This window comes from Kitasatospora sp. NPDC088346, from assembly GCF_044740765.1.
Lineage (GTDB): Bacteria > Actinomycetota > Actinomycetes > Streptomycetales > Streptomycetaceae > Kitasatospora.
In genome coordinates this window covers 1-56,803 of record NZ_JBIURH010000034.1, presented here as the reverse complement: position 1 = coordinate 56,803, position 56,803 = coordinate 1, and the positions used below count along the sequence as shown (strand labels likewise).

Here is a 56,803-nt window from a genome sequence, read left to right as displayed (position 1 = left end):
GCCGCCGCCGGGCAGGTGGTCGGGCAGGGCGCTGCCGGCGCCGAGCGGGGGCGGGCCGTTGTGCACCTCGACCAGCAGCCGGGCGCCGCGGGCGTCGAGGCTGACGCTCACGTCGGCGCCGGGGGCGTGCTTGCGGATGTTGGTGAGCGCCTCCTGGACCGTCCGGTACGCGGCCCGCTCCACCGCCTCCGGCCAGGCCCGGGAGCCCGGGGCGAGCGCGGCGGTGACCGGCAGCCCGCTGCCCTCGATCAGGCGCGGCAGGTCGGCCAGCCGGGGCTGCGGGGCGAGCGGCTCGTCCCGCCGGACGCTCGCGGCGCGGAGCACGCCGACCATCTGACGCAGCTCCTCCAGGGTGCGCACGGACAGCTCGCGGATGGTGCGGGCGGTCTCCTTGGCGACCGGGTCGGCGGTGGAGACCTGGAGCGCCCCGGCCTGGATGGAGATCAGGCTGACCTGGTGGGAGACCACGTCGTGCATCTCGCGGGCGAGCCGGGCGCGCTCGGAGCCGAGCACCCGCTCGGCCAGCAGCCGGCTCTCCCGCTGCTGTCCCTCGGTCAACTGGACGATGCGATCGGCGAGTTCGCGCCGGGTGCGGGCGAGCAGGCCGAGGGCGGCGGGGCCGGCGGCGAGCATCGCGCTCTCGATGGCGTTCAGCGCGGTGTCCCGGCCCAGCTCGAACATCTCGTGGACGATCGGCCAGTGGAAGTACTCGACCAGGGCGAACAGGGTGGCCCAGAAGGCGGTGACCCGGACGTTCGCGCGGTGGGCGGCGACCGAGTAGAGCGCCGTCATCGGGGCGATCCAGATGTACTCGAAGTAGGCGCCGGGCAGGGTGAGCACCAGGGTCAGCACCGGGAAGCGCAGGCGCAGCAGCAGGGCGAGCACGGCGATCGCCGAGAGCACCACCTCCCACCAGGTGCTGCCCTTGCCGACCAGGAAGGCGTCGACGGCGGCCGGCACCACCGGTACCAGCAGGGCGGCCCGCCGGCCGGTGGCCCAGGCGGGCAGCGATCTGCCTGCGCCGGCCATCAGCCGGGCTGCCCGGGCGTGCGGACCAGCCCGGCCCGGTGGGCGATCACGGCGGCCTGGACGCGGTTGGCCGCGCCGAGCTTGCCGAGGATGGCGCTGATGTGGTCCTTCACGGTGCCGGTGCCGAGGAACAGCCGGTCGGCGATCTCGGCGTTGGACAGGCCCTCACCGAGCAGCGCGAGGACGTCGAGCTCGCGGCCGGTGAGCTGGCGGGCCAGGCCGGCCGCCTCGGTGTCGGGGGCGCCGCCCTCGACGTAACCGTTGATCACGCTCTGGGTGACGGTGGGGGAGAGCACGCTGCCGCCGGCGGCCAGCACCCGGACGGCGTGCACCAGCTGGTCGGGGGCGGTGTCCTTGAGCAGGAAGCCGGCCGCTCCGGTGCGCAGCGCGGTGCCGATGTACTCGTCGGTGTCGAAGGTGGTGAGCATGGCGACGGCCGGCGGGTCGGGCAGGGCGCGCAGCCGGCGCAGCACGGTGATGCCGTCCAGGTCGGGCATCCGGATGTCGAGCAGGACGACCTGCGGGGCGAGCGCGGTGACCTGGTCCTCGGCCTGGCCGCCGGAGCAGCTGCCGACCACCTCCAGGTCGGGGGCCGAGCCGACGATCAGTCCGAGACCGGAGCGGACCAGCACCTCGTCGTCCACGATCAGGACGCGGATGGTCGACATGGTCGCTCCTCTTCTCGGTGGGCTGCGGGGGTCGCAGGCTGCTTCGAGGGTATTCGAGCGTAGACGCAGGCCGTGGCCGGTGGCCCGGTAGGCGGTCGGATGGTACCCCCGCCGATCGGCGGGGGTCGGAATCCGCTACCGGATTCACGTAATTCTCATCCGGGGTGGGCCACGATGGAAAGCGATGGGCCCCTGTCGTGGGCCGATGGGCGCCCCGGCCGAATCGGGCCCTGGCCGAGCCCCCCTGCGGGTGTCGTGCGGATGCGTGCCCCTGTCCGATCGCTTGGAATTGGAGCTGTGTCCACTGTGAAGACGGCCCCGTCCGCCGGCCCTGTCGCCCTTACCGCCGAAGCCGGGCCGATGGCACCGTGGCGCGGCCGCGGCGCCGCGGCGACGGTCTGGTACCTGCGCCTGATGGCCCTGATCAACCTGGTGGCGGTGCTCGCCGTGCCGTTCCGGGAGCAGGTGCGCACCCACAACGAGGGCGAGTACTTCACGCCGTACCTGGTGACGGCGGGTCTGAGCACGGTGGTGCTCTCGATGTTCCTGGCGGTGGCGATGCGGCGGCGCAAGCGGGCCGCCTGGATCTTCAACACCGCGCTGGCCGGGCTGTTCTTCACGGCGTACCTGGTGCTGATGCTGGTGCCCGGCGGGGAGTTCGCGCACCACCCGCTGAACTACTTCTCCACGGTGACGACCGGTCTGTTCGTGGTGGCCCTGCTGCTGGGCCGGCGGGAGTTCACCTCCAAGGGCGACCGCTCGAACCCGAAGACGGCGGTGGCGACGTTCCTCGCCGGCCTGCTGTTCGGCGGCGGTGTCGGGTCGGTGCTGGTGGCCGCCACCAACACCATCCCGGGGGCGGACTTCGGCGACCGCTTCGTCTACGCGATCGCGCGGATGGTCACCGTCGCCCCGTCCGAGCACGTGTCCGGCCTGATCTCGGTGCCGACGTGGGTGAACGCCTTCATCAACGCGATGAGCGCGGTGCTCTTCCTGCTGGTGCTGTACGTGGCGTTCCGCAGCCCGCGCGGTCAGGAGCTGCAGAGCGCCGAGGACGAGGAGCGGCTGCGGGGCCTGTTGGACCGTCAGGGCGAGCGGGACTCGCTGGGGTACTTCGCGCTGCGCCGGGACAAGGCGGTGGTGTTCTCGCCGAGCGGCAAGGCGGCGGTCGCCTACCGGGTGCTGGGCGGGGTCTCGCTGGCCTCGGGCGATCCGATCGGGGATCCGGAGGCCTGGCCGGGGGCGATCGAGGCCTGGCTCGGCGAGGCCCGGGAGCACGCCTGGGTGCCGGCGGTGATGGGGGCCTCCGAGGAGGCCGGGGTGATCTACGCCCGGCACGGGCTGGACGCACTGGAGCTGGGCGACGAGGCGATCGTCGAGCTGGACGAGTTCTCGCTGGACGGCCGGGCGATGCGGGTGGTCCGGCAGGCGTACAACCGGGTCAAGCGGGCCGGGTACACCGTCCGGATCCGGCGCCACGAGGACATCCCCGAGGAGGAGATGGCCTCGCTGGTGGAGCGGGCCGACCACTGGCGCGACGGTGCCACCGAGCGCGGCTTCTCGATGGCGCTGGGCCGCCTCGGAGATCCGGACGACGGGCGCTGCGTGATGCTGGAGTGCCACGACGGCGACGGTGAGCTGCGGGCGCTGCTGAGTTTCGTGCCGTGGGGGCGCGACGGCCTCTCGCTGGACCTGATGCGCCGCGACCGCGACAGCGAGAACGGCCTGATGGAATTCATGGTGATCGAGCTGTTGCAGCGGGCCGCCGAGGTCGGGCTGGCGCGGGTGTCGTTGAACTTCGCGATGTTCCGGTCGGTATTCGAGCGGGGTTCGAAGCTCGGTGCCGGTCCGGTTCTGCGGTTGTGGCGTTCCGTGCTGGGATTCTTCTCCCGCTGGTGGCAGATCGAGTCCCTCTATCGGGCCAATGCGAAGTATCGCCCGATCTGGGAGCCGCGCTATCTGCTGTTCGAGAAGAGCAGCGAGATCCCGCGCATCGGAATCGCGAGCGCGCGGGCCGAGGGTTTCATCACCGTTCCGAGCCTCCCCGCGCTGTTCCGTCGTCGGCATGTCAGGGCGGCGGCCTCGGCCACCGCTCCGAAGGCGTAGTCGGCGGAACGGCACGGGGGCGGGTGATCCCTCCGCCGGGGGGCGGAGGGAATCCCGGGGGTGGAGACCGGAAGGGCCGATCGGGGGGTCAGTCGGGGGCGAATGGGGGAGCGTGTCCGACCTGAGGATGACAGCGGTTCGCCACTTGTGGTGATGCCTTCGGTTTAGCCGCTGCTTACCGTAGATGTAGTGCTCGAACCAACACTTGGTCCGGGCGGTACAGCCTCAGTGTCGGGGTTTTCTGGAACGCGAACGGGGAGCGGGTCGGCTGTGACGGAATTTACCCAGGCGGGGGGCGTGCGAAAGGGGCTTCCGGCGATTGCCGGGCGGGCCGCTGTCGCCGAATGGGGAGTCCTGTTCGCGGTGGTCAGGGCGCACGTGCGGCGCAGGCGGTTCCTCTCGGTTCCGCTGGCCACGACGGCGACCCTGTTGATCCTGCTCTTCAGCGTGGTGCAGCACCTGCCGGGCGGGGCGGGCTTCGTCTCCGGGATCGGCGTGGTCAAGGCCTCGCTGCCGCTGGACGTGTCGCTGCTGCGCACCCCTCTCTCGCTGTACGTGCCGGCGCTGGACCTTCCGGTCTGGGGGGCGCTGGCGCAGGTCTTCGTGGTGTTCGGGCTGGCCGAGATCGTGCTGGGGCGCCGGCTGACGCTGGTGGTCGCCTACGCCTGCACCCTGGCGGGGACGCTGTTCGCCCGGGTCGGGGTGGCGATCGGCCCGGACCACCTGTTCGGCTTCCCGCACTGGGTGGCGCACGTCCGCGACACCGGGCCCTCGGCGGCGGTGGTGGCGCTGGCGGTGTGCATCGCGTTCCGCACCCGGGCCTGGTGGACCGGCGGGACGGTGGCGCTGGTGATGGTGGCGGAGGCGGTCGTGCTGCCCAACCTGGCCGGGCTGGAGCACGTGGTGGCGCTGCTGACGGCCGCTCTGATCGCCGCCGCGCTGGAGGTCTTCGGGGACTTCTGGCCGCGGGTGCTGGCCGGGGTCGGCGCCGCCGCCTCGGTCGCCACCGAGGCGGCCCGGCGCACCCCGGCGGGGGCGCTCGGCCGGTAGCCGGGCCCGGCCCGGCCGCGGTTCAGCTCCGCGGCAGGGCCATCTCGAACCAGACCACCTTGCCGACCGCCTTGCGGGCGGTGCCCCAGCGCTCGGCGAGCTTGCTCACCAGGTTGAGCCCGCGCCCGTTCTCGTCCATCGACTCGGCGGGCTCCAGCGAGGGCAGGTTGTGGTTGTCGTCGCTGACCTCGACCAGCAGCTTGTCGACCCGGATCAGTTGGAGCTGGACGTCGGCGCGGGCCACCCGGACGGCGTTGGTGACCAGCTCGCTGACCAGCAGTTCCACGGTGTCGGTGAGCGCGGTCAACCGCCACGCGGCGAGCTGGTCGCGGACCAGCCCGCGGGCCCGGCGGACCTCGGCCTGATCGACCGTCAGGCTCCAGGTGGCGACCTCGGTCGGCGGGACGCCGTCGAAGCGGGCGACCAGCAGCGCGACGTCGTCCTTGCGGTCGTCCGTGTGCAGCCGCTCCAGGACGGTGTCGCAGGCCTCCTCGGGGGACTTCTTCGGGTCGATCAGGTTGCCGCAGAGCGCGGCCAGCCCCTCCCCTATGTCGCCGCCCCGGACCTCGACCAGCCCGTCCGTGCAGAGCACCAGCATCGAGCCGTCCCGGACGGCGATCTTCTTGGCCACGAACGGCACCCCGCCGACGCCGATCGGTGCGCCCTCCGGGATCTCCAGGAGTTCCCCGCGCCCGTCCGGGTGGACCAGGACGGGCGGCACGTGGCCGGCGCTGGCCAGCTCGCAGGTCCGGTTGATCGGGTCGTAGACCGCGTACAGGCAGGTGGCCAGGTGGTCGTCGCCCAGTTTGTGGGCGAGGTTGTCGAGGTGGCGCAGCAGCTGGCCGGGCGGCAGGTCGAGGGCGGCGAGGGTCTGCATGGCGGTGCGGAAGCGGCCCATCGCGGCGGCCGAGTGCAGGCCGTGGCCCATCACGTCGCCGACCACCAGGGCGACCCGGCTGCCGGGCAGCTGGATCGCGTCGAACCAGTCGCCGCCGACCTGGGCCTTCGGGTCGCCGGGCAGGTAGCGGTGGGCGACCTGGACGCCGGGGATCCTGGGCGGGCGGGTCGGGATCATCGAGCGCTGCAGGGTGGTGGCGACCTTGGACTCGGCGCGGTGCAGCCGGGCGTTGTCCAGGGAGAGCGCGGCCCGGGCGGCGAGTTCCCTGAGGGTGTCGGCGTCGGCCTTGGTGAACGGGCCGCGGTCGGCGAGGCGGAGCAGCTTGAGGATGCCGAGGACGGTGCCGCGGGCGGACAGCGGCAGCACCAGCATGGAGCGGTCGACCACCAGCGGGACCAGCTCGGGGCCGCCGAGCGAGGCCGCGTACTCGACCGCGACGTCCGCCGTGATCACCGGGACCAGGACCGGCTTGTTCTCCTGGAGGGCGAGGCCGGGCGGGGTGGAGCGGGGCATGGCCAGCAGCCGGCCCTCGTCCAGGACGTGGTTCCAGTTGCCGGAGCCGGCGTTGAAGACCCGGGCCACCCGGCGCAGCATCGTGGAGTCGTCCGGCCGGTCGCGGGGCAGCTCGGAGTCCGAGATCAGTCCGTCCAGGAGGTCGACGCAGGCGAAGTCGGCGACCCGGGGGACCAGGACGTCGCACAGTTCCCGGGCGGTGGTGTCCAGGTCGAGGGTGGTGCCGACGCGGCCGCCGACCTCGCTCAGCAGGGCCAGTTGGTCGCCGTCGGGGGTGCCGCGGACGACCTCGACGCCGTCGACGGGCTCGGTCTGGGCGGGTGGTCGGCCGGGGAGCTGGGCGTCGCGGTCGGGCACGCGGCCGTTGACGGCGGACTCGATGGTGGGGCCTCCGGGAGGGGTGTCGTCGCGGGTGCCGGCCGCGTCGCGCTGGCCGGGGATGGTGCCGCCGGGGGTCCGTCCGCCGTCGTCCGCCGCGCCGGGCGGGCGGGTGCCGGCGGGACCGGTGGTGGTGGCGGTGGCGCCGTCGGCGGTCGGCGCGGTGGGCTCGGCGGGGCCGGTGCGCGCGGCGTCCGGTCGGCCCGGTTCGGGTGGGCGGCGGGTGGCCCGGGGCTGGGCGGCCCGCTGTTGCGGGGTGGGGTAGCGGCGGCCGATCCCGGCGGCGAGCCGGGCGGTTCCGGTGGCCGAGGCCTGGTAGGGCATGACCGGGAGCAGGGTGGCCGAGTCCACCCACAGGGCGGGCAGTCCGGCGGCGACGAGCTGGCCGAGCAGCCGCTGCCGGCGCTCGGGGGTGCCCTTGGGCAGCAGCGGCTCCAGCGCGGCCGCGCCCTGGGCGGCGCCGGGGGCGAACGCGGCGGCGACCCGCAGCGGGCGGCCGGGGGCGGTCGGCGCGGCCGCGTACGGCAGCAGCCGCTCGCCGAGGGCGATCCGCAGTCCGGTGGTGCGCAGCGGGCGGGCGTCGGTGGCCAGGACCAGCAGGGCGCGGCCGCCCGGTTCGATCAGCGGGTAGGCCCACCAGAGGACGTCGCGCAGCCGGTCCTCGCGGTCGTTGACCGCCATCGCGCCGGCCCACGGGGTGTCCAGCTGGGTCAGGTCGTCCAGGGTGGCGAAGGCGTCGCAGGGGCGCCCCGCACCGGCGGGGGGCGGGCCGGCCGTCTCCGGGCGGGGTTCGACGGCGGGCAGCAGGCCGATCGCCGGGCGTCCGCAGGTGACCTCGGCCCGGTGTCCGAACAGTTCCTCGGCCGCGCGGTCCCACTGGGCGATCCGGCCGTCCGCGTCGACCAGCACCGAGGCGACCCGCAGCAGCGCCACGACCCCCGCGGGGTGGGCGCCGGCGGGGGCCGGGCCGCCGGAGGGCAGCGGCGTCGCGGCACCCGGACGTGGTGCGGAGTTGGGCTCGTCCACCATGGGTTCGGTCTGCTCCCGCCTGGCCGCCGTGCCGTGCGACGGCCCCGCTGTGATGGGGGCGGCGTGCTGGCTTACTGGTCTTCGGCCGCTCCTGCCTGTCCTGCTCCACCCGTGCCCGGTGTGTCGTGCCGCCGGCCGTTCGGATCTCGTCCGTACGTGCGGTGCCACCCGGTGCGTCCTCCAGCGAAGCACGGACCGGCCCGGGTCCGACAGCGAATCGGGGAGATTCGTCAGTATCAGTTGCGTGTCACGCTCCGTGCGCCGGTCGGAGCTTCCGGTTCACCCGTTCGCCACGGCGGTTCGGCGGGCCCGGGCCCCGGTAGGGTGGCAGGCCGGACCCAGGTCGACCGGACGAAGGCGAGCAGGTGAGCACGGAGAGCCCGGCGCGGTGGAGTGACCCGGAACGGGAGCGGCTGGAGGAGCTGGTGGCCGCCACCGAGCTGGCCTGGCTGACCCTTGAGGTCGACGTGGAGACGCTGCGGGTCGAGATCGACAACTTCGCACTCGTCCACCACCAGCTGCTCGGCCCGCTGTACGCCAGCCTGGACGAGCTGGACGCGCTGATCGCCGAGGCCGTCGCGGCCCGCACCGGGGACCCGGAGGACCTGCGCCGGGCGGTCGAGGCCAGGGCCCGGGTCGAGCCGCCGGCCGACCCGGCGCTGGACGAGGGCCTGCGCGAGGTGGCACCGGAGCCGACCCGCAAGGTCCGTCCGGACCGCGAGGCGCAGCGGGTCTACCGGGAGCTGGCCCGCCGGGCCCACCCGGACCTCGCCACCGACCCGGCCGAGCAGGAGCGCCGTTCGGCCTTCATCGCCCGGGTCAACGACGCGTACGCGCACGGCGACACCGGTGCGCTGGAGCAGCTGGCCGAGGAGTGGTCCACCGACCCGGACTCCGCGCCCGCCGTCGACGCCGCGGAGCGCCCCGACTGGTTGCGCCAGCGGCTGGAGTGGCTGACCGGCAAGATCGGGCAGCTGGCCACCGAACAGGTCCGGCTGGAGCGCACCGCCATGGGCGAACTGCTGCTGCTGGCCCCGCAGGAGCCGGAGCGGCTGCTGGAGGAGCTGGCCGAGAGTCTGCTCGCCCGGGCCGCCGACCAGCGGGCCGAATTGCAACGGCTGCTCGGCGAGGCCGGTCACAATGGTGACGGCCAACCCCGTGAATCCCAGGAGAACCCGACGATGTCCGCTCAGCACATCCCCACCACCGACGCCGCCTCGGTGCCCGCCGACGCCCTCCTGCTCGACGTCCGTGAGCAGGACGAGTGGGACGCCGGCCATGTCGAGGGCGCGCTGCACATCCCGATCGGCGAGGTGATCGCCCGTCTGGACGAGCTGCCCGCCGAGAAGCTGTACGTGCTGTGCCGGGTCGGCGGCCGTTCGGCGCAGGTCGTCCAGTACCTGGTCGCGCAGGGCCGGGAGGCGGTCAACGTCGACGGCGGCATGTTCGCCTGGGAGTCTGCCGGCCGTCCGATGACCGGCTCCGACGGACGGGCCGCCTTCGTGCTCTGAGTGCTCCGAGCCCGCCGCCCCGGGGCGGGCGGCGGATCCCCCTGTCGCGGGCGGGCCCGCTTGGGGCAGGATGACCGGGCAGCAGGCACCGGTGACCGTGGGAGGAGAGGGCCGTGCGCGTCTGGTCCACCCCCGCCCTGGCGGTGATCTGCCTGTCCGGGGCCGCGCTGCTGGGCGGCACCGGGATCTTCCTGGGGGCGCTCTTCCTGCACTCCGCGCCCTCCAACGCGCTCTCCCAGGAGTACCGGTCGGAGCTGGACGCGGTGGTGTACCCCGAGTTCGAGCAGAACTGGAAGCTGTTCGCGCCCAACCCGCTGCAGCAGAACATCACCGCGGACGCCCGGGTGCAGACGATCGCCGAGGACGGCGAGGTGCACACCCGCGACTGGATCGCCCTGACCGCCCGGGACATCGCCGCGATCCGGGGCAACCCGGCCCCCAGCCACCTCGACCAGAACATGCTGCGCCGGGCCCTGGACTTCTACGAGTCCACCCATCCGACCCAGGACGGCAGCACCGGCAACGGGCCGCGCGGCGAGCTCGCCGAGGAGTACCTCAAGCGGATCGCGCTGCAGCGGCTGGGCCGCACGGTGGGCGGGGAGCGGGTCCTGCAGATCCAGTTCCGGGTCGGCACGGCGGCCGTCGCGCTGCCCGCGTGGTCCCGCGAGCAGGTCGACACCGGCGTGCAGTACCAGGACCTGCCCTGGTGGCCGGTGGCCGAGGACGACTTCCGGGGGCTGGCGTGAGCGGCCCGATACCCGACCGGGCGACGGACCGTCAGCTGCTCGTCGGCATCCCGCCGCAGGCCGTTCCGCAGGACGGCACCGACGGCGGCACCGACGCGGCCGCCGGCCCCGGCCCGGTGCGCACCGGGCCGCCGCCGCCCCGGTTCGAGCGGCTCTTCGACGCCTTCACCGCCCGGACCTGGCTTCCCCGGCAGGCCGCCGTGGTGCGGATCGGCACCGCGCTGGCCTGGGGCGGCTTCCTGCTGCGCGAATGGCCGAACCGCCGGGAGCTGTACGGCGACCGCTCCCCCTGGTCGGCCGAGCTGGCCGACCGGATGCTCGGCGAGACCCACGCCTTCACCGTGCTCGCCTGGTCCCACTCGCACCTGTGGTTCGAGGTGGTCTACCACCTGGGCATCCTGGCCGCCGTCCTGCTCGGGCTCGGCTGGCGGACCAGGGCGAGCAGCCTGCTGTTCGCGGTCACCGCGCTCTCGCTGCAGAACCGCAACGTGCTGGTCGGCGACGGCGGGGACAACGTCGTCCACCTGATGGCGATCTACCTGGTGCTGGTGCGCTGTGGGCGCGCCTGGTCGCTGGACGCCCGCCGGGCCCGGCGCCGGCCGCCGCGCGGGCCGGTGGGAGAGCCGCGGGCGGTGCTGGACGCGCTGGCCACCATGCTGCACAACTGCGGCCTGCTGGTGATCGCGGGCCAGGTGGTGCTGATCTACTCCACGGCCGGCTGGTACAAGGTGCAGGGCTCGCGCTGGCAGGACGGCACCGCGCTGCACTACCCGCTGCACCTGGACTACTTCACGCCCTGGCCCGGGCTGTCCGGGCTGCTCGGCTCCAGCCTGCTGGTGACCTTCCTGCTCTCGTACGGCACGGTGGTCCTCCAGGTCGGCTTCCCGTTCACGCTGGCCAACCGGCGGCTGAAGAACGCGCTGCTGGCCCTGATGATGGCCGAGCACGTGGCGATCGCGGTCACCCTCGGCCTGCCCTTCTTCTCGCTCGCGATGATCGCGGCGGACGCGGTGTTCCTGCCCACCGGCGCCCTGCTGTGGGCCGAGCGCCGGGTTCGGCACGGGCTGTCGCGAGGCCGGCCGGGCCGGGAGGGGGATCCGGCGCTGGCGCAGGCGCCGGCGCCGGCCCGGACGGCGGCGGACCGGGCCGAGCGCGGGAGCCCGGACCGGGTGCCGGACGAGGGATAAGCTCCCGATATGCCCTGGTTCGCCTCCCTTCGCGACACCGCGAAGGCCGGGCTGACCCTGGACCGGGCCCTCTCCGACCCCCGCCGGGCCGTGCGCGGCGCCCTCGCGGTCGCGATCGTGGTCTTCCCGGTCCTGGCGCTGGCCGGTCCGGCCCTCGCCACCTCGGCCGCGATGGGCGCCTTCATCGCCGGCACCGCGACCTTCCAGCGCAGCTTCCGCCCCCGCACCTCGCTCGCGGTCGGCGCGGGCATCGGACTCGGCCTGAGCACCTTCCTCGGCTACCTCGCCGTCGGCGTGCCCGGCGTCTTCCCCGTCCTGCTGGCGCTGTGGGCCTTCGGGGCGGGGATGGCCTGGGCGGTCGGGCCGACCGGCGGCGTGGTCGCCGCGACCACGGTCTCGGTGATGCTGGTGGTCGTCCAGCTGCCCGTCAGCGTGGGGACCGCGCTCGGCCACGGGCTGCTGTGCGCGCTGGGCGGAGCCGTCCAGGCCCTGGTGGTGACGCTCTGGCCGATCGACAGCTGGGGGGCCCAGCGCGCCGCCCTCGCCGACACCTACGCCGCGCTCGCCGACTACGCCCGGCGGCTGCGCCAGGACCCGATGGCGCAGGTCGACCCCGAGCCGTTCTTCCTGGCCCGCCAGGCCGCCCAGCTGACGCCCTGGCAGCAGCGGCGCCGGCCGGCCGGGCTGCGGGGCCTGCGCGGCCTGGCGGAGAAGGTCCGTCCGGCGATGGCCGCGCTGGCCGACCCCCGGGTGGGCGCGCCGGCCGAGGGACCGGCCCGCGACCGGGCCCGGGAGATCCTGGCCGCGGCCGCCGAGGTGCTGGACGCCCTCGCGCGGGCGATCCGTTCCGGCGACTCCTACCGGCCGCCCCGGTCCACCCCCTCGCTGGCGCTGTTCAAGCCGGACGACCGGCCGGCGCTGTCCGGGGCCGCCCGGCGCTCCGCGCGGAGGCTGTCCGGCCTGCTCAGCCGGGCCGTGGACAGCCTCGACAAACAGGACCAGTCCACCATCAGCGGCCCGGCCACCGGGCCCGGGCTGCACCGCCCGCCGCTGCTGCGGGTGCTGCCCTCCGCGCTGCGGACCGTCCGCCGCCAGATGGACCCGCACGCGGCCGTCTTCCAGCACGCGGTACGGCTGTCGTCCGTGGTCACCGGCTCCTACGTGGTGGCCCGGCTGCTCGGGGTCCGGCACGGCTACTGGGCGCCGATGACCGCCGCCATGGTGATGCGGCCCGACTTCGCGCAGACCTACAGCCGGGGCGTCGCCCGGTTGGCCGGCACGGTGGCCGGGGTCGCGCTGGCCACCCTGGTGGTCCGGCTGTTCGACCCCGGCGAGTGGCTGTCGGCCGCGCTGGCCGTGGTCTTCATCGCCGGCGCCTACCTGACCATGCGCACCGGGTACGCGCTGACCACCACCTGCATGTCCGGCTACGTGGTCTTCCTGCTCGGCCTGGAGGACGTCGACCCCACCCAGACGGCCGTCGACCGGGTCGCCATGACGCTGCTCGGCGGCGCCGTGGCGCTGGGCGCGTACGCCCTCTTCCCCACCTGGCACACCGCCCGGCTGCCGGAACGGCTGGCGGAGTACCTGGCGGCCGCCGGCCGGTACGCGACGGCGGTGGTGAACGCGCTCGGCGCGCCGGGCGAGCGCAACGCCCGGGCGGTCACGGAGACGCTGCTGGACCTCCGGGAGACCCGCTCCGAGATGCTCCAGGCCCAGGAGCGGGCCGACGCCGAGCCGCATCGCGACCCCGACCGGCTGACCGAACTGCCCCGCAAGCAGCTCGACCGGGCCCGGGCCGCCGTCGCCCTGCTCAGCCGGGGCGCGATGCTGATGGAGGCCCACCTGCCGCCCGCCGACAGCCCGCCGCTGCCGGGGACCGCGGAGTTCGCCGAGGAGCTGCGGGACGCCACCGCGATCGCCGCGGCCGCCGTCCTGCTCGGCCAGCCGCCCGACTTCTCCGGTCTGCGGGCCGCGCACGAGAGGTGGGACGCACAGCTGGCCGCGCTGCCGACGGACTCGGGCGCCGAGGACCGCGGCGGGGTCGCCCGGTCCGGGGCCCGGCTGCTGATGCAGGCGCTGGCCGACCTGGAGAAGGCGGTGCGACCGCGCCGCCCGGCCGAGCCGGCCAGACCCGTACCCTCGGAGGCGTGACAGAGACGGGTGTGCCCCTGACGGGCGAGCAGTACGACGAGGCCTTCGCACCGGACGACCGGGAGATCGGCGTCGGCCCGCACCCGCAGCCCTGGCCCGCCGGGCCGCACTACGACCGCGCGCTGCTGGCCGCCGGTGACCGGCGCAACGTGATCGACCGCTACCGGTACTGGACCCACGAGGCGATCGTCGCCGACCTGGACACCCGGCGGCACGGCTTCCATGTCGCGGTGGAGAACTGGCAGCACGACTTCAACATCGGCTCGGTGGTGCGCACCGCCAACGCCTTCCTCGCCGAGCAGGTGCACATCGTCGGCCGCCGGCGCTGGAACCGGCGCGGGGCCATGGTCACCGACCGCTACCAGCACCTGCGCCACCACGAGGACGTCGCCTCGCTGGCGGCCTTCGCCGCCGAGCGGGGGCTGCCGCTGATCGGCATCGACAACCTGCCGGGTGCCGTGCCGATCGAGGGCTTCGAGCTGCCCGAGCGCTGCGTGCTGCTGTTCGGCCAGGAGGGCCCCGGGCTGACCGAGGCCGCCTGGGAGCACTCGACCGCCGTCTGCTCGATCGCCCAGTACGGCTCGACCCGCTCGATCAACGCCGGCGCGGCCGCCGCCATCGCCATGCACGCCTGGGTGCGGGTGCACGGCGGGGGCGGCGCCGTGGGGGCGGGGCCGCTCCGGGCCCCGGACGGGATCCCGGCCGGACAGGACTAGCCGAACAGCCGCTTCCAGGTGTCGGGCCCCGGGTAGCCGTCGGCCTCGGTGCCCCGCCAGCCCTGGGCCTGCTGGAAGGCCTGCACGTTCAGCCGGTCCGCCTCGCCCCAGCCGGGGCCGGGGCCCTGGGTGTAGTAGCGGCCGAAGCCCTTGCGGACCAGTTGCTGGCCGAGCTGGGTGACGTAGGTGTTGACCTGGCCCGGGCCGAAGACGGCCGTGCCCGGGAAGGGCGGCACGGACGGCGGCGGTGCGGGCATCGGTGCGGGTGCGGGCGCGGGTGCCGGGGTGGCCGCCGGGGGGATGTCCTGGCCGCGGCCCTTCACCAGGTGCTCCCAGGTGTCCTTGCCCGGGTAGCCGTCGGCCTCGGCGCCCCGCCAGCCCTGGGCCAGCTGGAAGGCCTCGGTGGCCCGGCGGTCCGCCTCACCCCACTGGGGACCCGGCCCCACGCTGTAGAACCGGGCTCCGCCGCGCTGGACCAGCATCTCGCCGAGGCGCTGGACGGCCGGGCCCGAGGTGCCCGGCCCGAACGCGCCGGTGCCGGGGAAGGCGTCCGGGTCGGCGGGCACGGGCACGGGCGCGGGTGTGGGTGTGGGCGCGGGCGCGGGTGCCGGTGCGGGGGCCGGGGTGTCGAGGCCCCGGTAGCGGTACGGCAGGTAGGAGCCGGAGTTGCTCCAGTACGCATAGGGCGTCGCCCGGGTGAGCGTGGACGGCCTGGTCTGCTCGTACGCGGTGTAGCGGGTGCGGGAGGAGTCCGTCCAGCCGCCGAAGAGCACGGCGTGCGAGCCGCCGGCCGGGTCGGCCGCGTTGTTGTAGATCAGCACGTCGCCGGGCTGGAGCTCGTCGCGGGAGATCCGGTCGGCGAAGTCCGGCAGGGTCCAGGTGGTCTGACTGCCGCCCAGGCCCCAGGCCATCGAGACGAAGCCGGAGCAGTCCTGCCGGTACCCGTCCGTCCAGAAGCTGGTCATGCTGTACGGGACGTGCTGATCGGTCCAGAGCCGCGCCCGCGCGATGATCTCGGACCGGGTGGTGGCGGGGGCGGCGGCGCGCAGCCGGGTGCCGAGGGACTCGCCGCCGTAGAGGCCGCTGACCTCGCCCTGCGGGGTGTCGGGTATCGACGTGCCGGGGCTGTCGCCGGGGGCGGGGGAGGGGGCGGCGCCCGCGGCGGCGGCGCCGCCGAGCACGGTGCCCACGGCTGCGAGCAGGACGGCTGCCCGGCGCGCGCCGCGGGCCGAGGGGTGGCCGCCGTCCTCGGCCCGGGCGGCGTGCAGCCGGGCGAGCCGGCGTGCTCCGCAGCCGCGGCAGGCGCAGCCGTCGCCCGGTGCGACTTCGGTGAACTCCATCAGCACGGTGATCCCTGTCCTTCCGTCGTGGGGTCGGCATTCATTCCACGGCGAACTGAAGGAATATCACCTGAAAATATAACAAATGGGATGCCGCCCGGGCCGGCCTCAGGCGGCGGGCGGGCCGGCGGCCGGGTTGACGGGTGAGTACTCCGGCTCGGTCCAGGTCAGCGCGGTCGCCCGGCCGAGCTGCACGGTGCCGGTGACCGTGTACTCGACCACCGGTGCGGCCGGATCGCTCCAGTCGACCCGGGCGCGGCCGGTGAGCAACAGGGCGGCGCCGGTCTCCCAGTCGGGGAGCAGCAGGCCGGCGGCGGGGTTCAGCTCCAGGTTTCCCAGGGTCATGAACATGGTGTTGCCCGGGTACTCGGGCCAGCTCAGCCGGTCGGGGCCGTGCACGGTGAGGAAGCCCGGGTTGCCGCCGCGGTGGGAGGCGTCGACCGTGCCGTCCGGGCCCGCGGTGGCGATGAAGAAGGTGTCGGCGGTGGCCGCGGCCAGCTGCTGGGGCAGGGTCAGGGAGGTCCCCGCGGTGGCCGTGCCGGGCCGCCCCGGGGCGTCCAGCGGGCTGCGGCGCTGGATGTACTTGGGGCAGTTGGCGTACACCTGCGCGGCGGTGACCACCAGTCCGCCGCGGCCGTCCGGGACGGCGCCGCCGTTGACCCGCATCCGCCGCCGGCCGGCCGGGTCGAGTGCGAGGGTGCCGACCTCGGTGCCGCGGGCCAGCGCCTCGGCGAGCGGATCGCCGGCGGTGGGCCGCGCGGCGACGGTGAGGGTGTGCGCGTCCGCCGCCCGCAGGAAGCCGGCCGGGCCGTCGAGGAGGGTCGCCCAGAGCCGGCCGGCCCGGTCGGCGGCGCCCAGCACCAGGGTGCGCCGCTCGGCCAGGAAGCGGGCGGCCACCGGCGGGATCACGTCGCCGATGGACCGCCCGACGTGCGCGGCCCGCTCCTGCTGCCCGGTCCGGCCCTGTACGGCGCGCTCGCCGGGGTGGTACCGGTGCGTCGTGCCGTCCATCAGAAGAACCCGCAGGTGGGGGCCTCGCCGGCAGGGGCCTTCGCCTCGGTGCCGTCGAGGCCGGACGGGGTGTAGATCTCCAGCCGGATGCCGTCCGGGTCGGTGAAGAAGATGCCCCCGGAGGCCGATCCCTCGCGGTGCGGCACCACGCCGTCGTGCGCGAACTCCGCGCCGAGCCCGCGCAGCACCTGCTCGGCGGCCCGGACCTCGGCCGGCGAGTCGACCTGGAAGGAGAGGTGGTGCAGGCCCGGCCGTGCGGGGTCGAAGGCGCCCTCGGACTGCTGCCAGAGCGTCAGCACCAGGCGCCCGTCGCGGCCGAGCATGGCGAACCGGCGCCCGGGAGCGGTGCCCTCGGAGGTGAGCTCCAGGCCGAGCAGCCGCCGGTAGAAGGCGGTGGAACGGTCGAGGTCGGTGACGTTCAGGCCGACGTGCCCGGTCTGCAGGGAGGGCAGGACGGACGCAGCGGAGTCGGCGGTGGTGGCGGTGTCGGTCATGGCGGCTCACTCCCGGCAGGGGTCGGCCCGACGGGCTAACCGTTACTAGTGACAGTAAGGGTTAGCCCATCGAGGGTCAACCGCGATGAGGTTGCGTACCGGTTAGAAGGTCACTCCCACTGCCAGCGGATGCCGACCTGCCCCGGCTGCTGGTCCGGGGAGAGCACGTGGGCGCTGGCCGAGGCCCCGATCCAGAGCTGCTGGTGCTGGCGGTCCACCTCGGCGCCCGGGTCGCGGTCGAAGCGCTCGCAGTGCACCGGTACGGACACCGGGTCGAAGTGCACCTGTAGGACGTACTCGCGGACCGGCGCGGCGAAGAACCGCCCGTAGTCGGTGGTCTGCCCGGTGTCCGGGATCGCCACCTCGTACTCGAAGACGGTGGAGTCGCCGAGGCCCAGTGGGCGGTCCAGCAGCAGTTCGGCCACCAGCAGCCCGTTCTCCGGGCGGCGCCGGACCCGGCCGAGCCGGGCGTGCCGGACGGAGGTGATCTCCGGGCAGCCGACGGCGCCCTCGTCCGCCTTGTGCACCACCACGCAGCGGGCCACCTCGCTCACGGTGGCCCGCACCACCTGGCGCATCCGCAGCAGGTAGCCGCGGCGCTCGGCGTTGACGAAGTACGAGTCGTGGATCGACAGCCGCTCCAGCTGGCCGGTGGGCGGGGCGTCCAGCTCCAGGAAGACCTCGCTGATCTCCTGCTCCCCCGGCCAGACGTCCTCCACCCGCAGCGCGTCGGGGCACGGCGGGGTGACCCAGCGGCCGCGCGGGCGCGGCGGGCCGAGCTGGGCGATCAGGGAGTCCGGCGCAAGCCCGAGCAGCTGCTCCAGCAGCTGGACGGCGCGCAGCGAGGTGGCGCGCTCGGGCTGGCTGCGCCCGCGCCGCCAGTAACTGAGGGTGGTGACGCTGACCCTGACCCCCTGTTTGGCCAGCGCGGCCCGGATCCGGTCGAGGCTCAGACCGCTGGCCTCGATCGAGGCGTTCAGGGTGTCCGCGAACCCGCTCACCGGAGCCGCGGGCGGTGTTCTGGGGGCCGCGGGCCCCGCCGTGCCGGACGCCGGGCCCGAGGGGGCCGCCGCCCCGTTGTCCTTGCGGCCGACCAGCCGCAGGCGGCCGGCCTGCTGCGGTTGCTGTGAGCCCATCCCGACACCTTCCCCACCAGGTGAGTTCGGCGGGTTCAGCCCGGCGCGCCTGCGCCGAGAGTTGTGCCACCGAGCTGTGGGAACCCTACGCACGGCGAGAGGTTACGTCATCAACTTGGACATATGACAGTGGTCACGACAAGGAATCGAAAATTCAATGGATCTTGAAACATTGTGGAAACAACAGCACCTGCTCGGAACCCACCAGGTCCGAGCAGGTGCTGAGGTCTAAACCACGCGGCCTGCCTGAGGAAAGGTCAGGAAATGTTCAGCGCGGCGTCGTCGATGACGAAGCTGGTCTTCAGGGAGGAGTCCTCCACGCCGCTGAACGTCAGCGTGACGCTCTGCCCGGCGTACCCGGAGAGGTCGAAGCTCTTCTGCACGTACCCGGTCGCGGCGTTGGCGTTGGAGTACGTCGCCAGCGTGGTCGAGCCGGCCTTGACGGTCAGCTTGTCGTACGCGGTCGAGCCGGTCTCCGCGGTGTCCACGTGCAGCCAGAAGGTGAAGGTGGCCTTGCAGCCGGCCGGGATGCTGACGGTCTGCGACAGGGTGTCGGTGTGCGCCGAGCCGTAGCCGTCCAGCCAGGCCTTCCAGGACCCGGCGTGCGGGGCCTCGCCGGAGGCGTTGTCGACCACGCCGGTGGAGGCGGTCCACGGGGCGGCGGTGCCGGTCTCGAAGCCGCCGTTGCCGATCAGCTGGCCGGCCGTGCAGGTGCCGGGCGGGGTGGTGGTGCCGCCGAGCAGCGCGGTGGTCAGCGCGTCGGTCACCGGGGTGCCCCAGCCGGTCACCTGGTCGTAGCCGGCCTTGGTGGAGAAGTCCTGGTTCTTGCCGGTGGTGACGTCGTGGAAGACCGACCCGTAGCTGCTGGAGTTGGCCAGCGTGTAGAGCTTCGGGTTGGCCTCGCCGAGCACCGACTTGCCGGCCGCCTTGGCCTTCTGGTTGTACAGCGCGGTGTAGCCGGACCACAGCGGCGCGGCCGCCGAGGTGCCGCCGTAGACCTGCCAGCCGCCGGCCGTGTAGATCGCGAAGCCGCTGGCCGGGTCGGCGTTGGAGGAGACGTCCGGGACGGTGCGCATGGTGCCGCTGACGCCGGTGCCGGTCTGCCAGCTCGGCTTGGCGAACTGGGTCGAGACGCCGCCGCCCGCGGTGGACCAGGCGCTCTCGGAGGAGTAGGCGTTGCCGCTCACCTTGAGGTTGGTGCCGCCGACGCCGGTGTTGTACGGGCTGGAGGCCGGGAAGTCGACCGCCTTGACCGTGGAACCGCTGTCCGAGCGGGTGCAGTCGCGCGAGCCGTCGTCCCCGGAGGCCGAGAAGACGGATATGCCCTGGGCCGCGGCCTGCTTGAAGGAGTTGTTCACCGCGGTCATCGAGGACGCGGTGGTGTCGGGCTCGCAGGAACCCCACGAGATGGAGATGACCGAGACCCGGTTGTCCGCCACGATCTTGGCGGCCATGTCGATCTCGCCCTGGTCGCTGTTGGGCGCCTCGTAGACCAGCTGGGTCGCCTTCGGCGCCACGCCGCGGACGATCTCGCTGTCCAGCTCGACCTCGCCCTGGCCCTCGCCCGGACTGGCGTCGTAGTTGGCGCCGTCCACCGAGACGGTGGAGACCGCCGGGCCGGACAGGCCGTACTGGTTGTCGTACGTGGTGAGGTTGGTCGACTTGTAGCCGTCGAACTCCCAGAGCGCGACGTTCACCCCGGTGCCGTCGGCGCCGACCTTGCCCAGGTTGTAGGCGCCGTCGTACTGGGCCGGGCCGAAGCCGCCCGGGGCCGCCTGCGGGCTCGCGCCGTTCGGCCTGGCCAGCTGCGCGGTGCGCACGGTGTGGTTGTTCAGGCCCGAGACGCCCTCGACCACGCCGGCCAGCGCGGCCGGCACCGAGGCGGCCGAGTCGTTGGCGAAGAAGGTCCGGTTGCCCTGCTGGGGGTCGGTGTAGGAGCTCTCGTGGGTGCCGAACGCCTTGGCCAGCTGCTCGGCGGTGCCCTGGGCGTTCACCACCTGGCGGTTGGCGCTGACCGAGGAGACGGACAGGCCCTGGGAGGTCAGGTAGGCGCGGACCTGGTCCACGTCGGCCTGGGTCGGGCCGAAGGCGGCGGTGAACTGCTCGGGCGTCAGGTACCGCCCGTACTCCGGCGTGCCCGGGGTGGACACGGCGGCCAGGAAGCGGTCCAGGCCCGCGGCGTCGCGCAGCTTGAGGCCGACGGCCACCGACAGCTGCTGGGCGGCGGGCAGGTCGCCCTGCTTGTGCGAACGGGCCACCGCGGGGGTGACGGTGCCGGGCAGCGAGACGCGGGCGGCGGCGTGGGGGACCGGCGCGGCCTGGGCGGTGGAGACGCCCAGGGAGAAGGCGGTGAGTGGCAGGACGGCGATTGCCGCGGAAAGGGCGAGCGAGCGGGGTCGCACGGGCTCCTCCGGAAAGTGTGGGGCGGTCCGGTTCGAAAACGCTGACCTGACCCTGACAGGGAATTCCGGTAAGGAGGCCCATGGCGGAGCAATTCCTTACTAAAAAACAGTCAACTGTGGACGGTGAATTCATCAACTGAATTCGCCCGGCGAAATACAGTGAATACGGTTCGGGCGGGGCGGAGTTACACTCGACCGCATGGCTGACCCCCGCGACCCGCGCCCGCTGATCGGTGAACCGCTCGCCCTCGATCTGCTCAACACGCGCTGGGCCGGCACCCCCGTCAACGACCTGCTCGCCGACCTCGACGGCTACCGGATCTGGCTCGCCGCCAACGGCCTCGCCGAGCGCTGCCCGGCCGACCGGGAGAGCCTCGCCGCCGTGCTGACCGTCCGGACGGCGCTAGGGGAACTGGTCGACGCGGCCGACCGGCAACAGAGCGCGCCGCCGGACGGGCTCAACCGGGTGCTCGCCCGCGGACGGTTGCGCCGCCGGCTCACCGAAGCCGGCCCGGAGCAGAGCGTCGAGGTCGACGGGGACCAGTGGCTCGCCGCCTGGCTCGCCGCCGACAATTACCTCGAACTGCTCGGCCAGGGGGCGCACCGCATCAAGGCGTGCGCCCATCCCAGCTGCATTCTTCACTTCTTCGACACATCGCAGAACGGCCGTCGCAGGTGGTGCTCGATGGCCGTCTGCGGAAATAGGGCGAAAGCCGCCCGGCACTACGAAAAGGTCACCCGATAGCTTTTCGTCGGTTCACTCGGAGGGTCGGCCGAGCCACTGCGTCAGCGCCGTCCGGAGTTCGCCCCGGGTCGGGTCGACGGCCGCCCAGGCCGCGTAGCCGTCCGGCCGCACCAGCAGCACGGTGTCCCGCAGCTTGCCGTGCGGATCGGCCGGGGCCGCCGTGACGATCCGGTCCGCCCACGGCTCGGCCACCGACAACTCGTCGTTGCTGATCAGCACCGGGCGGCCGGCCCGCAGGGCCTCGTACAGGCGGGACGGCCCGCCCGGCTGGTCCACCGCCAGGCGCAGGTCCGGCAGCCGGCGCCCGGTCAGCGGATGGGCGTCCGGGGGCGCGGGGTAGCGGACGGCGAGCCCGGAGACCTGGCGGGCGCCGATCCGGCCCACCGGGCCGAGCCGGTCCGCCGCCGAGGTCAGCGCGGAGCGCAGCGCCCGGGTCGGCGCGGACTGCGCGAGCGCCAGCCGGATCAGCGCGCCGGAGCTGCGCAGCACCGCCCGGCCGACCGGGTGGCGCTCGGTCTGGTAGGTGTCCAGCAGCGCGTCCGGGGCCCAGCCGCGGACCGCCGCGACCAGCTTCCAGCCGAGGTTGGCGGCGTCCTGGAGGCCGGTGTTCATGCCCTGGCCGCCGGCCGGGGAGTGGCAGTGCGCGGCGTCGCCGGCCAGGAAGACCCGGCCGGACCGGTAACTGGGCACCTGGCGCTCGTCGCTGTGGAAGCGGGAGAGCCAGCGCGGGTCGTACAGGCCGTAGTCCGTGCCGAGCACCGTCCGGGTCAGCTCGGCCAGCTCCGGCAGCGCGACCCGGGCGTCGTCCGGCAGTTGGCGGGCCCGGTCCCAGGCGATCACCCGGTACCAGCCGTCGCCGAACGGCGCCAGGAAGGCGAACCCGGCGTCGGTGGCGCCGACCGTGATCACGTCCTGCGGCTCGCGCTCCAGCCGGACGTCCGCCAGCAGCACCGAGTTGACCACCGACTCGCCGGGGAAGGGGATCCCCAGCAGGTCGCGGACGGTGCTGTGGACGCCGTCGGTGCCGACCGCGTACCGCGCCCGGTGCTCGGTGGCGGCGCCCGTCCCGCCGCGGCCATCGGGTAGCGGCTCCCGGGTGGTCAGCGTGACGCCGTGGGCGTCCTGGCGCAGGCCGACCACCTCGGTGCCCCGCAGGACGGTCGCCCCGGCCTTCACGGCCCGCTCCTGGAGCAGGCGCTCGGTGTTCGACTGGGGGGTGATCAGGACGAACGGGAACCGGGTCGGCAGCTGTCCGAGGTCGACCTTCAGCCGGCCGAACAGCCGCAGCGAGCCGAGCGCAGCGCCGGTCGCGATCAGGTCGTCGGCCAGCCCGCGGGCGTCCAGCTGCTCCAGCGTCCGCGCGTGCACGGCGAAGGCACGGGTCAGGTCGGACTCGGTGTCGCGCTTCTCCAGCACCGTCACCCGCAGCCCGGCGGCGGCGAGGTCGCCGGCCAGCAGGAGCCCGGTGGGGCCGGCGCCCACGATCAGCACGTCGGAGCTGAGCTGCTTGTCTGACATCGGCCATCTCCCGTTGATCGGCGGAGCACTGCGCAGGACAGGACAGGACGGAGCGGGGGCGGCTCTCAGCGTGCTCTCAGCCTCCCATCATCGCGGGCCCATCACGGGCTGTGAATGTCATTCGCATGACTCAGCCCATGACGAACGGCGCGACCCTGGCTGCTGCCGAGCCCGTCGCACGGAGCAGGCAGCGGGTGCGCTCCGTCGAGGTGGTCGTCCCCGTCTACAACGAGGAGCACACCGTCGAGAGCTGCGTGCGCCGGCTGCACGCCTACCTCGACGAGACCTTCCCCTACCCGTACCGGATCACCGTCGCCGACAACGCCAGTACGGACGGCACCTGGGCGGTGGCGAGCGCCCTGGCCGAGGAGTTCCCGCAGGTGCACGCCGTCCACCTGGACCTCAAGGGCCGGGGACGGGCGCTGCGGCAGGTCTGGGGCGAGAGCACCGCGGACGTGGTCGCGTACATGGACGTCGACCTCTCCACCGGGCTGGAGGCCTTTCTGCCGCTGGTCGCCCCGCTGCTGTCCGGCCACAGCGACCTGGCCATCGGCAGCCGGCTGCACCGGGGCTCGGCGGTGGTCCGCGGGCCCAAGCGGGAGTTCATCTCGCGCACCTACAACCTGCTGCTGCGGGCCACCATGGCCGCCAAGTTCTCCGACGCCCAGTGCGGGTTCAAGGCCGGGCGGACGGAGGTGGTCAGGGAGCTGCTGTCCGAGGTCGAGGACAACGCGTGGTTCTTCGACACCGAGCTGCTGCTGCTGGCCGAGCGCTCCGGGCTGCGGATCCACGAGGTGCCGGTGGACTGGATCGACGACCCGGACAGCCGGGTGGACATCGTCCGCACGGCCCTGGACGACCTGCGGGGGATGGCCCGGGTGGCCCGCCGCTCGCTCTCCGGCGCCGGCCGGGTGGAACTCCCCGACCGGGTCCGGCAGGCGCGGCTGCCACCGGGCCTGGGCTGGCAGCTGGCCAGCTTCGCGGTGATCGGGACGCTCTCCACGCTGGCGTACGTGCTGCTCTTCCTGGGCCTGCGCCAGCTGCTGCCCGCGCTGCTCGCCAATGCGCTGGCGCTCGGTGCGACGGCGGTGGCCAACACCGCGGCGAACCGGCGGTTCACCTTCGGGGTGACCGGGCGTCAGGACGCGCTGAAGCACCAGGTGGAGGGCGGCATCGCGTTCGTCCTCGGACTGGCGCTGAGCAGCGGGGCGATCGCCGCGCTGCACCTGGCGCACGCGCAGGCCGGGCCCTCGGCCGAGCTGGCCGCGCTGGTGGCGGCCAACGCGCTCGCCACCGTGGTGCGGTTCCTGCTGCTGCGGGTGTGGGTGTTCAACCCCCGCCGGGCGCAACGTCCCTGAGGCTCCGGTGGCCCGCTCCCGAGTCCCCCCGGGAGCGGGCCACCGGACGTGTCCCGTCGGTCCGCGCGGCTCAGCTGTGGCGGCGGACCTCGACGGTACGGAAGCGGTTGGCCACGAAGGCGGCGTCGCAGTACGCCGAGTTGGCCGCCGGGTTGGCGCCGGTGCCGTGCAGGTCGGAGAAGGCCGCGGTCTGGTTGACGTAGACCCCGCCGGTGAGGTTGAGCGAGAGCGAGACCCCGCTGTCCAGGCAGGCCTCCACCAGGGCGGCCTCGACCTCGTCCGACACGGTGTACGCGCCGGCCGTCATGGCGCCCTGCTCCTTGACCGTGCCGCGCAGCAGCTCGACCGCGGCCTCGGTGGACTCCACCGCGACGGCGAAGGAGACCGGGCCGAAGCACTCGGATCGGAACGCCGTGCGGTCGTCCGCCTTGTCGGCGTCCACGGTGATCAGGGCGGGGGTGCGGATGGTCGCGCCGGGGAACTCGGCGGACTCCACCACCCGCGGGGCGAGGGCCAGCTCGCCGTACTCGCCGGCGGCCGCGGCGACCGTGCGCCGGAGCACGCCGGGGTTGACCACGGCGCCCAGGATCGCGGCGGCGCGGGCGTCGTCGCCGAGCAGGCCCTCGACGGCGGCCGCGAGGTCGCTGACGACCTCGTCGTAGGACTTGCCGCCCTCGTCGGTGCCGATGCCGCCGCGCGGGATCAGCAGGTTCTGCGGGGTGGTGCACATCTGGCCGCTGTACAGCGAGAGCGCGAAGGCCAGGTTGGCCAGCATGCCGCGGTAGTTGTCGGTGGAGTCGATCACCACCGTGTTGAGGCCGGCCTTCTCGGTGTAGACCTGGGCCTGCCGGGCGTTGTCCTCCAGCCAGTCGCCGAAGGAGGTCGAGCCGGTGTAGTCGATGACCTTGATCTCGGGCCGGACGGCCAGCGTCTTCGCGATCGTGCCGCCCTCGTGCTCGGCGGCCAGACAGACCAGGTTGGGGTCGAAGCCCGCCTCGGCCAGCACCTCGCGGGCCACCTCGACGGTCAGCGCCAGCGGCAGGACGGCGCGCGGGTGCGGCTTGACCAGCACCGGGTTGCCGGTGGCCAGCGAGGCGAACAGGCCCGGGTAGCCGTTCCAGGTGGGGAAGGTGTTGCAGCCGATCAGCAGCGCGAGGCCGCGCGGCACCACGGTGAACTCCTTGACCATGGTGAGCGGGTCGCGCTTGCCCTGCGGCTTGCTCCAGTCGGCGCTGGCGGGCAGCCGGGTCTGCTCGGCGTAGGCGTAGGCGACGGCCTCCAGGCCGCGGTCCTGGGCGTGCGGGCCGCCGGCCTGGAAGGCCATCCCGTACGCCTGGCCGGTGGTGTGCATCACCGCGTGCGCGAACTCGTGCGAGCGGGCGTTGATGCGGGCCAGGATCTCCAGGCAGACGGCCGCGCGGGCGGCCGGACCGGCCGCGGCCCAGCCGGGGCGGGCCGCGTCGAGCGCGGCGATCAGGGCGTCCGGCTCGCCGTGCGGGTAGCTGATGCCGAGCTCGATCCCGTACGGCGAGGCCTCGCCGCCGACCGCGTCCCCGGTGGCCGGCTGGCCGTCGATCGAGAACAGCCGGCCGAGGCGGGCGTCGAAGGCCGCCTTGCCGTCCGGCAGGCCGGTCTCGCCGTACGCCTTGGGGAACTCGGGGTACGGCGACCAGTAGTCACGGCTCCTGATCGCGTCGAGTGCGCGATCAAGGGTGTCCTGGTGGCGTTCGATCAGTTCGGCGACCGACGGGGTCGGGGTCGCAGCAGCCATGGTGCGCTCCTCACAGGGGCGGGCGGGACACACCTCAGAGTAACCGAACGATCGGTCGGGGCAAGACCCCGAGGCCGGTTCGTCGCGGCCGGACCCGCCGGGGGCGGTTACGGGATGCCGAGCTCGAACAGGACGTAGCCCGCGTACCAGCCGGAGGCGACGGCGGCGGTGCCCAGCACCACGGCCAGCGAGGTGCGGGAGAGCCGCCGCAGGGCGACCGCGACCGGGACGAACAGCGGGAACGCCGGCAGCAGGTAGCGCGAGGTGTTGCCGAAGATCTGCTGGCTGCCGAGCACCAGGACGATGGTGACCACGGTGTAGACCAGCAGGAACGCGGGCGGGCGCTGCCGGACCAGCAGGGTCAGCAGGACCGGCAGGGTGAGCACCAGCAGGACGGCGATCAGGTCCTCGGTGGGGTAGGCGAACAGGTAGTTGTTGTGGCCGAACAGGACCCCCTCGAAGACGTCCCGGGTGTGCGCGCCGCTGTCGAAGAAGTGCAGCCAGGCGCCGCGCTGGAGCTTGAAGTAGCCGCCGAGGTCGCCCATCTGCCAGCCGACCCAGGCGATGTAGCCGAACATGCCGACCGGGGCGATCGCACCCGCCGCGAGCGGGCCGAGGACGCCGTCCCGGCGGCGGTACAGCGCCAGCAGGGCGGCGATGCCCACGGCCGCCACCAGGGCGGCGGCGGTCGGCCGGTTGAGCCCGGCGACGAAGGTGGTGACGCCGGCGGCGAGCCAGTTGCGGGTCAGCACGAAGTAGCAGGCCCAGGCGGCCAGCGCGACGAAGAGCGAGTCGGAGTAGACCGCCCACTCGGCGCCCGACCCCGGGAAGACGCCCCAGACGGCGGCCGCGATCACCCCGGTCCGGCGGTCGGTGAGCCGGGCGGTGACGGCGTAGATCCCGGCCGCGGCGGCGAACGAGGCGAGGACCGAGACCAGCATGCCCGCGCCGTACAGGCCGAGCCCGGTGCAGTTCGCGACGATCCGCATCAGGCCGGGGTAGAGCGGGAAGAACGCGGCCGAGTTCTGGTCGTACGACCAGACCTGTCCGACCAGCGGGACGAGCCTCGGCTGGTAGCCGTTCTGGGCGACCTGCTGGTACCACCAGCCGTCCCAGCCGCCGAGCACGTCCCACGGATGCGTGCCGCCGCCGAAACGGGGGTTCTTGCCGAGGTACTCGCCGGACCACTCCAGCAGCTGCATGAAGACGGCGAAGCCGATCAGCTTGACCGCGCCGTACAGGGCCAGGGCCGGTCCGTACGTCCGGGCCGTCCGGCGGCCCCGGGCCCGCAGGGACTCCGTCCGCCCGGGGGAGGGCACGGCCGGCCGGGCCGGTCCGGAACGCTCTTCGACGTCCGTGCCGGTCATCACGTCCATGGGGATCCGGTCCTGACTTCCGCTGGTGGTCACGCTGAGATGATCCCCCAAGTCTGCCGTGCCGCCGATCGGGCGAACAGTGGTCCGTACCAATCGCCCCTCCCGGGCCCGCGACGGCCCGAGTAAACTCCGGGCAGGGCCGAGCCGAGGCCCCGAGCCCGGGAGTGTCCGATGAGTACAGCGCCGCCCGCCGGAGTCACGCTCTCCGTCGTCGTGCCGATGTACAACGAGCAGGACGCGCTCCCCGCCCTCGTCGAGCGGCTGCGACCGGTCCTCGACGGCATCGGCGCCCGCTACGAGGTGGTGGCGGTCGACGACGGCAGCACCGACAAGACCGCGGAGCTGCTCCAGGACCTCCGGGCCGGCTGGCCCGAGCTGCGGGTGGTGCGGCTGCGCCGCAACTGCGGTCACCAGGCCGCCCTCACGGCCGGTCTGCACCGGGCCGTCGGGGCGTACGTGGCCAGCATCGACGCGGACCTCCAGGACCCGCCGGAGAAGATCCCCGAGATGCTGGAGCTGGCCCGCGCCGGTGACCTGGACGTGGTCTACGGCGTGCGCGACGACCGGAGCACCGACAGCGGCTTCAAGCGCCGCACGGCCGGGGCCTACTACTGGCTGATGCGGCGCCTGGCCGGCAAGCAGGTGCCCGCGCAGGCCGGCGACTTCCGGCTGCTCAGCCGGGAGGCCGTCGAGGCGCTCAAGTCGCTGCCGGACCAGCAGCGGGTCTACCGCCTCCTGGTGCCGTGGCTGGGCTTCCCCAGTGGGGAGGTGCGCTACCAGCGCGACGAGCGGGTCGCCGGCGAGACCAAGTACCCGGTCACCAAGATGGTGCGGCTGGCCGTCGACAGCGTCACCGGCTTCTCCGCGGCGCCGCTGCGGATCGCCACCTGGCTCGGTGTGGTGAGCTTCTTCACCTGCATCGGCCTGCTGGTCTTCAGCCTGACCGCGTACGCCAGCGGGCACACCGTGCCGGGCTGGACCTCGCTCTTCGTCGGCATCCTGTTCCTCGGCGGCGTCCAGCTGATCTGCGTCGGCCTGCTCGGCGAGTACATCGGACGGATCTACACCGCCGTCCAGCGGCGGCCCACGTACTTCGTCGCGCACGACTCCGGGTACGGCTCCGGGTACGGCTCCGCGCCCGACCCGGCGTGGGAACCGGTGCGCGAGCCCGCCCGCGGGCGGGACGGCAGCGGGGTCTGAGCCCGGCCCCCCGGCTGCGTCGCCGTCCCGGACGGCGGGGATACTCGTGCGTATGGCCGACAACTCCTCCCGCACCGCCTACACCGTCGACTCGCTGCTCGCCGTGACGGTGGAGGTCTTCAACGAGCGGGGCTACGACGGCACCTCGATGGAGGACCTGTCCCGGGCGGCCGGCATCTCCAAGTCCTCGATCTACCACCACGTCAGGGGCAAGGAGGAGCTGCTCCGGCTGGCCGTCGGGCGGGCGCTGGACTCGCTGTTCGGCATCCTGGACGAGCCCGCGGCGGCCACCGGCCGGTCGGTCGACCGGCTGGAGCACGTGGTGCGGCGGACCGCCGAGGTGCTGCTGGCGGAACTGCCGTACGTGACGCTCCTGCTGCGGGTCCGCGGGAACACCGAGACCGAGCTGTGGGCGCTGGAGCGTCGGCGCGACTTCGACCACCGGGTGTCGGAGCTGCTGCGCGAATCGGTCGCGGAGGGCTCGCTGCGGGCCGACGTCGAACCCCGGCTGGCCACCCGGCTGCTGTTCGGGATGATCAACTCGATCGTGGAGTGGTACCGCCCGGGCAGCCGGACCTCCGACGGGGTCGCCGACGCCGTGGTGCACCTGGCCTTCGACGGTCTGCGGGCTCCCCGGGGGGACCGCCAGGCGGGCTGCTAACGTCGCCTCAGCCTGCCGCGCGGCCGCTCGGGGAGGCCTTCGGGGGGTTCGGCCGTTCCGGGCACACCCGTGGCCCTTCCCTGCCGTCCCGGCGGGTCCAGACCGTCAGCTGCTGGATCGCCCGCCCAGGGAAAGGCCGGACACCACCTTGAACCAGTCCAACCCGACAGTTCGGCGCTCCAGACCCGGGGCCCTCACGGCGGGAATCGCCTCCGTGGCCCTGCTCGCGCTCGGCGTGGCCGTGCCGGCCGCCGCAGCCGCCCCCGCCGCCCCCGCGCCGCCCGCGGCGCCGGGCAGGACGCTGCAGGGCCAGTTCGCCGCGGTGGCCAAGGAGTTCCGGGTCCCCGAGAGCATCCTGCTGGCCGTCTCCTACCAGCAGACCCGGTGGGAGTCGCACCAGGGCCGGCCGAGCACCACCGGCAACTACAACGTGATGGGCCTGACCCAGGTCGACCTGGCCGCGGTGGCCGCCGCCCAGGCCGCGGCCCAGCCCGAGACCAACCTTCGCGGTGAGGACGCCCCCCGGCTGCGGACGCCCGCGCCGCGCATCGCACCGCCCGTCGACAGCCCCGCGCTGCACACGCTGGACGCCGCCGCCAGGCTGACCGGCCGGCCGGCCGCCGAACTGCGCACCGACACCCTGCAGAGCATCCGCGGCGGCGCCGCCCTGCTGGCGGACCTTCAGAAGCGGGCCGCCGGAACGCTGCCGACGGACCCGGCGCAGTGGTACGACGCCGTCGCCCGGTTCAGCAACGGGGGCCAGGACCCCACCGCCGGGACCGGCGGCCGGGAGTTCGCCGACCGGGTGTTCGGCTCGATCCGGGTCGGCACCGCCCGCACGACCTCCGAGGGCCAGCAGGTGACGCTGGCGGCGAGCCCGGCCGCGGTGGCGCACAGCCCGGCCGTGGACCGCGGGACCCTCCCGGAGGCGGCCTCCCGCTCCTCCGCGCGGGCGGCCCTCGCACCCGGCGCCACGGCCGAGTGCCCGGCGGCGCTGAACTGCGACGTCAAGCCTGCCGCGTACGCCCTGACCGACCAGTCGGACCCGACCTCGTACGGCAACTACTCGGTGGCCGAGCGCGGTGCCGGGGACATCCAGTACATCGTCATCCACGACACCGAGGGCGGCTTCGCCGGGGCGGTCGGCCTCTTCCAGAACCCGGCGACCCAGGCCAGCGCGCACTACATCGTGCGCTCCTCGGACGGCCACGTGAGCCAGCTGGTGGCCACCAAGGACGTCGCCTGGCACGCCGCCAACAAGACGGTCAACACGCACAGCCTGGGCATCGAGCACGAGGGCTTCGCGCTCAGCGGGGCCAGCTGGTACTCCGAGCAGCTCTACCAGTCCTCGGCCGCGCTCACCCGCTACCTGGCCGGCCGGTACGGCATCCCGCTGGACCGCCAGCACGTGATCGGCCACGACGAGGTGCCGGGCCCGGTCCAGAGCAGCGTCGCGGGCATGCACTGGGACCCCGGCACGTTCTGGGACTGGAACCACTACATGGCCCTGATGGGCGTCTGGCCGCCCTCGGACCAGGCGGTGGCCGTCGGTGGCCGGGTGGTCGTCAACCCGCCGTTCTCCAACGCCTACCGGCCGCAGATCAACGGCGTGACGCCGCAGCCCGCCAACTTCGTCTACCTGTACGCCTCGCCGGGCGGCGCGCTGATCGGCAACGGCACGACCAACGCCGCCGACTGGAGCGACAAGGCCGTCGCCGGCGGCAGCTACGTGGTCGCCGACCAGCAGTACCCGTGGACCGCCATCTGGTACAACGGCCGCAAGGCCTGGTTCTACGGCGCGGGGAGCATCGCCGCGGACAACCGGCCGGGCCAGAGCGTCCTCACGCCGAAGGCCGGTCTGAGCAGCATCCCGGTGTACGGCAGGACGTACCCGCAGGACGCGGCCTTCACGGCGGCCGGCGTCCCGCTGCCGAGCCCGAACATCTCGCCGCTCGACGCCACCGTCGCGGCCGGCCAGGCCTACGTGCCGGTGACCGCCGACCCGGTGGCGGGCGACTACTACTACACCAGCAACATCAACGGCGACGCCCCCCACGACCGCACCACGGTCGTCGACGGCACCCGCTACTACCCGATCCGGTACAACCACCGGCTCGCCTTCCTCCGGGCGGAGGACGTCCAGGTGGTGCCCGCGGCGACCAACCTGGTGGCCGACGGCGAGCGCGTCCAGCTGCTGGCCAACACCTCGACCGGCCCGGTGGCCGCGGCGGCCAACTACACCCGTGGCCAGTGGGAGCAGTACCGGGCGATCCCGGCCCCCGGCGCGGGCGCCGACGCCTCGGGCACCTTCGCCGAGGCCTTCACCGCCAACGACCAGCTGCACGCCGTGGCCCTGGCGGGCGGCCGGCTCTACACCGCGGACCGCAACGTCGCGACCGGCCTGTGGAGCGGCTGGTACGACCTCCACGCCGCCGGCGCGGCCGGCCCGCTGGGGACGGTCACCGAGGTCACGGTGGCGGCCCGCGGCAACCGGCTGCACGTGGTCGCGCTGTCCGGCGGCCGGCTCTACGAGGCCTCCGGCGACTACACCTCCGGCACCTGGCAGCAGTGGGGCGACGTCTCGGGGGCGATCGGCCAGCCGGCCGGCGCGATGACCGGGATCGCCGCCGCCACCGTCGGCAACGTCCTGCACATCGTCGCGCTGAGCGCCGACGGCCGGGTCATGATGGCCGACGGCGACTACGACCGCGGCCGCTGGAGCTACGGCGACGTGAGCGCCCAGACCGGCCCGCTGACCGGGATCTCCGCGCTGGCCGTGGCACCGATCGGGTCCAAGCTGCACGTGGTCGCGCTGTCCGGCGGCCGGCTGAGCGAGGCCACCGCGGACTACGCCGGCGGGCGCTGGTACCAGTGGGGCGACATCTCCGCGGCGACCGGCCAGTCCGGCGCGGTCACCGCGGTCGCCGCCGCGGCCACCGGCAACAGCCTGCGGCTCTACGGCGTGATCGGTGGCCGGATCCACAACGCGAACGGTGACTACACCGCCGGGCGCTGGTCCGGCTGGGGTGACACCGAGGGGTCGGGCGCGGGTGGCGCGATCGGCCCGGTCGGGACGCTGGCGGCCGCCGGCCGCTGACCCGTCCCGCACACGACGACCCCGGGTGTCCCGGCCGATCCCTTCGGCCGGGACACCGCCGTTTCCGGGCCCTCGGAGCGCTCGGGGCGCCGGCTGCGCGGGCGCGCGGGCGTGGGGGTGCGGAGCGCAGGCGTCGGCTCAGGGCGCCGGGTCGGGCGGGACCTGGTCGGTCTCCTCGAAGACCAGCAGGGTCTGGGTGGTGAGCACCTGGGGGATGGACTGGATCCGGTTCAGCACCAGTTCCCGCAGGGCCCGGTTGTCGGCGGTGTGCACCAGCAGCAGGACGTCGAACTCGCCGCCGACCAGCGCGATGTGCGCGACCCCCGGCAGCAGGAGCAGCTGCTCGCGGACGGTCCGCCAGGAGTTCTGGACGATCTTCAGGGTGATGTAGGCGGACGCCCCCTGCCCGGCCCGTTCGTGGTCGACCCGGGCGGTGAAGCCGCGGATGATGCCGTCCTCGACCATCCTGGATATCCGGGCGTACGCGTTCGCCCGAGACACGTGCACCCGCTCGGCGACCGAGCGGATCGAGGCGCGACCGTCCTGCTGCAGCAGCCGCAGGATCGACCGGTCGACACGGTCGAGTCTGGACGTCTGTTCAGCCGACATGGCCCCCCACCCTCCCCGATTGGACGTGCTGCCTCCAGTCGACAGCTGTTCGGGCCGATTGTCCACCACTCCGTCCCGGCTGTGGCCAGAATGCCCAGACGACCGAACAATCGGTAGGGAGCGCCGACCCCCGTCGGGCTGCCCTTCGGCCCCTTGCGCACCACGGCATCACCACTGCCCCTGCTGCACCCTCCCCCACCCTTAGGAGGTGCCCGAGATGACCGTTCTCGATCACAGACACCTGGCCGCCGTCCCCGGCTGGCTGCCCGGCGCCACCGGCCCCCGGAGCGATCCGGCTCCGCTGCTGCCCGACGCCGCCCCGGTCCGGGTGCTCGGCACCCCCGCGGTGGAGCGGACCGACCCCGAGCTGCTGCGCGAGCTGTACCGGCGGCTGGTGGTCGGCCGCCGCTACAACCAGCAGGCGACCACCCTCACCAAGCAGGGCCGGCTGGCCGTCTACCCGGCCTCCACCGGCCAGGAGGCCTGCCAGGTCGCCGCCGCGCTGGCGCTGCGCGAGCAGGACTGGCTCTTCCCCAGCTACCGCGACACCCTCGCCGTCGTCGCCCGCGGGGTCGACCCGCTGGAGGCCCTCACCCTGCTGCGCGGCAACGCGCACACCGGCTACGACCCGAAGGCCACCCGGACGGCGCCGCTGTGCACCCCGCTCGCCACCCAGGCGCCGCACGCCGTCGGCCTCGCCCACGCGGCCCGGCTGGCGGGCGACCCGGTGGTCGCGCTGGCCATGCTCGGCGACGGCGGGACCAGCGAGGGCGACTTCCACGAGGCCCTGAACTTCGCCGCCGTGCTGCACGCACCGGTGGTCTTCCTGGTGCAGAACAACGGCTACGCGATCTCGGTGCCGCTCACCCAGCAGTCCGCCGCGCCCAGCCTGGCCCACAAGGCCGTCGGCTACGGCATGCCGGGCCGCCTGGTGGACGGCAACGACGCCGCCGCGATGCACACCGTGCTGACCGAGGCCGTCGAGCGGGCCCGCTCCGGCGGCGGCCCGACCCTGGTCGAGGCGCTCACCTACCGGGTCGAGGCGCACACCAACGCCGACGACGCCACCCGCTACCGGGAGGAGGGCGAGGTCACCGCCTGGGCCGAGCACGACCCGATCGTGCTGATGGAGCGCCACCTGGACGCCGCCGGCCTGCTGGACGAGAAGCTGGTCCGCGAGTGCGCCGAGGAGGCCGAGGCCCTGGCGGCCCGGATGCGCGAGGAGTTCCACGCGGACGCCGTGCTCGACCCGATGTCGCTGTTCGCCCACGTCTACGCCGAACCCACCCCCCAGCTGCGCGAGCAGGCCGACCAGCTCGCGGCCGAGCTGGCCGCCGAGGCAGAGGTGCACGACCGATGACCACCGCCACCCCCGTCCGGGGCGCCCGTACGTCGAGCATGGCCCAGGCGCTGAACGCGGCGCTGCGGGACTCCATGGAGGCCGACCCCACCGTCCACGTGCTCGGCGAGGACGTCGGGCAGCTCGGCGGCGTCTTCCGGATCACCGACGGCCTGACCAGGGACTTCGGCGCCGACCGCTGCCTGGACACCCCGCTCGCCGAGGCCGGCATCCTCGGCACCGCCGTCGGCATGGCGATGTACGGCCTGCGCCCGGTGGTCGAGATGCAGTTCGACGCCTTCGCCTACCCGGCGATGGAGCAGCTGTTCTCGCACGTCGCCAAGATGCGCAACCGCACGGCCGGCCGGCTGCCGCTGCCGATCACCATCCGCATCCCGTACGGCGGCGGCATCGGCGGCGTCGAGCACCACAGCGACTCCTCCGAGGCGTACTACACGCACACCCCCGGCCTGCACGTGGTCACTCCGGCCACCGTCGCCGATGCCTACGGGCTGCTGCGTGCCTCGATCGCCTCCGACGACCCGGTGGTCTTCCTGGAGCCCAAGCGGCTCTACTGGGGCAAGACCGAGTGGGACCCGGCGGTGGCCACCGAGCCGATCGGGAAGGCCGTGCTGCGGCGCACCGGCCACTCGGCGGTGCTGATCACCTACGGGCCGTCGCTGCCGGTCTGCCTGGAGGCCGCCGAGGCCGCCCGGGCCGAGGGCTGGGACCTCGCGGTGCTTGACCTGCGCAGCCTGGTGCCGTTCGACGAGCGGACCGTCTGCGAGGTGGTCCGCTCGCTGGGCCGCGCCGTGGTGGTGCACGAGGCCGGCGGTTTCGGCGGCGTCGGGGCGGAGATCGCCGCCCGGGTCACCGAGAAGTGCTTCCACCACCTCGCCGCGCCGGTGCTCCGGGTCACCGGCTTCGACATCCCGTTCCCGCCGCCGATGCTGGAGCACCACCACCTGCCCGGGGTGGACCGGATCCTGGACGCGGTCGCCCGGCTGCAGTGGGAGGACTGACGTGATGCCCGTGGTTCGCGAGTTCACCCTGCCCGACCTCGGTGAGGGCCTCACCGGGGCCGAGGTGGTGCGCTGGATGGTCGAGGTCGGCGAGGTCATCGTCGTCGACCAGCCGGTGGTCGAGGTGGAGACCGCCAAGGCCGTGGTGGAGGTGCCCTGCCCGTACGGCGGGGTGGTCACCGCCCGGTTCGGCGAGGTCGGCGAGGAGGTGCCGGTCGGTGCCCCGCTGGTCACCGTCGCGGTCTCGCCGGGCGAGGGCGTCCGGGTCTCCGGCGGCGGCGCGGACGAGCGCCCGCTGGTCGGGTACGGGGTCGCCGACGGGCCGAAGGGCGCCCGGCGGGGACGGGTGCGGATGGGCGGTACCGGTTCGCCGGCGGCGGCTCCGGTCGCCGTGGCGCCGGCTCCGGCTCCGGCCGCTCCGGCCGTCGCCGCGCCGTCGGTGGTGGCGGTGATCTCGCCGCTGGTGCGACGGATGGCCCGGGAGCACGGGGTCGACCTCGCCGCGCTGGCCGGCAGCGGTCCGCACGGGCTGATCATGCGGGCGGACGTGGCCCGGGCGGCGGCCGGTCCGGCCCCCGCCGCGACGGTGGTCGCCGGTGCCGTGGCACCGGCTGCGGCACCGGCCGTGACGCCGGCCTCGCTCGCGGACGAGGTGGTACCGCTGCGCGGGCTGCGCCGGGCGGTGGCGGAGAAGCTCACCCGCAGCCACCGGGAGATGCCGGCCGCGACCTGCTGGGTGGACGCGGATGCCACCGAACTGATGGCGCTGCGGGCCCAGTTGAACCGTTCCGCCGGGCCGAAGATCAGCGTGCTGGCGCTGCTGGCCCGGATCTGCACGGTCGCGCTGGCCCGCTTCCCCGAGCTCAACTCCAGCGTGGAGCCGGACGGTTCGGCCGTGCGCCGGCACGGCGCCGTGCACCTGGGCTTCGCGGCCCAGGGTGAACGCGGTCTGGTGGTGCCGGTGGTGCGCGACGCCCAGGCGCTGGGCACCGAGCAGCTCGGCGCGGAACTGGCCAGGTTGACCGAGGGCGCCCGGACCGGGGCGCTGACCCCGGCCGAACTGACCGGCGGCACCTTCACGCTGAACAACTACGGGGTCTTCGGGGTGGACGGCTCGACGCCGATCCTCAACCACCCGGAGGCCGCGATGCTCGGCGTCGGCCGGATCACCCCCAAGCCCTGGGTCCACGAGGGCGAGCTGGCCGTCCGGCAGGTGACGCAGCTGTCGTTCACCTTCGACCACCGGGTCTGCGACGGCGGGACGGCGGGCGGGTTCCTGCGGTTCGTGGCGGACTGCGTGGAGCAGCCGGGGATGCTGCTGCGGCAGCTGTGACGGGTGCCGCGGGCGGGTCCCCACCGGGCCCCGTCCGCGGACCCGGGCGTCACCTTGCGTGCCGGGCGCGGCACGCAAGGTGGCCATAGGTCGGGTGAGCGTAGCGTGCGGGGGGGCCGGTTGTCCGGCCTTCCCCTGACTTGTCGGATGAGCTGTTCGGGCGTGCCACTCTGCTGATGGCGTCAGCAGAGACAGACCAGGTGTGGTTGGGACGACCGGAAGCGAAACGATTCTCTTGGGCACACGTCAAGTCGCGGTGAAGGCACGCCCGCTGAACGTCAGAGCGGGGCACGGATCGGTCGCGGCGTCCGCCGTACCGGGGTTCTCGCCGAGTCCGCCGGAGCGCGAGCAGACCGGCGGCGCGGCGGCGCGGGCGGCGTCCGGACCGGGCGGACCCGGAGGACCGGGCGGGCCGGCCGGGTCGCCGGTGGCCGGGACCCCGCCGAGACCGACCCGTCCCCCGCGGATCCCGGCGCCGCCGGCCCCCGCGCCCGCGGCACCCCGGCCGGCCCCGCCGCTGCCGCAGCCGGCCGAACCCGGGCCGTCCCTGCCGGTGCCGCCGTCGAAGCCCCGGACGGCGCCCGCCCCGATGCCCCACTACGAGCCGCTGTTCACCCACGCCCCCGGGCTCAACTGGGCCGGTCCCGGTGACCACTGGAGCCGGGCCTGGGCGCTGGAGACGCTGTCCGGCAGCCCGTCGCGCCCGGCCCTGCCGGCCGCCGAACCGGCGCGGGCGGACCGGGCGGAGGATCAGCCGCCCACCCCGCGGGACATCCGGCTGATCCGGGAGAGCCTGGCCGTCGTCGAGCCGGTCGCGGACCGGGCCACCGCCCACTTCTACGCGTTGATCTTCCTCCACCACCCCGAGGTGCGGGCGCTGTTCCCGGCCGCCATGGACGTCCAGCGGGACCGGCTGTTCCGGGCGCTGCTGCTCGCGGCGCGCAGTGCCGACGACCCGGTCGGGCTGACCGACTACCTGGGCCGCCTCGGTGCGGGGCACCGCAAGTACGGCACCCTGAGCGGCCACTACGGGCCGGTGGGCGAGTGCCTGGTGGCCGCCCTGGCCAGGTTCTGCGGGAACCGCTGGGACGCCGAGACCGAGCTGGCCTGGCGCCGGGTCTACGGCCTGGTCTCCCGGATCATGATCGAGGCGGCCGAGGCCGCCGCCGCGTCCTCGCCCGCCTGGTGGCGTGCCGAGGTCGTCTCGCACCAGCGCCGCACCCCGGATGTCGCGGTCCTCACGCTCCGTCCGGACCAGGCCTACCCGTACCGGGCAGGGCAGTACGCCACCGTGGAGACGCCCTGGTGGCCCCGGGTCTGGCGGCACTTCTCGTTCGCCACCGCGCCCCGTCCGGACGGGCTGCTGACCTTCCACGTCAAGGCCGTGCCGGCCGGCTGGGTGAGCAACGCTCTGGTCCACCGGGCCGCCGCGGGCGACGTCCTGCGGCTCGGTCCGGCGGCCGGCTCGATGGTGCTGGACCACGAGCGCGAGCCCGACACCGACCTGTTGCTGCTCGGCGGCGGCACCGGCATCGCGCCGATCGGCGCGCTGGTCGAGGAACTGGCCGAGCGCGGCACCGGCGGGCGCGCGGTCGAGGTGTTCTACGGCGCCCGGCACGGCGGCGACCTCTACCAGTTGGAGGAGCTGCGCCGGCTGGCCGGGCGCCATCCCTGGCTGTCGGTCCGGCCGGTGGTCTCCGCTCAGCAGGCGCCGGGGGCGGCGCTGAGCGGCGACCTGCCCGAGGCGGTCTCCCGCTACGCGCCCTGGCACGGGTACGCGGCGTACCTGAGCGGGCCGGCCGCGATGGTCCGCCGGGGTGTCGCCGCGCTGCAGGGCGCGGGCGTGCCGGCCGAGCGGATCCGGCACGACCTGGTGGGCGACCTGGCGGCCGGCTGACCGGCCGCCGGGTGCGGGTCAGCCCAGGTCGGGGGCGAGCAGCGCGCGGACGCCCTCGATGTTGGCCGCCAGGTAGGCGCGCAGGCTGGGCGGCACGACGTTCACCGCGGTGACGCCCTCCCGGGTGAACGGCAGCCGGACGATCTCGTACTCGCCGCGCGGCGCGTCCATCTCCGGGCCGTGCCGCCGGGACGGATCCATGGCGGCGAGCCGGCAGACGAAGAAGTGCTGGACCTTGACCCCGTGCGGGTGGGCCAGCGTGCCGTCCTCGTGATGGGAGTGCGCCACGGTGTCGACGAACGCGGGCACCACGTCCTCGACCTTGCCGCCCAGCTCCTCGTCCACCTCGCGGTGCAGGGCGTCCACCACCGTGCGGTCGCCGGGCTCGACCCCGCCGCCCGGGGTGATCCAGTACGGCGGGCGGCCGGGCCGGGTGCGTTTGATCAGCACGATGGTGGCCTGGGCGTGCGGTCGCTCCCGGTCCACCTCCAGCAGGATCGCCCGTGCGGTGCGTTTGACGACAGGGCGGGCCGGGCCGGGCATGGCCACCTCCGGAGGGCGGGCGTTGTGCGGGATTCTGCCGCGCCCGGGAGGTGCTGAAACGCGTCGGTGCGGGCCATTGGGAAGATCCCGTTCCGCTGAACGGGTGAACCGGCGTGCCCGAGTGTGTCCCCGCCGGGCCATGGGCACCCACCCGGTGGATCTTCGATCCCACGCACACGGCCCGCGTGCTTTTGTGATGGATCGGGCGATTTGGGCCATGAGTCTTCGATTCAAAGGTAATTCCGGCATCGAGCGCGCGGGAATGATTGCAGCCCCGGCCGCCCTGTGCTGCAATGAGCGCCAATCGGGCAACCGGAGTGACGCGCTCCGGCTGCCCACCTGTGCACAGACTCTCGCCAGGGGCTGGGTGGGCCGTGGACCAGATCGCAGAACCGCCGGACCGGCCGCCGGAGCGGCCGCCCACACTGATCACCTCGGTCCAGCGGGCGCTGCGCCTGCTGGAGGAGGTCGGCGGTCATCCGGACGGCGCGACCGCCAAGCAGCTCGCGCGCTCGGCCGCACTCCCCCTCGGCACCACCTACCACCTGCTGCGGACCCTCACCCATGAGGGCTACCTGCGCCGTGCCGACGGCCGGTTCTACCTCGGCGCCTCGGTCGACTGCATCAGCCGGGCCGACGTCCGGCGGGCCGAACGGGCCGACCTGCGCAGCCGGATGGCCCAGCTCGGCGAGGAGCTCGACGCGGCCGTCTACTTCGCCGTGTACGAGGAGGGCGAGGTCCGGCTGGTCGACGCGGCCGACGGCCCCGGCCGCCCGGCGGTCGAGGAGTGGGCCGACTTCCGGCTCACCGCGCACGCCCACGCGGCCGGCCTGTGCCTGCTCGCCCAGCTCGGCGAGGACGAGCGGCGCGACCACTTCGCCCGGCACCCGCCGGCCGCGCTCACCCCGTCCACCCTGACCGACGAGGGCCTGCTGCTGCGCCGGCTGGCCCGGGTCCGCCCGACCGCGCCGGTGCTGGAACGCCAGGAGTACGCGCTCGGCACGGTCTGCGCAGCGGTGCCGATCACGGTCGGCTCGGTGATCGCCACGATGGCGCTGTCGCTGCCCCTGGACCAGGCCGCCCGGCTGCCCGCCGCCGCGGCCCGGCTGCGCTCGCTGGTCGGTGCCATGTCACCCTCGTTCGTGTGCTGACCCGTCCGGCCGTACCGCTCACCATTTGAAAAACCGCACCTTGTCCGCCCCGTCGCCCAGCAGCACGATGGGGCGCGGACAGGGAACCGCGGCCACCGTCACCGTTCCACCACAGCGAACCGCACGTCCGCTCCTCGCGTGGACCCAGCGCGCGGCGGCCGGGCAGGACGAGAGGTACCGGCGCATGCACAGCACAGTCCAGGGCCACACGGTCATGCACCTCGTGGTCTCGAACGAGCTCTCCTTCCGCATCATGGTCGACCTGGAGTACGACGCGGCCGACCCCTTCGCCGTCCGCCTCACCTTCCACCTGCCCGGTGGCGAGCCGGTGACCTGGGTGTTCGCCCGCGAGCTGATGGTGGACGGCATCAGCCGTCCAAGCGGCGAGGGCGACGTCCGGATCGAGCCCGTCGGGGCGGAACTCACCGAGGCCCGCATCGTCCTGCACTCGCCCGAGGGCGCGGCCGAACTGCGCGCGGAGTCCCCGGCCCTGATCGCCTTCCTGGCCCGGACCGACCGGCTGGTGGCGATGGGCGAGGAGGCCACCGCCGGGGACCTGGACGCGCAGCTCGCCGGCATCCTGTCGGCGCCGGGGTGCGAGAACGCCGGCTGAGGCCCCGGCCGAAGGCCCGGCCGAGGTCCCGTCGGTGGGCCGGCGGGCCGGTGGGCCCGGCCGCCCCGGCGTCAGTCGTCGCCGAGGGCCAGGCTGAGGCCCCACGAGACGATGCTGATGATCAGGGCACCGAACAGCGCCGCCCAGAAGCCCTCGACGTGGAAGTTCAGGTCGAGCTTGTCCGAGGCCCAGGAGGTGAGCCAGAGCATCAGGGCGTTGATCACGAAGGTGATCAGGCCGAGCGTCAGGATGAACAGCGGCAGGGACAGCAGCTTGACCAGCGGCTTGATCAGGAAGTTCACCACCCCGAAGATCAGGGCGACCGCGATCACCGTGATCGTCTTGTGCCACCAGTCGTTCCCCGACAGGGTGATCCCGTCGACGATCCAGGCGGCCACCCAGATGGCCGCGGCGTTGATGAGGGTCTTGATCGCGAAACTCTTCATGACTGGCGATGGTGGCAGGCCGCTGCGCGCCAGGGAAGCTCCGGGCGGGTCCGGATTCCCGGCACACCGCCCGGGGCGGAGCGCGGCCGACGCCGTCCGGAACCCGCCGGGTAGGGTCTGCCGCTGGGTACCGGAACGGGTACCGGAACACCGCGGGAGCCCGTAGCAGCGGGCTGAGAGGGCGCTGACGGCCGGCCGGCCGGGGCTGCGCCGACCGCCAGAACCTGGCCGTGGCGCGGGACCACCGCAGCCCGGGTCGGGGAGGGAGCAGAACAGCAGTGGCACTCACCGACGAGCTCTGGGCGGCCATCGAGCCGATCTACGCGGAGATCCTCGACCACCCCTTCATCAACGGCCTCACCGACGGCACCCTGCCGCGCGAGGCCTTCCGGCACTTCGTCGTCCAGGACTCGCACTACCTGCGCGACTACGCCCGGGCGCTGGCGGTCTGCGCCGCCAAGGCGCCCTCGGAGGAGGACGTGCAGGCCTTCGCCGACGACGCGGTCGGCGCGATCGCCGCCGAGCAGGGCATGCACGCCGAGTTCCTCACCGCCTTCGGCGAGAGCGCCGAACAGGCGGCCGGGGAGCCCGTGCTGCCGACCACCCGCGCCTACACCAGCTACCTGCTGGCCACCGTCTACGGCGGGTCGTTCGCCGAGGCGGTCGCCGCGGTGCTGCCCTGCTACTGGATCTACGCCCGGGTCGGCGAGCAGCTGCTCGCCAGGTCCTCCCCCGAGCCGCTGTACGCCAAGTGGATCGCCACCTACGGCGACGAGGCGTTCCAGACCGTGGTGCGGCGGGTGCTCGCCCTCACCGACCGGCTCGGCGAGGAGATCTCGCCGGCCGAACGCCGCAGGGCGGTCGAGCACTTCACCACCACCTCGCGCTACGAGTGGATGTTCTGGGACGCCGCCTGGCGCGGCGAGACCTGGCCGGTCTGAGCCGTCTCCGGGCCGCTGCCGGGCCGCCGTCCGACGCCTCCCGGGCTGCCGTGCTGCGCCTTCCGGGCCGCCGTCCGGGCCGGTTTCGGGGGCGGCCCCGAGACCCGGGCTCGGGGTGATCTCCGGGTTCTCTCGGGGACGGCAGGCCTCGTTTCCGCAGATCCCGCCGCCTACGATCGAGACATCGAAAGCTACCGGGAAGAGCGGCGGAACGAGACCGACGCCGAGCCCGAGGGGAGAGAAGGAACAGACATGGCCGAGCTCTGGAAGTCGCTGCCCTCATGGGTGCGCAACATCGTCGTCCCGATCCTGGTGCTGGTGCTGGCCTGGAACCTGATCTGGTTCGTCGTCGGGGTGGTCGGCACGCTGATCGCCCTGCTGCTCAAGGTCCTGGTCGTGGTCGGCGTCGCCGCCGCCGTGGTGATCCTGGTCAAGAAGGCAGCCAGGAGCTGACGCACCACCGGGCGCCCGCACTCCCTCAGGGGGTGCGGGCGCCCGGTGCCGTCAGCAGACCGTCGAGTCCGTGCCCCGGCATCCAGCCCTGCTCCCGCGCCTTCGCGGTGTCCAGCACCACGCCGCGCGCCAACTGGTCCAGCGCGTACGGGGTCAGCTCCGCCGAGCGGGCCAACCGGGCCAGCGGCAGCGGCACATGGACGATCCGGGCGCGCACGCCGTACGCCCGCAGCACCCGGCGCAGGACCTCGTCGCGCCGGTACGGGCGGTCGTCGGTGATGTTGTACGCCCCCGGCGGCCAGCCGGGCGCCGCGAGGCAGGCGTCGGCCAGGTTCTCCACCGCCGTCAGGCTGAGCGTCACGTCGCTGCCCGGCAGCGGCAGCAGCCCGGCCGCCCGGACCCGGGTCAGCAGCCGGGGGACCAGGTGCGGATCCCCGAGCCCGTAGACCGCGCGCGGGCGCAGCACCACCGCGCCGGCCGCCAGCGCGAGCCGCTCGCCGAGCGCCTTGCTGCGGCCGTACCCGTTGAGGTGGCCGGCCGAGGTCGGCCAGTCCTCCCGGATCGGCGAGCCGCCGGTGCGGGGGTCGTAGACGCTGGCGCTGCTGACCCAGACCACCGGTCGGCCGGCGGCGGCCGCCAGCAGCCGGGCCGTGCCGTCGACGTTCACGGCGTACTGCTCGGCCTCGGCGGGGGAACCCGGGGGGTGGTCGCCGACCGCGGCCGCGCAGTGCACCACCAGGTCGGCGGCGCCGAGGTCGGGGGCCGAACGGGACGCGTCCCACGGCAGGTGCCGGCCGACCGGGCCGGGTCGGCGGCCCACGCAGAGCACCTCGGCCCCGCGTGCGGCGGCGGCCCGGGCCACGTACCCGCCGCAGAATCCGCTCGCGCCGGTGACGGCGATCCGCACGGCGCTCACCGCGCGCCGCCCGGGCCGACCAGCAGCGCGGCGTACCCCGGCAGGGCCGACCGCCGGTCCACCCGGGCCCGCAGCACCACCGGGCGGTGCGGGGCCAGCACGGTCAGGAAGTCGGTGAGCTGGACGCGGGCGAGGCGCGCGCCCGGGCAGGCGTGCGGGCCGGCGCCGAAGACCGCCTGCGCGGCGGTGGCCGGCCGCCCGGGTGCCGCCCGGTGCGCCTCGGCCGCGTGGCGGGCGACCAGCACCAGCCGGTCGCCCCGGTGCAACGGGCGGCCCGCGACGGTGGCGTCGGCCGCCGCCACCCGCGGCAGGACCGGCGAGGGGGCCGTCAACCGCAGCAGCTCCGAGGCGAGTTCGGGGGACACCTGCGGCCACAGGCCGGCCCGCGCGCACCAGGCGGCGGCCCGGGGCAGCGCTGCCACCGTGGTGTTGACGGCGGCGACCGCGACCATGGCGTCCAGCGGATCGGGCAGCAGGGCGGACAGCCGGGCGGCCGCCCGCGCCGCGTCGGCCGCGGCCCGGCGGCGGGGGAGCAGGCCCGGCAGGTGGTCGGCGGCCGCCGCCGCGGCCGCCGCGGAGGCGGCCCCGGCCAGCACCGCCGGCGGCGCGCCGGAGCCGGTCAGCGCGGCGGCGGTCGCCCCGGCGAGCTCCCGGACGACCGGGACCAGGTCGAGCGGTCCGGCGAGTGGGTCGAGGCGGTCCGCCAGCACCTGCTGCCACACCGGCCGGAGCCGCTCCACGCCCTGGCTGCCGAGCCGTTCGGCGAGGGCCCGCCGCCCGGCCCGGTGGGCCTCGCCGTCCTGGTCGAAGAGCAGCCCGCCGTCGGTCAGTCCGGCCGCCGCACCGCCGGTGGTGCCCTCGGCGGTGCGGTCCAGCGGCACCCGGGTCAGCACCTCGCGGTACGCCTCGGGGTCGTGCACCAGCACCGTCCGGCCGAGCCGGAGCACCGGGCGGCGGCGGGTGGCGCTGAGCAGGGCGAACAGCACGGGACGGCTGTGCAGGTAGACCCGGCGGTCCAGCCGGCGGGCGGTGGCGGCGCTCATCGCGGGCCCAGCTTCCCGGCGCACAGCCGGGCCGCGGCGGCCCGGTCGGGTTTGCGGGAGCGGCCTGCGAGCGGGACGTCGGCGAACAGCAGGGCGTCCGGGCGGGCGCTGCCCATCCGCTCCAGCGGGGCCTGCAGCGCGGCGCGCAGCCGGCGGTGGTCGGTGCCGGGCTGCGGCTGGACCAGCGCGACCAGCCGCTCGTCGCCGTCCCCGGCCGGGACGCCGACCAGCACGGCCAGGTCCACGCCGGGCAGGTGGAGCGAGGGCTCGTACAGGCCCGGGTAGACGTTCTCGGCCCGGCGCAGCACCATGTCCTTGCAGCGGCCGGCCAGGACGATCCGGCCGTCGGCGGTGAGCCGGGCGCGGTCCCCGGTGCGGACCCAGGGGTCGGGCTGTTCGCCCAGGTAGCGGTCCCGGGCGCCGGGGCCGCCGAGCAGCAGCTCGCCGGCCGCGGTCAGCCGGGTGGCGACGCCGGGCAGGGGGTGCCCGAGCAGGTCGCCGTCCCCGGTGAACGCGGACTTCTCGGACTCCTCCACGGCCGCCGCCGGGAACAGCTCGGTGAGCGCGTACACCCCCCAGGCCTCGCTCGCGCCCAGCCGCTTGACCCGGGCGAGGAGTTCCGCGCTCGCCGGCGCCGATCCCGTCCACACCCGGCCGGTGAAGGCGCCGACCCCGCGCAGCTGGGGCGGGGTCAGATAGGTCTCGTCCGGGCGCAGCCGGGCCAGCTGGCGGCCCAGCACCTTCGGCGAGCGGGCCGGCAGGGCGACCGTGGCACCGGCGGCCAGCGCGGGCACCAGGACGAAGAAGGTGCCGCCGAGCACGGCGGCGCCGGGCCGCGGGCGGACCAGCCCGTCCACGGTGCGCATCCCCGCGGCCAGTCCGGCGCGGGTGTGCACCACGGCGCGCGGGGCGGAGGTGGTGCCGGAGGTGAAGACGATCACGGCGTCCCCGTCGCCGTCGTACCCGGGCGGCGGGGTGCCGCCCATGGCCAGCGCGGGCGCGCAGCCGGGCCGCCGCGGGCCGACGGTGGCGACCGGGCCGAGCTCGGCCAGCGGCGGCAGCGCCAGGTGGGCCCGGCGGGCGAGCGGCCGGGCCCAGCTGGCCACCGCCTGGGCGGCGGCGTCGGCCAGGACCAGCGCGGGCCGGGCCAGTGCCAGCCGGGCGAGCAGCACCTCCGGCCCGGCCTGCGGGTCGAGGACGGCGGCCCGCAGGCCGAGCCGGTGCGCGGCCAGCATCACGGCGAGTGCGCGCGGCCCCGGCCGGACGGCCACGCCCAGGGTGTCCCCGGGCCGCAGGCCGTACCGGTGGTGCAGCGCGGCGGCGTAGCCGTCGGCCAGGTCGGCGAGTTCGCCGCAGCGGGCCCCGACGGCGACCGCTCCGCCGCGGGTGCAGCCGAGCACGGCGGGGCGGTCGGCGCCGCGGCGCAGGGTGCGTTCGAGCCGGTCGAGCACGGTGGTGTGCCTCCTCAGCGGGGGTCGACGCCGCGCGCGCCGGCGCCGCGCTCCAGGTACCAGCGGGCGGTGCCGAGCACGCCGTAGGCGCGGATCCGGCGGGTGGAGTTCTGCACCACCATGTCCCGGCGGTGCACGATCGCCGTGGTGTGCCGCCGGACGCCGTTGATGAACGCCCGGTCGGTCGGCGACGGGCGGCGGGGCATGCCGCCCACCGCCCGGTACAGCTCGGCGGTGATCGCCATGTTGTTGCCCGCGTGCATCCGGTACGGGACCAGGTAGCCGTGCCGGCGGCGGTGCGCCGGGCGGATCCGGCCGAAGGCGGCGCCGAGGGTGACCAGGACCCGGAAGACGGCGCGGCCGAGCGGGCCGTGCTCGTCGGGCCGGGCGGTGATGTGCCCGCAGACCAGACCGCCGGAGGCGAGCATCCCGGCCCGGGCCGCGGCCGTCCAGCCGGGCTGCGGCAGGCAGTCGGCGTCGGTGCGGGCCAGGAGGGCGGCGCCGTGCGCGATGGCGTACCGGAAGCCGGTGTCGACGGCGCACCCGACGCCCTTCTCCGGTTCGACCAGGACCAGGACCGGGAACGGGGCCCGTTCGGCGAAGGCCCGGACCGCCGCCACGGTGCCGTCGGCGGAGCCGTTGTCGACCACCAGCAGCGTGAAGTCCCGGTCCCGCTGGGCCGCCAGCGCCCGCAGCGCGCCCCCGATCCTGGCCTCCTCCTGGTAGGCCGGGATCACCACCCACAGCTCGGTCACGACACCTCCCAGACCATCGTCATCAGGCTGACCCCGCCGCCGAGCCCGACCAGCAGCACCCGGTCGCCCGGCGCCAGCTCCGGCCGGATCCGCTCCAGCTGGACGCCCAGCGTGGCGCTGGCCAGGTTGCCCAGGCCGTCGACGGTGACCACCAGCTTCTCGGCCGGCACGCCGGTCAGCTCCACGAAGCGCTCCAGGTACGGCAGCGTCACCTGGTGCACCAGCACCCGGGCGTACGCGTCCCAGCCGAGGCCGGTCCGGGCCGCCACCCGGGTCAGGATGTCGCCGCCGATCTTCTCGAAGACGCCGCGCAACTCCTTGCCGCCGCCCCGGAAGTAGCTGTACTGGTCCCCGCGCGGATGCCGCGAGCCGCCGCCCGGGATGCCGCCGACCTCCCAGTGCTCGGAGGCGGTCTCGGTCTCGACGTCCAGGATGCCGCCGCGCCGCACCGGCTCCACGACCACGGCCGCACCCGCGTCGCCGAAGGTGTAGCCGGCGAAGCCCGCGCGGAACTCGGCCAGGCCGCCCGGGTCGCGCCGCATCGCCCGGCTGGGCGTCTCGCCGGTCACCACGAGGGCCCGGCGGGCCCGGCCGGCCAGGATCATCGCGCGGGCGGTGTCGATGCCGTTCAGGAAGCTGTTGCAGGCGTTGGAGACGTCGAACGCGTGTGCCCGGGAGCCGAGTTCGGCCTGCACCAGGTGGGCCGTGGCGGGCTCGCAGACGTCCCGGGTGGCCGAGGCGAACAGCAGCAGGTCGACGTCCAGTGGGTCGAGCCCCGCGCCGGCCAGCGCCCGGCGGGCCGCGCCCAGGGCCAGCGTGGAGGCGTACTCGCCGTCGGCGGCGAACCGCCGGGTCCGGATGCCGGTGGCCTTCTCGAACATCCCGTCCGGCAGCTGGAGGCCGCTGCCGCCCGCCACCTCGTCCTGGAGCTGCTGCGAGGTCAGCACCCGTTCGGGCAGGCACGCGCCCACGGCAGTGATGCCGACCCGCGGTATGTGGAGGTCCATGGCCGACATCCTGGCCGGTCACGGCGGTGGCGGACCTGAGTACCCGTACTCATCAGTGACGGGCGACCGACCCCGGTCATGACATCCGTCATGCGCTTTCCCGCACAGTCGACACTGCCGCAGGACCCCGGCCGGAAACGAGACTTGAGACATCGCAGAGAGCGACCGGGACGAACGGGGAACGGGACCATGGCCACCATCACCACCAGCGCGAAGACCGAGCAGAACACCTCCGGCGCGGCCGCCGCCCTCCGGCCGCTGGCCGTCGACGTGGCGGTGCCGCTCGGCGTCTACTACGCGGCGCACTCGCTGTTCGGCCTGGGGCTGGTCGCCTCGCTGACCGTCTCCAGCGCCGTCCCGGTCGTGCGCACCGTCGCCGGGCTGCTCCGGGACCGTTCGGTCAACAGCCTGGCCCTGGTGATGCTGGTGGTGAACGTGGCCGGCATCGCGCTGTCCGCCGTCGCCGGCGACCCGCGGCTGATGGTCGCCAAGGACGGCGCGATCAGCAGCGTGATCGGCGGCTCGATGATCGTCACCGCGCTGCTCGGCCGCCCGTTGATGACGGCCGGCCTGCGGCCCTTCCTGGTCAAGGGCGACGCCGCCCGGTCCGCCGCCTGGGACCGGCTGATGGCCGGCTCGGCCGCTTTCCGCCGCGACGAGCGCAACTTCTCGCTGGCCTGGGGCGCCGTGCTGGTCACCGAGTGCGCGGCCAAGGTGGTGCTGGCCTACACCGTGCCGGTGGAGACCATGGTCTGGCTGGGCACCGTCCTGCTGGTCGCGGCGATCGGCCTCGGTGTCCTGGTCGGCAACGTCTTCGCGGAGCGGATGGCCGAGCGGGTCACCGCCGAGACCGTCTGACCGCCTCGCCCGGCCCGCCCAGCCGGCCGGCCCGCCCCGCGCCGCGCCCGCCCGTCACCCCGACGGGCGGGCGCTCCCGCGTCAGGCCTCCTGCACCGGGATCGGCAGGCTGACCGGCTTACCGTCGGCCGGCTTCCCGGCGGCGGGCTTCCCGTCGGTCGGCTGCCGGCCGTCGGCCGGGGCCTTGGGCGCGTTCATGGCGCCCAGCAGCTGCCGGGCCAGGCCCAGCCCGGTGCCGCCCATGGTCAGCGCCTTGGCGAACATGTCCGACATCCCGTCCGCGCCGTTCAGCAGCACCATGTGCTCGACGTTGCCGAAGGCCTCCGCGCCGGCCCGTACGATCTCCGGCCAGTTCTCGGCCAACTGCTGCGCCACGACGGCTTCCTGGTTCTCCGCGAGGGCCGCCGCCCGGGCCTTGATGGCCTCCGCCTCGGCCAGACCGAGGGCCCGGGCCGCCTCCGCCTGCGCCAGGCCCCTCGCCTCCGCGGAGGCCGCCTCCGCCAGGCCGGTCGCCTTGGTCGCCTCGGCCGCCGCCAGACCGCGGGCCCTGGTCGCCTCGGCCTCCGCGGTGGCCGCCACCTTCACCCGGTTCGCCTCGGCGCCCGCCTTCAGCTCGGTCTCCCGCGCCAGGGCCTCGGCCGCCGAGATCCGGGCGTCACGGTCCGCCTCGGCCTTCGTCCTGGTCTCGTACGCACGGGCGTCGGCCGGCTTGCGGACGTCCGCCTGCAGCTGCTGCTCCTTGCGGTGCGCCTCCAGCTCGGCGACCTTGGTCTCCTGGACCACGACCTCCTGCCGGGCGGCGGCCTGCGCCAGCGGTCCCGCCTGCATCGCCCGGGCCGTCGCGGTCTCCATCTCGGCCTGGTAACCGGCTTGCTGGATACCGGAGTTGCGGGTCGCCTCGGCCTTGCGGGCGAACGCCTCCTGCTCCGCCTCGGTGGCCCGGCGGTCCGCCTCGGCGGCCGCGATCCGGGCGTCCCGCTGGACGGCGGCCGCGTGCGGGGCGGCCAGGTTGGTGATGTACCCGGTCGGGTCCAGGATCTCCTGGATCTGCAGCGAGTCGATGATCAGGCCGAGCTTCTCCATCTCGGAACCGGACGCGGCCCTGGTCTCCCCGGTCAGCCGCTCCCGGTCCCGGATCATGTCCTCCACGGTCAACCCGCCGACGATCGACCGCAGATGGCCCGCGAACACGTTGTGCACCCGCTGGCCCATCATCTTCTGCTGGTCCAGGAAACGCCGGGCGGCATTGGCGATCGACACCGTGTCGTCGCCCACCTTGAAGATCACAACACCCTTGACGTGCACCGGAATACCCTGCGACGTCACGCACTCGACGTCCAGCTCGGCCTCGTTCAGATCCAGCGACAGCTTGCGCACCACCTGCACGCCCGGCACCACGAAGGTGCCCCGGCCGGTGACGATCCGGAATCCCAGCCCGTCGGCGAGACCCTCGGTGCGGTGCGTCGAGCCCGAGATGACCAGCGCCTCGTTCGGCTCCGCCACCCGCCACATCAGTTTGAACAGCACGATCAGAACGACGATGGAGGCCGCCACGGCCCCCGCGATGCCGATGAGCATCGGCTTTCCCCCTTCGGAGCGCACCGGCTCCGTGGCTGCGCTCTGATGTGCAGGACGGCGCGGAACGCGGTGGCAGCAGCAGATTCTTCGCCTGCCGTGATCCTTTGGGAAGCCTCAGGTGTCCTGAAAGCGCATCAGGGGCGTCAAGATTGCGTCAAGACGGTCGAACGCGCCGAGGTGTCAGCCGTACGCCGGCGCGACGTAGACCGTGCGCGGCGGCTGGTACTCCAACACCACCACCCGCGTCCCCGGCGCCAACGGCTCGCCCGGTACCGCGAGGTGGGCGAGGAACGCCTCCGCCCCCTGCCGCTCGGGCACCTGGATCAGCACCTCGCCGACCAGGCCGGCCCCGACCCTGCCCGTCACCCGCCCCGTCAGCCCCACCATCCGGCCAGTCTGCCACCCGGTCCGCTGTCCGGAACCCGTCTGGACCTGGGCGGACCGGCCCGCTACGGTGTTGGACGTCTTACGCAGGCAAACCGTCTGCGGACACGGGAGCTCGGAGCACCGGGCTGAGAGGGCGCTGAACGGTCACGTCGAGGACGTGCCGACCGCTGCGCCGACCGCAGGAACCTGGACCGGATAATGCCGGCGTAGGGAGTAGAAGGTCAGATGACCGTCTTTGATGCACAGCAGAAGTCTGCCCGCGGCACGGCCGCCCCGGTCAGCAGCGCCGCCACCGGCTACCCGACCCCGGCCTGGCGCAAGGCCTACCTGGAAGGGTCCCGGCCCGACCTGCGGGTCCCGTACCGCGAGGTCCACCTCACCAACGGCCGCACCGTCCCGCTCTACGACACCTCCGGCCCGTACACCGACGCGGACTACCAGCCCGACGTGCGCCGCGGCCTGCCGGCGCTGCGCGACGCGTGGATCCGCCAGCGCGGCGACGTCGAGGAGTACGACGGCCGCGAGGCCCGCCCCGAGGACGACGGGATCAAGCACACCGCGCCGCGCGGCGGGAACCTCCGCAACCTCGACGCGGTCTTCCCCGGACGGCCGCGCCGCCCGCTGCGCGGCCGCGCCGGCGCCGCGGTCACCCAACTCGCGTACGCCAGGCAGGGCGTGATCACCCCCGAGATGGAGTTCGTGGCCCTGCGCGAGGGGCTGGAGCCGGACTTCGTGCGCGACGAGGTGGCCCGCGGCCGCGCCGTCATCCCGGTCAACGTGAACCACCCCGAGGTGGAGCCGGCCATCATCGGCACCAACTTCCTGGTGAAGATCAACGCGAACATCGGCAACTCCGCGGTCACCTCCTCCATCGAGGAGGAGGTGGAGAAGATGACCTGGGCCACCCGCTGGGGCGCCGACACCGTCATGGACCTCTCCACCGGCCGCAACATCCACACCACCCGCGAGTGGATCCTGCGCAACTCCCCCGTGCCGATCGGCACCGTGCCGCTCTACCAGGCCCTGGAGAAGGTCGACGGCAAGGCCGAGGACCTCAGCTGGGAGGTCTACCGCGACACCGTCGTCGAGCAGTGCGAGCAGGGCGTCGACTACATGACCGTCCACGCCGGCGTGCTGCTGCGGTACGTCCCGCTCACCGCCCGCCGCAAGACCGGCATCGTCTCGCGCGGCGGCTCGATCATGGCGGCCTGGTGCCTGGCGCACCACCAGGAGAACTTCCTCTACACCAACTTCGAGGAACTCTGCGACATCCTCGCCGCCTACGACGTCACCTTCTCGCTCGGCGACGGCCTGCGGCCCGGCTCCATCGCGGACGCCAACGACGACGCCCAGTTCTCCGAGCTCCAGACGCTCGGCGAGCTCGGCCGGATCGCCCGGGACCGCAACGTCCAGGTGATGATCGAGGGCCCGGGCCACGTCCCGATGAACAAGATCCGCGAGAACATGGACCTCCAGCGGGAGATCTGCGACGAGGCCCCGTTCTACACCCTCGGCCCGCTCACCACCGACGTCGCGCCCGGCTACGACCACATCACCTCGGGCATCGGCGCGGCGATGATCGCCTGGTGGGGCACCGCGATGCTCTGCTACGTCACCCCCAAGGAACACCTCGGCCTGCCCAACCGGGACGACGTGAAGACCGGCGTCATCACCTACAAGATCGCCGCCCACGCGGCGGACCTGGCCAAGGGCCACCCCGGCGCCCAGGAGTGGGACGACGCCCTCTCCGACGCCCGCTTCGAGTTCCGCTGGGAGGACCAGTTCAACCTGGCCCTCGACCCGGAGACGGCCCGCGACTTCCACGACGAGACCCTCCCCGCGGAGCCCGCCAAGACGGCGCACTTCTGCTCCATGTGCGGCCCGAAGTTCTGCTCGATGAAGATCAGCAAAAGCATCATGGACACCTACGGCGACGACATGGCCGTGGCCAGCGACGATGAGGCCGAAGCTGGCATGAAGGCCAAGTCCGAGGAGTTCGCGGCCAACGGCAACCGGGTCTACCTCCCGCTGGCTGACTAACGGCCGACCCAGAACCGCGCCGCACCGGGAGGCAGGAGGGGGTCTCCCGGCGCGGCGCTGTGCACCCGACTCGAAACGGACCCGCAGTCCGGGCACGCCACCCCCAGGATCGCGGATCGGACCCGCAGCACCACCAACTCCGCTTCTACCAGGAGCTCTTCGACCAGAACACCATCGACTCGCGGAAACCACAGGTCCCCGAACACCGCATCGGCCACAGTCGATCACGATCGCGGTCTGGGTGACCCTCCGTGGCCCTGGCACGGAAACGGAAAGGATGCTGTTGGTGATCTTCATGAGCGACGGGTTCGAGTCCCGTCGCTCAGTCGCTGGCACAGGTGCTGGAGGCGGGTGGTCTGGCCTCGTTGGGGGCCGTTGATCCGCCGTCGTCGCGGTGCTGGCTGAGGCGGATGATGTTGGTTCCGGCTGCGGTGAGAACGTGCTGGACGTGGGTCTTCGCTGTGCCGCGATAGCGGCAGTTGCGCAGGCCATGGGCGTGCACGGTCTCGGAGACAGTGGCCTCGCAGCCGGCTCTCATGGCGTATCGGTCCTGCCAGGCCCTGGTCTTCTGCTCTTTCCTGACGCGGTTTTGGATCTCCTGCAGCGGCCGTGGCAGGAGCAGGATGTGGCGGCCTTTGCCGTCGACGTTTCCGGTGCACTTCGGACGGTCGTCGCAGGCCCGGCAGACAGCACGTGGGAAAAGCACCGACAGGCGTGGCTGTCCATCGGCGAGGGTCGGTTTCCAGGGTGGGCTGGTGGCGCCGTTGGGACAAGTAAGCGTTCGTTCCTCCCAGTTGGGGTGGAAGTCCTCTTTGTCGAAGCCCGGGAGTGCCCGTGACCGGGGTGGGAGCCGGACGGGGCCGACCAGGTCGATTCCGTACTCGGTCCTGGCCCGGTGGGTGGTGGCGGGGCTGGTGTATCCGCCGTCGACCAGGTGCTCGGCCGGGGCCAGGTCGCGTGCGGCGAGGTCGCAGTGGATCCGTTCCAGGGCGTCGATGTCCTGCTCGGGTGCCGGCGTGGTGGCGACGTGCACGATCACGTTGGGCAGGCCGGTGTCGCAGGTCTCGGTCTGGTGGTCCTTGTAGCCGACCCACTCGGCCTTGCCGGGCTTGTGGCTAAAGCGGGCCTGCGGATCGTGGGGTGAGACGATCTGCACCGACGACCACGGCACCCGGGCGGAGGCGAGGTCGGGCCGACCGTCGGATGCCTCCGCGGACGTCGAGCGCCGAGGACTGTGACGTCGGCCCAGCCGGTCGCGGGTCTGCGTGGGCCCGCGCCAGCACAGACCACCGTGTTCGTCGTACCAGTACTGCTGGACCCAGACCTGCCGCATCACCTCGACCTTGGGCAGCCACCGGAGCCGGGCTGGGGTGCCAGGAGCGAGGAGGGCTTGGAACAGGCACATGCCGTCCGCACCGACCGTGAGCGCGTACTGCTTGCGCTCGCTCGTCTCCTTGGGCAGTCGGTCGTAGCGGACTGGCCCGCCGTAACGCCGGGCCCACTCGTCCGTCATCAGGGCGGATACCCAGTTCTCGTCCGCTGCGGCCAGTTCCTCCAGGGCCGCGCGCAGGGTCTCGCCGACCAGCTCGATCCGGTCCAGGCGCCGCACCGCCGCCAGGACGTGGGTGGAGTCGGTCCGCTGTCGCCCACGTCGTTTGACCAGCCCCGCCTCCGCCAGCCGTTCCACCATCACCGTCAGCAACCGGTCCGCCCGATCGCCCTCGGCCATCCGGTCACGGAACTCGCTGAGCACCGAGAAATCGAAGCCCGGATCATCCAACTCCAGCCCCAGGCAGTAGTTTCCAGTCCAGACGACACCGGACGGCCTCGGCTGCCTGACGGTCGGTGAGGTTCTGCGCGTACTGCAGCACCGACACCAACGCCAGTCGCGCCGGCGACAGGCCGCGACGTCCGTCAGCGGGGTACCAGTCGGCGAAGTCATCGTCCGTGAACAGCCCATCCAGATGATCCCGCACCCACATCGCAGCCGTGCCCCGAGGATTGCTCGCCCGTGCCATCCGCGCGGTCAGCGGCGGGATCTCCCGCGCGGACCACGAACCCATCGCCACCGCAGTCCAGCCCTCTGACCAGCCCGATCTCCGGGCCAGGACAGCAGACAAGCCCGGGCTCAATCAGCCGAAAGGCAGCAACATCACTCTCATCGGTGAAGATCACCAACAGCATCCGGAAAGTGATCCAGAACCAGTTTCCACCCGTCGTCGACAGATGGGTCGGGTGAAATCTCCTGGTCGGTATGGCGCGCGAACGCAGAGGCGTCGAAGACACCGGATCTCGCCGACAGGCACATGTGGGAGAAGAGCCCGCAGGCCCCGACCGAGCCCGCCCTGTCAGGGGCCCGTGACACTGCCACGACCGTCCCGCCACAGAGCGCCTCGCCCCACGCACGCCCCCGGGCCCGGCCGGCCGCAGCACCGGTGAGCGAGCTCGCACGGAGGCAGGCGGGGCGAAAGCCGTCCGGATGCAGCAGCAGTTACCGGTCAGATCATCGGCGTGGATGGTGTGTCACCACTGGCCCGCACCGGGCACCGGCGAGGGCGATCGTCGGAGGTGGGCAGAGTGAAGGACGCCATCGCGGTGGCGGGCGCCGGTCCGGTGCGGGGGTGGCCGGTTCCCGTCGCTTTTCCCACGGTACAAACAAACGGCACAGAATCCGTGCGTAGATCCGTGGGTTTTTGTTTATTCTTGTGGCTAACAGGTCGTCAGGCCATCGGCCCCCGCCGCAGTGTCGCGGCGAGCGGATCATGCTCTCGGAGCAGGGTTTGGTCTCGTAGTCACGTGCGAGCCAGCGGTACGGCATGATCCAGCCGGAGCTGCGCTTGACGACCCGTCGCCGCGGTACGACCGAGAAGCCCCTTGGCCTGGGCATTTCGTGGGACGACGCCACCTCGATGCCCGGCTTCGCTCCGCGCTCGATCACCTGCGCCCTGCCGTCGGTGTCGCCCCACCCTTTCGTGATCGTGGAGTGGGTCGTCGCGAGTCGGGCGGGGAGCTGCCTGCCGGCGTCGTTGTCGGAAGACGCCGGCGGCGGTGACCGTGACGGGCAAGAGCAAGCCGAGGGATCGTCAGCCGACCATGCCCCGGACAGATTGGCAGCACCCAATGATCGACGCTCCGTCACCATCCACTGGCGGAGTGTCGCCACCCCCTCTGTACGTGAACAACTCCACGTGATGAGATGTACATGACAAGAAACGTGCGGGCCGACCTGCCCCGCGGCCGCGCCAAGACTCGAAAGGCATCGCCTTGATCATTCGCATGCTGGCCACCATCGGCGCCACCGCCGCCTCGCTGCTCGCTGCCCCCGGGGCCGTCGCCTCATCGCCCACCGGGCCCTGGACCACTCCGCCGCCGCCGGACAAGATCGTGATCAATGTGGCCACCGTCAACGGTTCCGGGTGTCCGGCCGGGACCGCCGCAATCGCGGTCTCCCCCGACAACACGGCCTTCACCGTCACCTACAGCCAGTACCTGGCGCAGGTGGGCGTCGGCTCCAAGCCCACCGACTTCCGCAAGAACTGCCAGCTCAACCTGAACATGCACGTCCCGCAGGGCTTCACCTACGCCATAGCCTCCACTGACTACCGCGGCTTCGCGCACCTGGAACCCGGCGCCGTCGGCACGCAGAAGGCCAGCTACTACTTCCAGGGCTCGCCGCAGACCACGACCAGCAACCACCAGTTCACCGGGCCGCTCGACGACAGCTGGCATGCCACCGACTCGGTGGACTTGCACGCCCTGGTATTCGCACCCTGCGGCGAGGAACGCAACTTCAACATCAACACCGAGCTGCGGGTCGGCGCGGGCACCTCGGATTCGAGCACGACCACCAGCTTCATGACGATGGACTCCACCGACGGGGACATCAACACCGTTTATCACATGGCCTGGAAGGCCTGCCCCTGATCCTGCCCCATCCCCCTGGCGCCCGATCGGCCCCACCCCCGGACCGTCATCGGATCCGAACGTCCTGCACGCGGAGCCTCACCCGAGGCCGGGGTCTGTAAACGGCCCGGTCTCGCAATCGGCGGTACCAAAGGATGAGCGTTTCAAAGTGGGCACCGATCGGGTGGCGTCGGCCCGGTGGGCGTGAGGGCAGAACGAACGAGGCTCCCGGGCGGTGAGCGAGATGTCTCACGTCTCAAGCAACCAGCCAGGGAGTCTCGTTGGTCACCTATCCTGCCGCACTGGACCTGCCGCGTGCGAAGAGATGCGCCCTAGAAGGCTCGTGAAGATCTTGGGTTCTGGCCCCGCCGCGTGAGCGGCGGGGCCAGACTGCTTCTTGTGGCAATGGGGGAATGGGCCGGGG

General features: G+C 73.7%; 46 protein-coding genes and 1 riboswitch (1 of these 47 cut by a window edge). Of the genes, 23 read left to right on the top strand and 23 right to left on the bottom strand.

Going from position 1 to position 56,803, the window contains the following annotated elements:
* Positions 1 to 1,029, bottom strand: partial view of a sensor histidine kinase gene (locus ACIOFR_RS30960; RefSeq protein ID WP_401002547.1) — the 5' portion only. It extends 111 nt beyond the left edge of the window; only the first 1,029 of its 1,140 coding nucleotides appear in the window; it begins with the start codon at positions 1,027 to 1,029; the stop codon falls past the left edge of the window.
* A complete protein-coding gene (locus ACIOFR_RS30955; protein WP_401002546.1) occupies positions 1,029 to 1,697 on the bottom strand; it encodes a response regulator in 669 nt (222 codons plus the stop codon). The genes ACIOFR_RS30960 and ACIOFR_RS30955 overlap by 1 nt, the downstream gene beginning before the upstream one ends.
* 360 nt (positions 1,698 to 2,057) lie before the next feature.
* On the opposite strand from ACIOFR_RS30955, the gene ACIOFR_RS30950 reads away from it, so the two are divergent.
* Together ACIOFR_RS30950 and ACIOFR_RS30945 are read left to right on the top strand one after the other, a co-directional pair.
* Complete coding sequence (locus ACIOFR_RS30950) at positions 2,058 to 3,803, top strand: phosphatidylglycerol lysyltransferase domain-containing protein (RefSeq protein WP_401002545.1); 1,746 nt, start codon at positions 2,058 to 2,060, stop codon at positions 3,801 to 3,803.
* A 297-nt stretch (positions 3,804 to 4,100) separates the two neighbouring features.
* A complete protein-coding gene (locus ACIOFR_RS30945) occupies positions 4,101 to 4,853 on the top strand; it encodes a hypothetical protein (RefSeq protein WP_401002544.1) in 753 nt (250 codons plus the stop codon).
* Between the two features lie 22 nt (positions 4,854 to 4,875).
* On the opposite strand, the gene ACIOFR_RS30940 is transcribed toward ACIOFR_RS30945, so the two are convergent.
* Positions 4,876 to 7,671 (bottom strand): SpoIIE family protein phosphatase, encoded by a 2,796-nt coding sequence (locus ACIOFR_RS30940; RefSeq protein WP_401002543.1) that lies wholly within the window; start codon positions 7,669 to 7,671, stop codon positions 4,876 to 4,878.
* Between the two features lie 365 nt (positions 7,672 to 8,036).
* Between ACIOFR_RS30940 and ACIOFR_RS30935 the strand changes: the two genes are divergently transcribed.
* From ACIOFR_RS30935 to ACIOFR_RS30915, 5 genes are all read left to right on the top strand, one after another.
* Positions 8,037 to 9,182, top strand: a complete 1,146-nt coding sequence (locus tag ACIOFR_RS30935; RefSeq protein WP_401002542.1) for a rhodanese-like domain-containing protein — start codon at positions 8,037 to 8,039, stop codon at positions 9,180 to 9,182.
* Positions 9,183 to 9,295: 113 nt separating this feature from the next.
* Entirely contained in the window at positions 9,296 to 9,928 is a 633-nt protein-coding gene (locus ACIOFR_RS30930; RefSeq protein WP_401002541.1) for a DUF5819 family protein, read from the top strand.
* Positions 9,925 to 11,115: an HTTM domain-containing protein gene (locus ACIOFR_RS30925; RefSeq protein ID WP_401002540.1), complete on the top strand. Its 1,191-nt coding sequence runs from the start codon at positions 9,925 to 9,927 to the stop codon at positions 11,113 to 11,115. Before ACIOFR_RS30930 ends, ACIOFR_RS30925 begins: the two co-directional genes overlap by 4 nt.
* Before the next feature lie 9 nt (positions 11,116 to 11,124).
* Positions 11,125 to 13,269 (top strand): FUSC family protein, encoded by a 2,145-nt coding sequence (locus ACIOFR_RS30920; protein WP_401002539.1) that lies wholly within the window; start codon positions 11,125 to 11,127, stop codon positions 13,267 to 13,269.
* Positions 13,266 to 13,985: a TrmH family RNA methyltransferase gene (locus ACIOFR_RS30915; protein WP_401002538.1), complete on the top strand. Its 720-nt coding sequence runs from the start codon at positions 13,266 to 13,268 to the stop codon at positions 13,983 to 13,985. Before ACIOFR_RS30920 ends, ACIOFR_RS30915 begins: the two co-directional genes overlap by 4 nt.
* On the opposite strand, the gene ACIOFR_RS30910 is transcribed toward ACIOFR_RS30915, so the two are convergent.
* From ACIOFR_RS30910 to ACIOFR_RS30890, 5 genes are all read right to left on the bottom strand, one after another.
* Positions 13,982 to 15,325, bottom strand: a complete 1,344-nt coding sequence (locus tag ACIOFR_RS30910; protein ID WP_401002537.1) for a peptidoglycan-binding protein — start codon at positions 15,323 to 15,325, stop codon at positions 13,982 to 13,984. The two genes, ACIOFR_RS30915 and ACIOFR_RS30910, sit on opposite strands and share 4 nt — an antisense overlap.
* 108 nt (positions 15,326 to 15,433) lie before the next feature.
* Positions 15,434 to 16,336 (bottom strand): pyridoxamine 5'-phosphate oxidase family protein, encoded by a 903-nt coding sequence (locus tag ACIOFR_RS30905; RefSeq protein ID WP_401002536.1) that lies wholly within the window; start codon positions 16,334 to 16,336, stop codon positions 15,434 to 15,436.
* A complete protein-coding gene (locus ACIOFR_RS30900; protein ID WP_401002535.1) occupies positions 16,336 to 16,830 on the bottom strand; it encodes a VOC family protein in 495 nt (164 codons plus the stop codon). The genes ACIOFR_RS30905 and ACIOFR_RS30900 overlap by 1 nt, the downstream gene beginning before the upstream one ends.
* A 110-nt stretch (positions 16,831 to 16,940) precedes the next feature.
* Positions 16,941 to 17,966 (bottom strand): hypothetical protein, encoded by a 1,026-nt coding sequence (locus ACIOFR_RS30895; RefSeq protein WP_401002534.1) that lies wholly within the window; start codon positions 17,964 to 17,966, stop codon positions 16,941 to 16,943.
* A 257-nt stretch (positions 17,967 to 18,223) separates the two neighbouring features.
* Entirely contained in the window at positions 18,224 to 20,368 is a 2,145-nt protein-coding gene (locus ACIOFR_RS30890) for a protease pro-enzyme activation domain-containing protein (RefSeq protein WP_401002533.1), read from the bottom strand.
* A 199-nt stretch (positions 20,369 to 20,567) separates the two neighbouring features.
* Here ACIOFR_RS30890 and ACIOFR_RS30885 point away from each other — a divergent pair, with 199 nt between their 5' ends.
* Positions 20,568 to 21,113 (top strand): CGNR zinc finger domain-containing protein, encoded by a 546-nt coding sequence (locus ACIOFR_RS30885; protein WP_401002532.1) that lies wholly within the window; start codon positions 20,568 to 20,570, stop codon positions 21,111 to 21,113.
* 12 nt (positions 21,114 to 21,125) lie between these two features.
* Here ACIOFR_RS30885 and ACIOFR_RS30880 read toward each other — a convergent pair whose 3' ends face one another.
* On the bottom strand, positions 21,126 to 22,631 hold the full coding sequence (locus ACIOFR_RS30880) for an FAD-dependent monooxygenase (protein ID WP_401002531.1): 1,506 nt from the start codon (positions 22,629 to 22,631) through the stop codon (positions 21,126 to 21,128).
* 125 nt (positions 22,632 to 22,756) lie between these two features.
* Between ACIOFR_RS30880 and ACIOFR_RS30875 the strand changes: the two genes are divergently transcribed.
* Positions 22,757 to 23,989, top strand: a complete 1,233-nt coding sequence (locus ACIOFR_RS30875; RefSeq protein ID WP_401002530.1) for a dolichyl-phosphate beta-glucosyltransferase — start codon at positions 22,757 to 22,759, stop codon at positions 23,987 to 23,989.
* A 70-nt stretch (positions 23,990 to 24,059) separates the two neighbouring features.
* On the opposite strand, the gene paaN is transcribed toward ACIOFR_RS30875, so the two are convergent.
* A complete protein-coding gene (gene paaN, locus ACIOFR_RS30870) occupies positions 24,060 to 25,760 on the bottom strand; it encodes a phenylacetic acid degradation protein PaaN (protein ID WP_401002529.1) in 1,701 nt (566 codons plus the stop codon).
* 107 nt (positions 25,761 to 25,867) lie between these two features.
* A complete protein-coding gene (locus ACIOFR_RS30865) occupies positions 25,868 to 27,136 on the bottom strand; it encodes a hypothetical protein (RefSeq protein WP_401002564.1) in 1,269 nt (422 codons plus the stop codon).
* A 171-nt stretch (positions 27,137 to 27,307) separates the two neighbouring features.
* Here ACIOFR_RS30865 and ACIOFR_RS30860 point away from each other — a divergent pair, with 171 nt between their 5' ends.
* The 3 genes from ACIOFR_RS30860 (at position 27,308) to ACIOFR_RS30850 (ending at position 32,094) form a co-directional block, all read left to right on the top strand.
* A complete protein-coding gene (locus tag ACIOFR_RS30860; RefSeq protein WP_401002528.1) occupies positions 27,308 to 28,336 on the top strand; it encodes a glycosyltransferase family 2 protein in 1,029 nt (342 codons plus the stop codon).
* A gap of 52 nt (positions 28,337 to 28,388) precedes the next feature.
* Entirely contained in the window at positions 28,389 to 28,997 is a 609-nt protein-coding gene (locus ACIOFR_RS30855) for a TetR/AcrR family transcriptional regulator (RefSeq protein WP_401002527.1), read from the top strand.
* A gap of 214 nt (positions 28,998 to 29,211) precedes the next feature.
* Positions 29,212 to 32,094 (top strand): N-acetylmuramoyl-L-alanine amidase, encoded by a 2,883-nt coding sequence (locus ACIOFR_RS30850; RefSeq protein ID WP_401002526.1) that lies wholly within the window; start codon positions 29,212 to 29,214, stop codon positions 32,092 to 32,094.
* Between the two features lie 138 nt (positions 32,095 to 32,232).
* On the opposite strand, the gene ACIOFR_RS30845 is transcribed toward ACIOFR_RS30850, so the two are convergent.
* Positions 32,233 to 32,703, bottom strand: coding sequence for an Lrp/AsnC family transcriptional regulator (locus ACIOFR_RS30845; RefSeq protein ID WP_401002525.1), 471 nt, complete (start codon positions 32,701 to 32,703; stop codon positions 32,233 to 32,235).
* A 217-nt stretch (positions 32,704 to 32,920) separates the two neighbouring features.
* On the opposite strand from ACIOFR_RS30845, the gene pdhA reads away from it, so the two are divergent.
* From pdhA to ACIOFR_RS30825, 4 genes are all read left to right on the top strand, one after another.
* Positions 32,921 to 34,063: a pyruvate dehydrogenase (acetyl-transferring) E1 component subunit alpha gene (gene pdhA, locus ACIOFR_RS30840; RefSeq protein ID WP_401002524.1), complete on the top strand. Its 1,143-nt coding sequence runs from the start codon at positions 32,921 to 32,923 to the stop codon at positions 34,061 to 34,063.
* Positions 34,060 to 35,064, top strand: a complete 1,005-nt coding sequence (locus ACIOFR_RS30835) for an alpha-ketoacid dehydrogenase subunit beta (protein WP_401002523.1) — start codon at positions 34,060 to 34,062, stop codon at positions 35,062 to 35,064. Before pdhA ends, ACIOFR_RS30835 begins: the two co-directional genes overlap by 4 nt.
* 4 nt (positions 35,065 to 35,068) lie before the next feature.
* Entirely contained in the window at positions 35,069 to 36,397 is a 1,329-nt protein-coding gene (locus ACIOFR_RS30830; protein WP_401002522.1) for a dihydrolipoamide acetyltransferase family protein, read from the top strand.
* Between the two features lie 589 nt (positions 36,398 to 36,986).
* Positions 36,987 to 38,294: a globin domain-containing protein gene (locus ACIOFR_RS30825; RefSeq protein ID WP_401002521.1), complete on the top strand. Its 1,308-nt coding sequence runs from the start codon at positions 36,987 to 36,989 to the stop codon at positions 38,292 to 38,294.
* 18 nt (positions 38,295 to 38,312) lie between these two features.
* On the opposite strand, the gene ACIOFR_RS30820 is transcribed toward ACIOFR_RS30825, so the two are convergent.
* Positions 38,313 to 38,837, bottom strand: coding sequence for an NUDIX domain-containing protein (locus tag ACIOFR_RS30820; protein WP_401002520.1), 525 nt, complete (start codon positions 38,835 to 38,837; stop codon positions 38,313 to 38,315).
* Between the two features lie 374 nt (positions 38,838 to 39,211).
* On the opposite strand from ACIOFR_RS30820, the gene ACIOFR_RS30815 reads away from it, so the two are divergent.
* A complete protein-coding gene (locus ACIOFR_RS30815) occupies positions 39,212 to 39,988 on the top strand; it encodes an IclR family transcriptional regulator (RefSeq protein ID WP_401002519.1) in 777 nt (258 codons plus the stop codon).
* Between the two features lie 184 nt (positions 39,989 to 40,172).
* Positions 40,173 to 40,601: an SsgA family sporulation/cell division regulator gene (locus ACIOFR_RS30810; protein ID WP_401002518.1), complete on the top strand. Its 429-nt coding sequence runs from the start codon at positions 40,173 to 40,175 to the stop codon at positions 40,599 to 40,601.
* Positions 40,602 to 40,672: 71 nt separating this feature from the next.
* On the opposite strand, the gene ACIOFR_RS30805 is transcribed toward ACIOFR_RS30810, so the two are convergent.
* Entirely contained in the window at positions 40,673 to 41,047 is a 375-nt protein-coding gene (locus ACIOFR_RS30805) for a phage holin family protein (RefSeq protein ID WP_401002517.1), read from the bottom strand.
* 278 nt (positions 41,048 to 41,325) lie between these two features.
* On the opposite strand from ACIOFR_RS30805, the gene tenA reads away from it, so the two are divergent.
* Both tenA and ACIOFR_RS30795 read left to right on the top strand, forming a co-directional pair.
* Positions 41,326 to 41,988, top strand: coding sequence for a thiaminase II (gene tenA / locus ACIOFR_RS30800; protein ID WP_401002516.1), 663 nt, complete (start codon positions 41,326 to 41,328; stop codon positions 41,986 to 41,988).
* Positions 41,989 to 42,240: 252 nt separating this feature from the next.
* Positions 42,241 to 42,441 carry a DUF5326 family protein gene (locus ACIOFR_RS30795; protein WP_401002515.1) on the top strand — a complete coding sequence of 67 codons (201 nt, stop codon included), beginning with the start codon at positions 42,241 to 42,243 and terminating at the stop codon, positions 42,439 to 42,441.
* A 25-nt stretch (positions 42,442 to 42,466) separates the two neighbouring features.
* Here the strand turns inward: ACIOFR_RS30795 and ACIOFR_RS30790 are convergent, their stop codons facing one another.
* Genes ACIOFR_RS30790 through ACIOFR_RS30770 form a run of 5 tightly spaced genes read right to left on the bottom strand, consistent with a single transcriptional unit; the run spans position 42,467 to position 47,613 of the window.
* On the bottom strand, positions 42,467 to 43,357 hold the full coding sequence (locus ACIOFR_RS30790; protein ID WP_401002514.1) for an NAD-dependent epimerase/dehydratase family protein: 891 nt from the start codon (positions 43,355 to 43,357) through the stop codon (positions 42,467 to 42,469).
* Positions 43,354 to 44,400: a cytochrome P450 gene (locus tag ACIOFR_RS30785; protein ID WP_401002513.1), complete on the bottom strand. Its 1,047-nt coding sequence runs from the start codon at positions 44,398 to 44,400 to the stop codon at positions 43,354 to 43,356. Before ACIOFR_RS30785 ends, ACIOFR_RS30790 begins: the two co-directional genes overlap by 4 nt.
* On the bottom strand, positions 44,397 to 45,851 hold the full coding sequence (locus tag ACIOFR_RS30780) for a class I adenylate-forming enzyme family protein (protein ID WP_401002512.1): 1,455 nt from the start codon (positions 45,849 to 45,851) through the stop codon (positions 44,397 to 44,399). Before ACIOFR_RS30780 ends, ACIOFR_RS30785 begins: the two co-directional genes overlap by 4 nt.
* 14 nt (positions 45,852 to 45,865) lie before the next feature.
* Positions 45,866 to 46,606 carry a glycosyltransferase family 2 protein gene (locus tag ACIOFR_RS30775; protein ID WP_401002511.1) on the bottom strand — a complete coding sequence of 247 codons (741 nt, stop codon included), beginning with the start codon at positions 46,604 to 46,606 and terminating at the stop codon, positions 45,866 to 45,868.
* Positions 46,603 to 47,613, bottom strand: coding sequence for a 3-oxoacyl-ACP synthase III family protein (locus tag ACIOFR_RS30770; RefSeq protein WP_401002510.1), 1,011 nt, complete (start codon positions 47,611 to 47,613; stop codon positions 46,603 to 46,605). Before ACIOFR_RS30770 ends, ACIOFR_RS30775 begins: the two co-directional genes overlap by 4 nt.
* Before the next feature lie 189 nt (positions 47,614 to 47,802).
* Between ACIOFR_RS30770 and ACIOFR_RS30765 the strand changes: the two genes are divergently transcribed.
* Positions 47,803 to 48,471: a VC0807 family protein gene (locus tag ACIOFR_RS30765; RefSeq protein ID WP_401002509.1), complete on the top strand. Its 669-nt coding sequence runs from the start codon at positions 47,803 to 47,805 to the stop codon at positions 48,469 to 48,471.
* 81 nt (positions 48,472 to 48,552) lie between these two features.
* Here ACIOFR_RS30765 and ACIOFR_RS30760 read toward each other — a convergent pair whose 3' ends face one another.
* Both ACIOFR_RS30760 and ACIOFR_RS30755 read right to left on the bottom strand, forming a co-directional pair.
* Positions 48,553 to 50,049 carry a flotillin family protein gene (locus ACIOFR_RS30760; protein ID WP_401002508.1) on the bottom strand — a complete coding sequence of 499 codons (1,497 nt, stop codon included), beginning with the start codon at positions 50,047 to 50,049 and terminating at the stop codon, positions 48,553 to 48,555.
* A gap of 180 nt (positions 50,050 to 50,229) precedes the next feature.
* Entirely contained in the window at positions 50,230 to 50,436 is a 207-nt protein-coding gene (locus ACIOFR_RS30755; protein ID WP_401002507.1) for a hypothetical protein, read from the bottom strand.
* 94 nt (positions 50,437 to 50,530) lie between these two features.
* Positions 50,531 to 50,666, top strand: a riboswitch (TPP riboswitch).
* Here ACIOFR_RS30755 and thiC point away from each other — a divergent pair.
* Entirely contained in the window at positions 50,662 to 52,476 is a 1,815-nt protein-coding gene (gene thiC, locus ACIOFR_RS30750) for a phosphomethylpyrimidine synthase ThiC (protein WP_401002506.1), read from the top strand. It overlaps the preceding riboswitch by 5 nt.
* Positions 52,477 to 52,798: 322 nt before the next feature.
* On the opposite strand, the gene ACIOFR_RS30745 is transcribed toward thiC, so the two are convergent.
* Both ACIOFR_RS30745 and ACIOFR_RS30740 read right to left on the bottom strand, forming a co-directional pair.
* Entirely contained in the window at positions 52,799 to 54,229 is a 1,431-nt protein-coding gene (locus ACIOFR_RS30745) for a transposase (protein WP_401002505.1), read from the bottom strand.
* Between the two features lie 19 nt (positions 54,230 to 54,248).
* Positions 54,249 to 54,458, bottom strand: coding sequence for a transposase (locus ACIOFR_RS30740; protein WP_401002563.1), 210 nt, complete (start codon positions 54,456 to 54,458; stop codon positions 54,249 to 54,251).
* Between the two features lie 1,294 nt (positions 54,459 to 55,752).
* On the opposite strand from ACIOFR_RS30740, the gene ACIOFR_RS30735 reads away from it, so the two are divergent.
* Positions 55,753 to 56,400 (top strand): DUF4360 domain-containing protein, encoded by a 648-nt coding sequence (locus ACIOFR_RS30735; RefSeq protein ID WP_401002562.1) that lies wholly within the window; start codon positions 55,753 to 55,755, stop codon positions 56,398 to 56,400.
* Positions 56,401 to 56,803: the final 403 nt, after the last annotated feature.

Excerpts from the sequence above, each read along its gene's own strand:
- ACIOFR_RS30955 (WP_401002546.1), bottom strand. The coding sequence starts at position 1,697 with ATGTCGACCATCCGCGTCCTGATCGTGGACGACGAGGTGCTGGTCCGC.
- ACIOFR_RS30950 (WP_401002545.1), top strand. The coding sequence starts at position 2,058 with ATGGCACCGTGGCGCGGCCGCGGCGCCGCGGCGACGGTCTGGTACCTG.
- ACIOFR_RS30940 (WP_401002543.1), bottom strand. The coding sequence starts at position 7,671 with ATGGTGGACGAGCCCAACTCCGCACCACGTCCGGGTGCCGCGACGCCG.
- ACIOFR_RS30920 (WP_401002539.1), top strand. The coding sequence starts at position 11,125 with ATGCCCTGGTTCGCCTCCCTTCGCGACACCGCGAAGGCCGGGCTGACC.
- ACIOFR_RS30910 (WP_401002537.1), bottom strand. The coding sequence starts at position 15,325 with ATGGAGTTCACCGAAGTCGCACCGGGCGACGGCTGCGCCTGCCGCGGC.
- ACIOFR_RS30905 (WP_401002536.1), bottom strand. The coding sequence starts at position 16,336 with ATGGACGGCACGACGCACCGGTACCACCCCGGCGAGCGCGCCGTACAG.
- ACIOFR_RS30900 (WP_401002535.1), bottom strand. The coding sequence starts at position 16,830 with ATGACCGACACCGCCACCACCGCCGACTCCGCTGCGTCCGTCCTGCCC.
- ACIOFR_RS30895 (WP_401002534.1), bottom strand. The coding sequence starts at position 17,966 with ATGGGCTCACAGCAACCGCAGCAGGCCGGCCGCCTGCGGCTGGTCGGC.
- ACIOFR_RS30885 (WP_401002532.1), top strand. The coding sequence starts at position 20,568 with ATGGCTGACCCCCGCGACCCGCGCCCGCTGATCGGTGAACCGCTCGCC.
- ACIOFR_RS30880 (WP_401002531.1), bottom strand. The coding sequence starts at position 22,631 with ATGTCAGACAAGCAGCTCAGCTCCGACGTGCTGATCGTGGGCGCCGGC.
- ACIOFR_RS30875 (WP_401002530.1), top strand. The coding sequence starts at position 22,757 with ATGACTCAGCCCATGACGAACGGCGCGACCCTGGCTGCTGCCGAGCCC.
- paaN (WP_401002529.1), bottom strand. The coding sequence starts at position 25,760 with ATGGCTGCTGCGACCCCGACCCCGTCGGTCGCCGAACTGATCGAACGC.
- ACIOFR_RS30865 (WP_401002564.1), bottom strand. The coding sequence starts at position 27,136 with ATGGACGTGATGACCGGCACGGACGTCGAAGAGCGTTCCGGACCGGCC.
- ACIOFR_RS30860 (WP_401002528.1), top strand. The coding sequence starts at position 27,308 with ATGAGTACAGCGCCGCCCGCCGGAGTCACGCTCTCCGTCGTCGTGCCG.
- ACIOFR_RS30855 (WP_401002527.1), top strand. The coding sequence starts at position 28,389 with ATGGCCGACAACTCCTCCCGCACCGCCTACACCGTCGACTCGCTGCTC.
- ACIOFR_RS30845 (WP_401002525.1), bottom strand. The coding sequence starts at position 32,703 with ATGTCGGCTGAACAGACGTCCAGACTCGACCGTGTCGACCGGTCGATC.
- pdhA (WP_401002524.1), top strand. The coding sequence starts at position 32,921 with ATGACCGTTCTCGATCACAGACACCTGGCCGCCGTCCCCGGCTGGCTG.
- ACIOFR_RS30835 (WP_401002523.1), top strand. The coding sequence starts at position 34,060 with ATGACCACCGCCACCCCCGTCCGGGGCGCCCGTACGTCGAGCATGGCC.
- ACIOFR_RS30830 (WP_401002522.1), top strand. The coding sequence starts at position 35,069 with ATGCCCGTGGTTCGCGAGTTCACCCTGCCCGACCTCGGTGAGGGCCTC.
- ACIOFR_RS30825 (WP_401002521.1), top strand. The coding sequence starts at position 36,987 with ATGCCCCACTACGAGCCGCTGTTCACCCACGCCCCCGGGCTCAACTGG.
- ACIOFR_RS30820 (WP_401002520.1), bottom strand. The coding sequence starts at position 38,837 with ATGCCCGGCCCGGCCCGCCCTGTCGTCAAACGCACCGCACGGGCGATC.
- ACIOFR_RS30810 (WP_401002518.1), top strand. The coding sequence starts at position 40,173 with ATGCACAGCACAGTCCAGGGCCACACGGTCATGCACCTCGTGGTCTCG.
- ACIOFR_RS30805 (WP_401002517.1), bottom strand. The coding sequence starts at position 41,047 with ATGAAGAGTTTCGCGATCAAGACCCTCATCAACGCCGCGGCCATCTGG.
- ACIOFR_RS30795 (WP_401002515.1), top strand. The coding sequence starts at position 42,241 with ATGGCCGAGCTCTGGAAGTCGCTGCCCTCATGGGTGCGCAACATCGTC.
- ACIOFR_RS30785 (WP_401002513.1), bottom strand. The coding sequence starts at position 44,400 with ATGAGCGCCGCCACCGCCCGCCGGCTGGACCGCCGGGTCTACCTGCAC.
- ACIOFR_RS30770 (WP_401002510.1), bottom strand. The coding sequence starts at position 47,613 with ATGGACCTCCACATACCGCGGGTCGGCATCACTGCCGTGGGCGCGTGC.
- ACIOFR_RS30765 (WP_401002509.1), top strand. The coding sequence starts at position 47,803 with ATGGCCACCATCACCACCAGCGCGAAGACCGAGCAGAACACCTCCGGC.
- ACIOFR_RS30760 (WP_401002508.1), bottom strand. The coding sequence starts at position 50,049 with ATGCTCATCGGCATCGCGGGGGCCGTGGCGGCCTCCATCGTCGTTCTG.
- ACIOFR_RS30755 (WP_401002507.1), bottom strand. The coding sequence starts at position 50,436 with ATGGTGGGGCTGACGGGGCGGGTGACGGGCAGGGTCGGGGCCGGCCTG.
- thiC (WP_401002506.1), top strand. The coding sequence starts at position 50,662 with ATGACCGTCTTTGATGCACAGCAGAAGTCTGCCCGCGGCACGGCCGCC.
- ACIOFR_RS30740 (WP_401002563.1), bottom strand. The coding sequence starts at position 54,458 with ATGTGGGTGCGGGATCATCTGGATGGGCTGTTCACGGACGATGACTTC.
- ACIOFR_RS30735 (WP_401002562.1), top strand. The coding sequence starts at position 55,753 with ATGCTGGCCACCATCGGCGCCACCGCCGCCTCGCTGCTCGCTGCCCCC.